Below are 57,305 nucleotides of genomic sequence, written 5' to 3'. Positions count from 1 at the left end.
CACCCCGCCCTGGTGGCCCGGACGCTGACGGGCGTCGTGGCGGGGGACGTCGACCGGCTGGGACCCGGGTGGGCGCTGGTGCACCGGGAGCTGGCCGAGGCCCGGGGCTGGACGACCGGCTCCACCGTCACCGTGCGCGGCCGGTCGTTGCGGGTGGCCGCGGTCGTCACCGCCGACGGACCGGCACTCGCCGGCAGCCCCGTCCCCGACGGTCACGTGATCGACGTGGTGGAGGCCGACTTCGCCGCGCTCTTCCCCGACGAGCGGGGCTTCCTGGCCGAGATCGACCCCGCCGACGGGGTCTCCGCCGGTCGCGCCCGGGCCGCCGTCGAGGCGGTGGTCGCCCGGTATCCGACGGCCAACCTGATGGACCAGGGCGCGTACAAGAAGATGCTCACCGCCACGGTCGACATGCTGCTCGCCCTCGTCACCGCGCTGCTGGGCCTGGCCGTGGTGATCGCGCTGGTCGGGGTCGCCAACACGCTGAGCCTGTCGGTGGTGGAGCGGACCCGGGAGAACGCCGTGCTACGGGCGGTCGGCCTGACCCGGGGGCGGATGCGCGCCATGCTGGCCGTCGAGGCGGTGCTGACGGCGCTGGTCGGCGCGCTGCTCGGGGTCGGCCTCGGCACCGGCGTCAGCGCCGCCGCGATGGCCCTGCTGGCCCGGATCAGCGGCGACTTCGCGGTGGTGCTGCCGGTGGGGCAGCTCGGTCTGATCCTCGGGGTCGCGGTGGTGGCAGCCCTGGTCGCCTCGGTGCTGCCGGCGCGCCGGGCGCTGTCCCGGCCGGTGGTCGAGGCGCTCGGCGACCAGTGACAGCCGCCGGCCGGTCCCGTCGCCCCTCGGGTGCCGGGACCGGCCAGCGGTGCCGGGCCTACAGGCGTTCCACCACCGGGCCGGCACACCGGTTGCGGGTGTCGAAGACGTACCGGGCGTGCCGGGTGACCAGGTCGTAGTCGAAGTCGTCGTGGTCGGTGACCACCACCACCGCGTCCGCCGCGCGCACCTCCTGCTCGGTCAGCTCCACCACGAGCACGCCGCCCGGGACCTGGTGCGGCTCCGCGTACGGCTCCACCGCCCGGACGTCCGCGCCGAGGGCCTGCAGGCGCTGGGCCACGTCGACGGCGGGGGAGTCCCGCATGTCACCGGTGTTCTTCTTGTACGCCAACCCGAGCAGCAGCAGCCGGGCCCCGCTGACGGCGCGACCGGCCCGGTTCAGCCCGTTCATGATCCGTCGGGCCACGTGCTCGGGCATCTCGTGGTTGACGTCGTTGGCCAGCTCGATGAACCGGAACTGCCGCCCGAGGCGCCGCTTGACCTGCCAGGACAGGTAGCACGGGTCGATCGGCAGGCAGTGCCCGCCGACCCCCGGGCCGGGGCGGAACGGCATGAAACCGAACGGCTTGCTCTCCGCCGCCTCGATCGCCTGCCAGACGTCGATGTCGAGGTGGTGGGAGAGCATCGTCAGCTCGTTGATCAGGGCGATGTTCACCTGGCGGAACGTGTTCTCGATCAGCTTGGTCAGCTCCGCCACCCGGGTGGAGTCCACCGGCACGGTCCGTTCCACGAGCCGGCGGTAGAACCCGTCCACCCGGGCGAGGGCGACCGCGTCCATCCCGGAGACCACCTTCGGGGTGTTCTCCAGGCGCCAGGTCGGGTTGCCCGGGTCGATCCGCTCGGGGCTGTAGCCCAGGTGGAAGTCGCCCGGGCTGAGCAGTCCGCTGGCCGACTCCAGCAGCGGGCGCAGCAGTTCCTCCGTGGTGCCGGGATAGGTGGTGGACTCCAGGATCACCGTGCAGCCCGGCCGCACGTACGGGCCGATGCCGACGCCGGCCTGCTCCACGAAGCTGAGGTCGGGCGTGCCGTCGCGCAGCGGCGTGGGCACCGTGATCACGCAGATGTCGAAGCCCTCCGCGTCGGTGTACGCCGTGCTCGGCCGGTACCGGCCGCTGCCCAGCGCGCGGCCCAGCCGGTCGGCGGGGATGTCCTCGACGAACGACTCGCCCGACGCGAGCCGCTTGATCCGGTCGGAGTCGACGTCGAGGCCGATCACGTCCAGACCGGCCTCGACGGCTCGCATGGCCAACGGCAGGCCGACGTACCCCTGGCCGATGACGACCAACTTCTCAACGCTCACCCGGACTCCTGAGGCAGAGGCGGAAAGTGCCTGCTGGGGAGCCTAGAGCGATTTCTGTGCCCGTACGTCCGGTTTGGGGTTATCGGTGCCCGTGAGATTGACGCGGCGTCACCACAGGATCACGCAGCCGGGCGTCGGCGCTCAGACCGCCGGCGGATTGGCCGGCTCGACCGGAGTGGTCTGGGTCGGGATCGGCTCCGTCGGCGGCGTGGTCTGCGTCGGGGCGGTGCTGGTGCTGGGCGTCGGCACCGGCGGATCGTCGGTCTTGGTGGGGTCCGGCGATTCCGGAGCCGCCGACCCGCTCGGCTGGGGCGAGACCGGTGGCGCGGTTGCCGACGGCGAGGGGCTGGCGGAGCCGGTGGGCCGCGACGTCCGCCCGGGGTCGACGGGGGCGTCCTCCTGCTTCACCGGCGCCTCGGCGCCGCCGCTCGGCTCCGCGGCAGGGGTGGTCGCCTGCGGGACCTTGACCGCCGGCGCGTCGGCCTCGCGCGACGCGCCGAGCGCCGCGCCGAGGCCGGCCAGCGCCACCAGCACCGCCGTGGCCGCGCCGACCAGGGTGCCGCGTCGCCTCCGGCGGGCGGCGGTCGCCGTGACCGGCACGTCGGTGCGGGTGCCCGGGTCGACGCCGCCCGCCGCCACGGCGGCGGGCACCATGGCGGTCGGCGCGGAGGGGTCGGACACGGCGGCGCGGGCGGCCTCGGCCATCGCCGCCGCACTGCTGAACCGGTCGGCCGGATCCTTGGCCAGGGCGCGGGAGACCAGCGCCCGGACCGCCTCCGGCACGTCGTGCGGCAACTCCGGCGGCTCGTCGTCGAGGTGACGCACGGCGACCTGCAGCGGGTTGTCGCCGGTGAACGGCGGGCTGCCGCTCAGGCAGCAGTAGGCCACCGCACCGAGGGCGTAGATGTCGGTCGCGCCCGAGACCGGGCGGCCGGCGGCCTGCTCCGGCGCCATGTAGAGCGCGGTGCCCGGCACGGCGTTCGTGCTGGTGATGCTGGTGATGTTGGTCGACCGGGCGACGCCGAAGTCGACCAGCACGACACTGCCGTCCTCCTGCACCAGCAGGTTGCTCGGCTTGACGTCGCGATGCACGATCCCGCCGAGGTGTGCGGCGTGCAGCGCCTCCGCGACCTGCGCGACGACCGCCATCGTCTCGGCCACGTCGAGACGCCCGACGGCCTCGATCCGCTTGGACAGCGGCTGGCCGGTCACGAACTCCATGACCAGGTAGTCGGCCCGCCCGCCGTCGGGCAGGTCGTCCTCGCCGGTGTCGAAGACCTGGACGATGCCCGGGTGGCGCAGGGCGGCCATGATCCGGGCCTCGGCACGGAAGCGGGCGATGAAGTCGGGGTCGGAGACCAGCGCAGGCAGCAGGACCTTGACCGCGACCTGTCGGCCGAGGACGAGGTCCTTGCCCCGCCAGACGTCGCCCATGCCGCCCGTGGCGACACGCTCGTCCAGGCGGTAGCGACCGCTGAGTACGACCTCCGATGACAACACAGCATTACCGTACCCAGGCCGGCGGGGATCGGCGCGCCGCGTGCCGTCGGGTCGAACCGTGCCGCCCGCGCGGCGGGGGCGGCGGGACCGCGCCTGCCTCGGATAGGCTGTGAGCGCCCGTGGACCGTGTGTGACGACATTCCCCTCATGTCCGTCGTGGGCTGGTCGAATGCGCCGCCACCCGCGCCCGCCGGCGACGCGCAGCGTCCCGGGTCGCCGCACCGTTACGGCGACGGGCCGGCCGAACGGCTAGATAATTCTCACTCTTCTGCCCACCGGGCCGGGCTTGCCCGATCGACCCGGCGCTCCTAGCGTTAGCCCGACTCGGGCCCGCCCCACGGCGTCGCCGCGGCACCTGCGCCACCGGCCGTGCCGCCACGGCAGGAGTCCAGACGTACGGTCCGGGCGACGCGGTCCCGGGCGTGATCAGGTCAGCGGGGGGCTGAGGGTGCGGGATCAGGTCCGTTTGCCGGACCGTGCTTGCCTCGCGCACGCCCACGTGCGCAGCCTGCGCGTGTCCACGGGACGGAAGCGGCGACCACATGGCCGGTGAGCTGAACGAGGCCGTCGTGGCGGCGCAGGCCGGCGACGAGGACGCCTTCCGCTTCCTCTACCGCAGCCTCCAGCCCGGCCTGCTCCGGTACCTGACCGCCCTGGTCGGCGCGGACGCTGAGGACGTCGCCTCGGAGACCTGGTTGCAGGTCTCCCGCGACCTGCCCAGCTTCACCGGTGGCGAGTTCCGGGCCTGGACCGTCACCATCGCCCGCAACCGGGCCATGGACCACCTGCGCCGGCAGCGCCGTCGCCCCTCGCTGCCCGTGCCGGTGCAGGCGCTCGCCGAACTGGCCGGCGACGCCGACACGGCCGAACGGGCGGGCGAGACGATCGGCACCGAGGCGGCGCTCGCGCTGATCGCCACCCTGCCGCCCCGCGAGGCCGAGGCCGTCCTGCTACGCGCCGTCGTCGGGCTGGACGCCGAGACCGCCGGGCGGGTACTCGGCCGCCGGGCCGGTGCCGTGCGCACCGCCGCCCACCGGGGGCTGCGCCGGCTCGCCGTCCTGATGGAACGCTACGACCCGAGCCGGTCGCCGGCCGCCCCCGAGGCCGCCGCGGCGCCCCGACCGCGTACCGGCCGGCGGCAGGCGTCGCACGCCGAACCGGCGGACGGTTGACGTGAGGGGATCCAGGATGTTCTTTCGCCGGACCGAGCGGCCCGCCGACCGCGGCGCGTCCGACCGGCTCCTCGACGCCGCCCGCGCGGATGCCTCCCGTACGCCGGACGCCGAGCCGCTCGCCCGGCTGCTCTCCGCCGCCGCCGCCCCCGCCCGCCCCGGCGAACTGGCCGGGGAGGAGGACGCCCTGACGGCCTTCCGGGCGGCGCGTGCGGCCGGTCCCGCCGCCGGAGCCGTCCCGTCGCCACGCCGGCGCCGGTTCACTGCCGGCGCCGTGGCCTGGGGCGCGGGGATCGCGGTCACCGCGACCGCGGGCGCCGCCTTTGCCGCCGTCACGCTGGACCGGGCCGACGAGCCGGCTCCCCCGCCCCGCCCCACCACCCCGGCGCCGGCCACCACGGGCCCGCACCGGGACGGATCGACCGGCGACACCGGTGGCCGCCCCACCGGGACCCCGCCCCGCCCCTCCGCCACCCCGATCCCGGGCGCACCCGCCCCCGGCAGCACCGCCGGCGACGCGCCGGGAGCGCCCCGGCAGGACGCAGAACACCTGCGCGGGCTCTGCCGGGCGTACCTGGCCAAGAAGCCGGCGCAGCGGGAGAAGGCCCTGGACACCCCCTCGTTCGCGCGTCTGGTGACCGCGGCGGGCGGCCGGGAGCGGGTCGAGGGCCTCTGCGGGGACCTGCTGCCCGACGTGCCAGCGAAGGAGTCGCCGGACAAGCCGCCGAAGAAGGGGCCGGGCCCGATCCCGGCTGCGACCCCGACCGACTGACGCCCCTCGCGGTCGGTCCCGGCCGCTGATCCCCCCGGCCCGTCGTGACGGGTCGGGGGAGGCCGTTTGCGCTGCACGTTCCGGCTGGCCGCGCGGAATTCGTCTGCTAGACAGGAGTGGGTGGGGCCACCGACGCCCGCGCCGATGACGGTGGGTGGCGTTACGGTGACACCGAACGGAAGTCGGCCGGGAAGGGGGCCCATGCCGTGGTGACGTCGCCGGAGCTCGACCGGACCACCGTCCTGCGGGAGTCCGCCGCCGCCGAGGGCCACCTCGCGCGCATCTGCTTCAAGACCGGTCCACCGACCCACACCGGCGTCGAACTCGAATGGACCGTGCACGACGCCGCCGACCCCGCCCGCCCGGTCGACGGCGAGCGGCTCCGGGCGGCACTGGGGCGGCACAGCCCCCGCACCCTCGACCGCGCGAGCCCCGCCGAACCGCTCCCGCACGGTGGCACCGTGACCGTGGAGCCCGGCGGGCAGTTGGAGATCTCCACCGCGCCACGCACCTCGCTCGCCACCCTCATCCACGCCACCGACGGCGACATCGCCGTGCTGAACGGCCTGCTCGACGCCGCCGGGCTGGTCCTCGGGCGCAGCGGCATAGACCCGCACCGGCCGCCCCGCCCGGTGGTCGAGGGCCCCCGCTACCGCGCCATGCGCCACGTCTTCGACCGGCGCGGCCCGGCCGGCCGGACGATGATGTACAGCACGGCCGGTCTCCAGGTCTGCCTCGACGCCGGGGAGCCGGAACACCTGCCGGAGCGCTGGGCGGCGGTGCATGCGCTCGGGCCGCCCCTGCTGGCCGCGTTCGCCACGGCCGACCGGCACGCCGGGCGCAGCACCGGCTGGGCGTCCGCCCGGATGGCCGCCTGGTACGGCATCGACCCGGCCCGCACCCGTCCGGTGTGGACGCCGGAGACCGACACCGACCCGGTCACGGCCTGGACCGGTTACGTCCTCGCCGCGCCACTGCTCTGCGTGCGCGGCGACGGCCCGGACTGGACGCCGCCGCCGGGGATCACGTTCGCCGACTGGGTCGACGGGGCGCTGCCCCGGCCGCCCACCACCGACGACCTCGACTACCACGTGAGCACCCTCTTCCCGCCGGTGCGACCCCGGGGCTACCTGGAGCTGCGCTACCTCGACACGCAGCCCGGCCGGGGCTGGGTGCTCCCGCTCGCGGTGCTGGCCGTCCTGCTCGCCGACCCGGGCACGGTCCGCGCGTCCCGCGCCGTCGCCGGGCCGGTGGCGCACCGCTGGCACGCCGCCGCCCGCCACGGCCTGCGCGACCCGGCGCTGGCCGCCGCGGCGGCGGACCTGTTCGACCTGGCCCTCACGGCCCTGCCCCGGCTCGACCTGCCGGCGGCCCTGCACGACGACATCGACCGAGGCGTACGGCGGCGACGCGACGCCGCGGGGAGGAGCCACCGGTGACCGGAACGACCACGCGCCCAACGGGCCCGGAGCAGTTGCGCAGCCGGATCGCGGCGGAACTCGACCGCACCCGCGCCCGCACCGCCCTGCTGACCGAGGCGGTCGACGAGGCCGACCTGACGCGGCAGCACTCGCCGCTGATGTCCCCGCTGGTCTGGGACCTCGCCCACGTGGGCAACCAGGAGGAACTCTGGCTGGTCCGGGACGTGGGCGGGCGCGAACCCGTCCGGCGGGACATCGACGACCTCTACGACGCGTTCAAGCAGCCCCGCCGGGACCGCCCGACGCTGCCGCTGCTGCCCCCGCAGGAGGCCCGCGCCTACCTGCTCACCGTCCGGGACAAGGTGCTCGACCTGCTGGACCGGGTCGCGTTCACCGAGCGGCCACTGGTCGCCGACGGCTTCGCCTTCGGCATGATCGTGCAGCACGAGCAGCAGCACGACGAGACGATGCTCGCCACCCACCAGCTGCGCGCCGGCCCGGCGGTGCTGCACGCCCCGCCGCCGCCGGAACCGACGACCAGGGTCGACGGCGAGGTGCTGGTGCCGGCCGGCGAGTTCACCATGGGCACCGACACCGACCCGTGGGCGCTGGACAACGAGCGACCCGCCCACCGGGTCCACCTGCCGGCGTACGCCATCGACGCCGCGCCGGTGACCAACGGGCGCTACCGCGACTTCATCGCCGACGGCGGCTACGACGACCCGCGCTGGTGGAGCCCGGCCGGCTGGCGGCACCGCCGGGAGGCGGAGCTGGTCGCGCCGATGCACTGGCGACGCGACGGCGACGGCTGGGCCTACCGGCGGTTCGGGCGGTGGGCGCCGGTCCGTGACGACGAGCCCGTGGTGCACGTCTGCTACCACGAGGCGCGGGCCTACGCGGCCTGGGCCGGCAAGCGGCTGCCGACCGAGGCGGAGTGGGAGAAGGCGGCCCGCTGGGACCCGGCCTCCGGCCGCTCCCGCCGCTACCCCTGGGGCGACGACGACCCCACGGCAGAGCACGCCAACCTGGGCCAGCGGCACCTGTGGCCCGCGCCGGTGGGCGCCTACCCGGCCGGCGCCTCGCCGCTGGGCGTGCACCAGCTCATCGGCGACGTGTGGGAGTGGACCTCCACGCTGTTCCGGGGGCACCCGGGCTTCACCGCGTTCCCCTACCGCGAATACTCGGAGGTCTTCTTCGGCGACGACCACCGCGTGCTGCGCGGCGGGTCGTTCGGCACCGACCGGGCCGCCTGCCGGGGCACCTTCCGCAACTGGGACTTCCCGATCCGGCGGCAGATCTTCAGCGGTTTCCGCTGCGCGCGGGACGCCCGGCCGGAGGAGTCGCAGCCGTGAGGACGGGACCGTCGGACGGCCGGGTCGGACCGGGCACCCTGCCCGGGGGCCGGCGCCCGGTGCCAGGCGACGTCGGCGGCCGGCGCCCGGGCCGTCCCGCCGGTCGGGGCGGTGTCGCCTGATGTGCCGTCACCTGGCCTACCTGGGGCCGCCGGTCACCCTGCGGGAGCTGCTGTTCGACCCGCCGTACTCGCTCGTGCGGCAGTCCTGGGCGCCCCGCGACATGCGCGGCGGCGGGACGATCAACGCCGACGGCTTCGGCGTCGGCTGGTACCCGGGCGACGGTGAGCCGGTGCGCTACCGGCGGTCGCAGCCGATCTGGAGCGACCCGACCATCGCCCAGCTCGCGCAGGTCACCTCGGCCGGCGCGGTGCTGGCCGCCGTCCGTTCCGCCACGGTGGGCATGGCGGTCCTCGACGGGGCCGCCGCCCCGTTCGCCGAAGGGCGGTGGCTGTTCAGCCACAACGGGGTGGTGCGGGGCTGGCCCGACTCGATGGTCCCGCTCGCCGCCACCCTGCCCGTACGCGACCTGCTCACCCTCGACGCGGCCACCGACTCGGCGCTCGTGTGGGCGCTGGTGCGCCACCGGCTGCGGGCCGGGGTGAAGCCGGCACGCGCGATCGCCGAGACCGTGACGGCGGTGGCCGGGGCCGCCCCCGGGTCCCGGCTCAACCTGCTGCTCACCGACGGGCGCACCGTGGTGGCCAGCGTGGCCGGGCACGCGCTGTCGATCCGCGCGACGCCGGCCTCGGTGCTGCTGGCGTCCGAGCCGCACGACGACGACCGCGACTGGCAGTCGGTGCCGGAGGGGCAACTGGTGGAGGCCACCGCGACGGGGATACGCGTCCGCGCCCTCGCCGAGGTCTGACCGCCGCCCGACAGGGACGTTCCACCCGACGACGAAGGGGATGACATGAGCGTGGAGCCGCTGGAGATCCACCTGGAGGAGCAGGACCTGGGCCGCAGCCTGCGGGAGGACGTCCGCACCGGCCTGACGGCCGAGGAGAAGTGGCTGCCCCCCAAGTGGTTCTACGACGCCCGCGGCAGCGAGCTGTTCGAGGAGATCACCCGCCTGCCGGAGTACTACCCGACGCGGGCCGAGCGCGCGGTGCTGGCCGAACGGGCGGCCACGATCGCCGAGCTGACCGGGGCGAAGACGTTGATCGAGCTCGGTTCGGGCTCGTCGGAGAAGACCCGGCTGCTGCTGGACGCGTTCACCCGCCGGGGCGGGCTCGGCACGTTCGTGCCACTGGACGTGTCGGTCAGCGCGCTGCGGCAGTCCACCGCCGAGATCGCCGCCGACTACCCCGGGCTGCGGGTGCGCGGCATCGTGGGGGACTTCACCCGCCACCTGGACCGCCTGCCGACCGGTGGGCGCCGGCTGGTGCTCTTCCTGGGCGGCACGATCGGCAACCTCCTGCCGGCCGAGCGGGCGCGGTTCCTCGCCGCGATGCGGGCCGCGCTGGAGCCGGGGGACTGGCTGCTGATCGGCACCGACCTGGTCAAGGACCCGGCGGTGGTGGTGCCGGCGTACGACGACGCGGCCGGGGTCACCGCCGAGTTCAACCGCAACGTGCTGCGGGTGGTCAACCGGGAGCTGGGCGCCGACTTCGATCCGGCGGGGTTCGCCCACGTCGCGCTCTGGGACGCCGAGCGGGAGTGGATCGAGATGCGGCTGCGGGCGCGGCGGCCGATGCGCGTACGGGTGCTGGACCTGACGGTCACTTTCGCCGAGGGCGAGGAGCTGCGCACGGAGGTGTCGGCGAAGTTCCGGCCCGAGGGGATCGCCGCCGAGCTGGGCTCGGCCCGCTTCGCCGCCCACGACTTCTGGACCGATCCGGCTGGCCTCTTCGGCGTCACCCTGGCCCGCGCCGAGTGACCGGTGGGGCCGCGCCAGGTGACCGGCGGGGTCGCCGGCGGGTGAGCATCTTCACCCGCCGGAGCCGGCCTGACCGGTGATCGGCTAGGCTGGGCGACGCGAAGGGGAGTAGCCCCCAATGTCGTGGTCGACACACTGGTGCGTTCCGCATCCGGCCACGCGGCCTCGTCATCCGAGGCGGGCGAGACCTTCGATCCAGGCTGTTGCAGCCGGGTCGAGGGCGCCCCCGTACCTCCTCCCGGCATGATCCGGAAGGATGTCATGGAAGGTTTCCTCGTCGCGCTGGTCGTCAGCTTCGGCGTCATCTTCGTCGCCGAGCTGGGGGACAAGTCCCAGCTGATGGCCCTGACCTTCGCCACCCGCTTCAAGACCGTACCGGTCCTGATCGGGATCACCGTCGCCACCGCCGTGGTGCACCTGGCCTCGGTGGCGATCGGCTACGGGCTCGGCGCCGCGCTGCCGACGGAGTGGATCTCGCTCGTCGCGGGCCTGGCGTTCCTCGGTTTCGGCGCGTGGACCCTGCGCGGTGACTCGCTCACCGAGGAGGAGAAGCGCAAGGCCGAGAAGAGCAGCAAGTCCGCCATCGTCGCGGTGTCGGTCGCGTTCTTCCTGGCCGAGCTGGGCGACAAGACCATGCTCGCCACCATCACCCTCGCCACCCAGTACGGCTGGTTCGGCACCTGGCTCGGCTCGACGATCGGCATGGTGGCGGCGGACGCGCTGGCCATCCTCGTCGGGCGGATGCTCGGCAAGCGGCTGCCCGAGAAGACCATCAAGTACGGCGCCGCGGTGCTCTTCGCGATCTGCGGGCTCTGGCTGATCCTGGAGGCCGTCACGCAGCTCACCTGACGCCGACTACCGCCGTGCTGGCCGGGTAACGGCAGCGGATGGGCGTCGAGGAGATCCTGCGCCACGGCTACCAGGGCCTGGTCACGGCGGTGGAGGTCGCCGGGGCGGTGGTCATCTTCGTCGGGGCGGCGTGGGCGGCGCTGCGGTTCGTGGTCGAGGGACTGCGGCACCGCAGCGCCGCCGTGTTCACCCCGATCCGGCTCTCCCTGGGGCGGTTCCTCACCCTCGGGCTGGAGTTCCAGCTCGCGGCGGACATCCTGCGTACGGCGGTCTCGCCGACCTTCACCCAGATCGGCCAGCTGGCGGCCATCGCCGCGATCCGGACCGCGCTGAACTACTTCCTGGGCCGGGAGATCCGCCAGGAGCAGCAGCAGGTCCGGGAGTCGGAGCGCGTCCGGTGATCCGTGCCCTGGTCACCGCCACCACCGCCCTCGCCACCCTGGCCGGGCTCGCGGTGCTGCTCGGCACGGGCTCCTGGCGGTGCGCGATGCGGGTGCTGCTGGACCTGCTGACCGCCGCCGGGCTGCTGCGGCTGGCCGGCGGCCAGGGCTGGACGGCCCTGGCCGCGGCGGCGGCGATCGTCCTGCTGCGCCGGCTGCTCTGGGCCGCGCTCACCGCCGGCGGGCCGGCCGGACCGCCGGGGCGGGTCCGACATCCGCCGGCGCCGGACGCGGCCGGATGGCCGACGCCGGGCCGGCACCGCCAGCAGTAACGGCAGTCCGGGCGACCGGCCCGGCGCGACGCGGTGCGGTGGCCCGGCCCGGCGGCCCGGCGAGCGGCCCTGCGGCCCGGCCCCGGCGCGGTGCCTCGTCCGGTGGGACGGCGACGGGCTCAGTCCTGCCCACGCTGGTAGACGTCCGGCACGCCGTCGCGGTCGGCGTCCACCCGCTCCGCCTCGGCAATCCGCCGGTAGGCGGCGTTGCGCCGCACCAGCACGACCGTGGCGAGCAGTGCGGAGATCACCGAGCCGGTCAGCACGGCCGCCTTGACGTTGCCGGCGGCGGCGCTGTCGGGGCCGAACGCGAGTTCGCCGATCAGCAGGGAGACGGTGAACCCGATCCCGGCGAGCAGCGCCACGCCGAGCAGATCCGTCCAGGTGATGTCCTCGTCGAGCTGCGCCCGGGTGAACCGGGCGAGCAGGAACGTCGAGCCGAAGATCCCGACGACCTTGCCGAGCACCAGACCGGCGACGACGCCGATCACGATCGGGTCGGTGACGATGGCCCCCAGGTCGGCGCCACGCAGCGACACCCCGGCCGCGAAGAACGCGAAGATCGGCACGGCGAAACCGGCCGAGATGGGGCGCCAGCGGTGCTCCAGGTGCTCGGCGAGCCCGTGCGCGTCGCCGGCCTTGCCCCGCAGGACGGGCACGGTGAAGCCCAGCAGGACGCCCGCCACGGTGGCGTGCACCCCGGAGGCGTGCATGAGGACCCACGCGGTGGCCGCCAACGGGATCAGCGCCCACCACCACGTCTTGCGCCGCTGCACGAGCAGGCCGAAGAGGGCGATGGGGACCAGGGCGCCGAGCAGCGGCAGCGGGCTGAAGCCGGCGGTGTAGAAGATCGCGATGACGGTGATGGCGAGCAGGTCGTCGACCACCGCCAGGGTCAGCAGGAAGGCGCGCAGGCCCTGCGGCAGGTGCGAGCCGATGACCGCGAGGACGGCGAGGGCGAAGGCGATGTCCGTCGCGGTGGGGATGGCCCACCCCCGCAGCCCGTCGCCGCCGAGGTTGACCGCGACATAGATGAGCGCGGGCACCACCATGCCGCCGACCGCCGCGACCACGGGCAGCGCCGCCCTGCGGGGGTCGCGCAGTTCGCCCGCGACGAACTCCCGCTTGAGTTCCAGCCCGACGACGAAGAAGAAGATCGCCAGGAGGCCGTCGCCGGCCCAGGCGGCCAGGTCCAGGTCCAGGTGCAGGGCCGCGCCGCCCGGCCAGGGCACCCAGGCGCCGAGGGCGGCATAGGAGGATTCCCAGGGCGAGTTCGCCCAGGTGAGCGCGATCATCGCGCCGAGCAGCAGGAGCCCGCCGCCGACGGTCTCGGTCCGTAGCACATCGGCCAGGAAACGGGCCTCCGGCCAGGACGTACGCGAGAAGAAGCGCCGGTTCGGGCGGGGGCGGTCGGCGGGCGGGGTGCGGTCGGTCATGCGCGGTTCCACCTCGGTCTTGGGCAGCACGGGACGACGCCGACCAGGCTTCCCGGCACACCATTGCCGACCCTATCCAGCACCGGCGTGACCGGCGAGTCGGGGCGGCTCATTGCCGCCGAGGTCACGCCCGCTCGGTTCTCCCCGCCACCCGGGACGCCGTCCGCCCGTTTGTCCGGTGGTGGGTCGAGCGCCGATGTCAAGGGGTGAAAGTACGTAACTCAGGACATAAGGCGTATGAGTCGCTTTAATGGTTTCACGAGATTAAGTCGACCTTGGGGGTTTTCGTGAAGTTCTTTGGCGTTACCGGCCTGGTACGGAGGCGCGCCTGATGGACCTGTACCGCCAACTCCGCCTCGTGCGCCGGCACTGGTGGATCGTGCTCCTCACCGTCATGGTCGCGCTCGGCGTCACCGCCCTCGTCACCGTCCGGGCGCAGCCCCGCTACGTCGCGTCGGTGACCTTCTTCGTCACCACGCCCAGCCAGGGCGTCACCGACGCCTACCAGGGCGGTCTCTTCCTCCAGCAGCGGGTCAAGTCCTACGCGGAACTGCTCACCAGCGACCGCCTCGCGCAGAGCGTCGTCGCCGAGACTCCGGTCGGGCTCACCGCCGAGGAGGTCCAGCGCCGGGTCAGCACCTCCACGGAGACCGGCACCGTGCTGCTGCGCGCGTCGGTGACCGACACGGACCAGAACCGGGCACTGAAGGTCACCGAGGTGCTCTCCGCGCAGTTCGTCCAGCTGGTGCAGAAGGTGGAGACGACCCAGGACGGCAAGGCCGGGCCGATCAGGATCGAGGTCGTCAGCGGGCCCCGGGTCACCCCGACGCCCGTCTCGCCGCAGCCGGTCCGCAACTTCGCCATCGGTACGCTGCTCGGCCTGCTCGCCGGCGTGGGCCTGGCGATCCTGCGCGGGGTCGCCGACGTCCGCCTGCGCGACGCCGCCGGCCTCCAGCGCACCACCGGCAGCCCGCTGCTCGGCGAGATCCCTTTCGAGAGCACCGCGAAGTCGGAGCCGTTGATCGTCGGCGCGGCGGCCAACTCCGCCCGGGCCGAGGCGGTCCGCAAGCTGCGCACCAACCTGCGCTTCGTCGACGTGCACGAGCCCGCCCGCGTCATCGCGGTCACCAGCGCCCTGCAGGGCGAGGGCAAGACCACGCTCTCCTGCAACCTGGCGATCGCCCTGGCCGAGGCCGGCTGGCGGGTGCTGCTGGTCGACGCCGACCTGCGCCGCCCGAAGGTCGCCGACTACCTGGGGCTCGACGCGGGCATCGGGCTGACCGACGTGCTGGTCGGCGACGTCCAGGTCGGCGACGTGGTGCAGCGCTGGGGCGACAAGTCCCTGCTGGTGCTCCCGAGCGGCTCGGCGCCGCCCAACCCCAGCGAGCTGCTCGGCTCCAAGGCGATGGCGGACCTGCTGCTCGCCCTGCGCGAGTCCGCCGACATCGTCATCATCGATACCGCCCCGCTGCTGGCCGTGACCGACGGCGTGGTGGTGGCCGTGCAGGCCGACGGCGCGCTCCTGGTCTCCCAGCAGGGCCGCACCTCGCGCAGCCAGGTGGCGCAGGCCGCCCGCGCCCTGAACTCGGTCTCCGTCCGGCTGCTCGGCTGCGTGCTGAACATGGCGAAGGTGGCCAAGGCGGAGGCGTACCAGTACGAGGCCTACCGGGTGGTCGCCGCCGCCGCGACTGCGGAGGTGCCGGCCGACACGACCGTGTCCGCCCGGCACGCGGAGCGCGTCGACGGCGTCGTCAGCGACCGTACGCAGGAACTCACCCGGCTGTCGCGATGAGCGCCGCGAGGGGTCGCATCGACCGTTCGATCTCCTCCGCACAGCGTCGGAAGTCGGCGGCGGTGCCGCCGATCGGGTCCCGCAGGTCGTCCGCGTCCCCGGTGGCGGGTTGCAGCCGCCCCCGGGCGCGGGCGGCCGCCTCGACCGCCGCCCGCAGGGGACCGTCGGCCGGATCCGTCGTCACGTCGGCGGCCGAGGCCAGCCGGCCGAACTGGCGGAGGGTGAACGTCCGGTGCAGCGCGGCCGGTGCGAGGGCGGTGCACACCGAGCGCTGGCGGCGCGTGGCCGTGAGCACCAGCGTCGCCCCGGCCAGGTGCTCCGGGCGCAGCCGGCGGCTGCGGAAGCCGGTGGGATCCCCGCCGGTCTCGGCCGCCAGGTCCGCCGCGTGCGGGTGCATCGGCAGGTCGTCGACGGCGTCCGTGCCGGCGCTGGCGACCGTCACCGCGCATCCGGCCAGCAGGCGACGGGCGATGTACTCGGCCATCGGTGACCGGCACAGGTTGGCGTGGCAGACGAACAACACCCGGTCGACCATGCGGACCCCTCTCGTCGGTGCCGTCGCGGACGGTGGCGCCGCGCCGGTCGCCGGCCGTCGGAGCCGGCCGGACGTGGAGGGGATGTCGGCATCGTACGCGGGCCGGGCGACTCCACGGCACGGTGCCGCGCCGAGGAGTCCCGGCCGGACGGAGGCGGGTCGGTGAGGATCGGGATCCTGTCGTACCACTTCCCGCCGGAGCCGGCGTTCATCCCGGGCAGTCTCGCCGAGGAGCTCGCCGTCCGGGGGCACGAGGTGAAGGTGCTGACCGGCTTCCCCGACTATCCCGGCGGCCACGTCTACCCGGGCTGGCGGCAGCGCTGGCGGTACGAGACCCGCAGCGAGCGGCTGACGGTCCGGCGGGTCCCGCGCTACTCCGCCGGGGACGGGTCGCTCCGCGGCCGGATGGCCGGCCACCTGTCGTTCGCCGGCAGCGCGACGCTGACCGGGCGGTCTTACCTGGCCGACGTCGACGCCCTCTACGTCCACCTGCCGCCGGCGAACGCCTTCGCCGCGGCGGGCCTGCTCCGCCTGCTGGGCCGGGTGCCGACCGTCGTGCACGTGCAGGACGTCTGGGCGGAGGACGAGCCGGTCGGGGCCGAGAACGGGCGGTGGGCCGGGCGGATCGCCGCCGCGATGGCGCGGGTCTACCGGGCCGCGGACGGGATCGCGGTCGCCGCGCCGTCGCTGCGCGACCGGGTCGTCGCGGCGGGCGTGGACCCGGCCCGGGTGCGGGTGGTGCTCAACTGGACCGACGAGCGGATCTTCCACCCCGCCCGGCCCAGCCGCGCGGCCCACCGGCTGGTCCGGCGCGACGAGCGGTGCGTGGTGATGCACGCCGGCACCATCGGCGCCCGGCAGGGCCTGGAGACCGCGGTGCGGGCGGCGGCGGCGCTGGACCACACCGTGGACCTCGTCCTGGTGGGCTCGGGCGCGGACGAGCGGCGGGTGCGGGGGCTCGCCGCCGACCTGCGGGCCGAGAACGTGCGCTTCGTCGAGCGGCGGTCTCCGCCGGACATGCCGGACCTGTACGCCGCCGCCGACTACCAGCTCGTCATGCTGCGGGACCTGCCCGAGCTGCGCAGCACCCTGCCGGCGAAGCTCCAGGCGGCGTTCTCCTGTGCCGCGCCCGTGGTGGCCTCCGCCGGCGGCGACACCGCCGAGCTGGTGGAGCGGGCCCGCGCCGGCCTCTCCTGCCCGCCGGGGGACTGGGCGAGCCTGGCCGACCGGTTCTGGCTGGCCGCCACCATCCCACCGCCCGCCCGAGCCGACATGGGGCGGCGCGGCCGGGAGGCGTACCTGCGGGAGATGTCGATGTCGGCGGGCGTGGACCGGATCGAACGGCTGCTGTACGAGGCGGCCGCCGGGCGCCCAGGCGGCCGGTGAACGGCGAGCGGGCCTCGCATACCGGTCAACCGCGTCATCTTCGGGTGAAAACGATCGTTAGCAGTGTGGAGCGGCAGCGGAACGGGGTCCGCTGCTCCGTTCCCCAGGAAGGACGTGTGGTGTGACGGAGAGCGCGAGACCGCGTCGACGGCGTGGTCGTTCCCGCCGGCGGCGGCAGCTGCGCCGGGCCCTGCTCGCCGCCCTCGTGGTGGGTTCGCTGCTGCTGCTGACCGGCGGCTGGGTGGGCTTCCGGGGTTGGCAGGCCCGCGCCCACCTGCTCAACGCCGCCGGCCTGGCCCGGGAGCTCAGCGCCCAGGTGGTCGGCGGTGACACCGCCCGGGCGCAGCGCACCCTCGCGGCGCTCCAGGAGCAGGCCGGCAGCGCGCGGGCGGCGACCGGTGACCCCGGCTGGTGGGTCGGTCGGCACACCCCGTACGCGGGGGACAACCTGGCCGCCGTCCGGCAGATCTCGGTGGCCATCGACGACCTGGCCCGGCAGGCGTTCCCGCCGTTGCTGCGCGCCGACCTGACCAGCCTGGTGCCGGCGGGCGGGCGGCTGGACGTGGGCCGGCTGCGGACCCTGTCGGCCGAGCTGGCCAGCGTCAACGCCACGGTGCAGGGCGCCCGGGACAGCCTCGCGACGGTGCCCACCGACGGTCTGGTCGGTCAGGTCCGGCAGGCGCTCGGCGACCTGCGGGGCGAGATCGACCGGCTGGCCGGCCTGACCGCCACCGCGGACCAGGCCACCCGACTGCTTCCGCCCCTGCTGGGCGCCGACGGCCCCCGTACCTACCTGGTGGTCTCCCAGAACCTCGCCGAGCTGCGCGCGACCGGCGGCATGATCGGCGCGTACGCCGTCATCCACGCGGCCGACGGTCGGGTCCGGATGGGGCGGCAGGGCACCAGCAGCGCGCTGGGCCGCTTCGAGCCGCCGCTGAAGGTGCCGGCCGAGGTGCGCAGCCTCTGGGCCGACCTGCCCGGGATCTATCCGGCCGACGTCAACCTCACCCCGCACTTCCCGACCGCCGCCGCCCTCTACCGGGAGATGTTCCGGCGGCGTACGGGCACCACCGTGGACGGCGTGCTCGCCGTCGACCCGGTGGTGCTGTCGTACCTGCTCAGGGCCACCGGCCCGGTGATGGTGCCCGGCGGTGTCCCGCTGGCCGCCGAGAAGGTCGTGCAGACGATGCTCAGCGACAGCTACCAGCGGATGGACAACGAGAAACAGGACGCCTTCTACGCCGCCTCCGCCGCCGCAGTGTTCGAGGCCCTGGTCACGAAGAAAGTAGACCCGAAGGCGCTATTGTCATCATTTGACCGTGCTGTCACTGAACGCCGGATATTGTTCTGGAGTGCCCGACACGAAGAGCAACGCAAGATCGGCGACAGCCGGATGGCTGGGGCGCTTCCGGAGAAGGACACCGTGCCGACGGTCGGCGTGTTCCTCAACGACGGCAGCGGCGCGAAGCTCGGCTACTATCTCCGGCCCTCGGCGACCCTGGCGGTCGGCGACTGCCGGCCCGACGGCCGCCGGGAGCTCCGACTCCGGGTCACCCTGCGTTCGTCGGCGCCGAAGTCGGGTCTCAGCGAGTCGGTCCTCGGCCTCGGTCTGGCCGGTGACCCGTACACCGTCCGCACGTTGGTGTCGGTGCACAGCCCCGCCGGCGGGGCGGTGCTCGCCGCCCGTCTGGACGGCGTCGAGACGGCGGTGGGCAGCGGCACCGAACGGCGCCGCCAGGTGAGCACCGCCAACGTCGAGGTCGGCCCGGGGGACTCCCGCACGTTGGAGGTCACCGTCCTGACGGCGACCACCGGCGTCGGCACCGCCGAGCTGTGGCTGACCCCCACCGCCACCCCATGGACCACCCAAGTTGTTTCCGCACCAAGCTGTGATCAGTAGGAGGGAACCAATCATGCGGCTATCCCGCATCATCATGGCGCTCACGGTCGGTCTGGCCGTGCTGGCCGCGCCGACCGCAGCGGGGGCGGCGCAGCCGCAGCCGGCGCCCGGCACCGGAACGCCACAGCCCCCGGTCTACCCGCCGGGCGGCACCCCGACGCTCGCGGTCAGCCCGCCGACCGTCGTGGTCGGCCAGACCGCCACCCTGATCGGCAGGGGCTGGGGGCCGGGCGAGACGGTGATCATCACCGTCAGCACGTCGCCGCTCGCCGCCGCCGTGCCGGGCACCGACCAGGCGCGCCGCAGCGACGGCGAGATCGTCGCCATGGCGCCGGTCTCGTTCCAGCAGGCACCTCAGCCGAACCCCAGGACCCTGACGGTCACGGCTGACGACGACGGCTACTTCCGCACCACCTACACGCCGCGTCACCACGGCACCTACACCTTCCGGGCCGAAGGTCAGACCTTCCACCGCGTGGCGACCGCGACGCTGACCGTGCTCAAGAAGCACGCGCCGCCGCTGCCCGTCACGGGCGACAGCCTGAGCACGCCGATGAAGTTCGGCGGCGGCCTCGTCGGCGCCGGCGCGGTGCTCCTGCTGCTGTCACTGGTGTGGCGCAAGCGCCACCGCTTCGGCATGGGAGCCGCGCGCTGACGGCGAAGCTCCCTCCGGGCAGTGCCCGGACACCGCGAAACGGCTGGCGCCCGTCGGAGACATCCGACGGGCGCCAGCTCGTCCCGTGCCACCCCGCCGCGCCGACCCGTCCGATTCGCCGCGGCCCGCCCCGGCGAGGTCGGTCGACCGCCCGGGCACCCTCGGCAGCCAGGCGGGGACATGGCACCATGACCGTGTCCTCCGCCGCCGGGTGGCCGGGGACACGACATCGATGGAGTCGGGATGACAGGACTGGCCGGCGCGCCGGTGCCGGGGCTGGCGCCACTGTGGACGCACGACCCGGTGACCGCCGGCCCGTACCGGCTGGTCGGTCGGCTGGGCGCGGGCGGCCAGGGTGTGGTCTACCTGGGCGAGGACGACCAGGGCCACCAGGTGGCCGTCAAAATGATCAACGTCGACCTGAGTGACCTGCGGGCACGGGCGCAGTTCATGAAGGAGATCGCCGCGGCGCGCCGCGTCGTGCCGTTCTGCACCGCGCAGGTGCTCTTCGCCGAGGTCGACGGCGAACGCCCCTACGTGGTCAGCGAGTTCATCGAGGGCCCGACCCTCTACCGGCACGTCCGCGAGCAGGGTCCGGTCGCCGGCAACGCGCTGCACCGCCTCGCCGTCGGTACGGCCACCGCGCTCGCCGCGATCCACCGCTGCGACGTCGTGCACTGCGACCTGAAGCCCGACAACGTGGTGCTCGGCCGCGACGGCCCCCGGGTGATCGACTTCGGCATCGCCCGCGCCCTGGGCGTCACCGAGACGGTGACCAGCCGGGTGATGGGGACCACCGCGTACATGGCCCCGGAGCGGTTCCGCAACGACTCGGTCGGGCCACCCTGCGACGTCTTCGCCTGGGCCGCCACCATCGCCTTCGCCGCCGGGGGGCGGCCGCCGTTCGGGACCGACTCGCTCTTCGCGGTGATGCACCGGGTGCTCAACGAGCCGCCCGACCTGCCCGCGCTGCCACCGGGCCTCGACGAGCTGATCAGGCAGTGCCTGGCGAAGGACCCGGCGGAGCGGCCGGAGGCCGAAGAGGTGCTGATGCGGCTGCTCGGGCAGGACGTCCGGGCCGCGGGCCCGCTGCGCCGGGAGACCGTGCTCCAACTCGGCAACGAGACCGCCGGCACGCCGACGCCGGGTGAGCCGCTGCCGTTGCCCCGTACCGCGTCCGACCCGCCGCCGGCCCGGCCGGAACCGGCGGCGTCGACCGGAGCCGGTACGGCACCGGCGGCCCGACCGGAACCGACGTCGCAGAGCCCGTCCACGGCCTCCGTGCCCGCCGACCAGGCGGAAGCTGGCTGGGGGCGGCGGCTCGGTCGTGAGTCGACAGACGCCTGGGGCATCTCGACCGCGATCTTCCTCGGCTCGGTCGGCGCCGCGGCCGGATACGTCGCGTCGAGCGCGGTGGAGGCGGCCGCGGCGACCGGGGCGGCCACCTTCGTCGTGGTCTACGCGGTTCGGCTGCTGGTCGCGACGGCACTCCGCGACCGCCCCTGACCGAGGGGCACGGGTGGGCGGGGGCGGCCGTCCCGGACGCCGGGTCGGGCACCGCCGGTGGCACCGCACCGATAGGTTGACTGCCACCAGTTGACCGCCGAGGAGGACGTCGCCATGGCCCCAGCCCCGCCGCGCGCACGACAGTGGTTGCCATACACCGCGGCCGTCACCGCCGGGCTGCTGGTCATAGTCGGGGCGTTCGTGCTCGTCCGGCAGCGGGACGCGGGCACCGACCGGCCCCGGGCCGACTGTGCCGTCCGCCTGGACGTGAACTCCTCGACCGAGAAGGCGGCGCTGCTGGTCGAGCTGGCGAAGCGGTACAACGACAGCGACCGGTCGCTCGACGGCGGCGGCTGCGCCCAGGTGCACGTCAGCGCCCTCAACTCGGGCAAGGCCACCGAGGTCCTGGCCGCCGGGTGGAGCGGCACCGGCCTGCCGCAGCCGCAGGTCTGGTTGCCGACGTCGAGCCTCTGGACGGGCCAGCTCCGGCTGCTCGACGAGGCCGCCGGGCGGGCGCCGCAGACCCCGGGCCGCTACCCGTCGATCGCCAACAGCCCGCTGGTCATCGCGATGCCGCAGCCCAAGGGCGAGCTGGTACGCCAGCGCGGGTCGCTGGGCTGGGGGGAGATCCTCGGCCTCTCCGGGCGGCAGGGCTGGGCGGGCTTCGGCAAACCGGAGTGGGGCCGCTTCACCTTCGGCAAGGACAACCCGAACCTCTCCACCTCGGGTCTGGCGGCGACCATCGCCACCTACTACGCCGCCGCGAAGCGCTCCAGTGACCTCACCAAGTCGGACCTGTCGGACCCGAAGGTGACCCGGTTCGTCCGGCAGATCGAGGCCAACGTGTCGCACTACAGCGACGACTCGGTGGAGCTGCTGCGCGACCTCGCCGAGGCCGACCTGGCCGGCACGGGCGCCGGCGACATGAGCGCCATCGTCATGCAGGAGGAGCTGGTCCACCTCTACAACGAGGGCGGGCTGAGCCCGCGGCAGGAGGGCCAGGAGCGGGGCCCCCGGCCGAAGGTCCCGCTGGTCGCCGTACACCCGAAGGAGGGCACCTTCAACCTGGACCACCCGTTCGTGGTGCTCCCCTCCGCCGACGGACGGCAGCGCGCGGCGGCGGACGACTTCCTGAAGTTCCTGACCGCGGACCCCCAGCAGGAGAGCTTCGCCCGCCTCGGCTTCCGGGACCACGAGCGTCGTGCCTCGGCGGAGCTGCTCGCCAGCGTCGGCGCCGAGCCCGCCGGCGGGCTGTCCTACTTCGCGCCGCCGAACCCGGAGGTGGTCGAGGCGATGCTGGACGGCTGGAGCACGCTGCGCAAGAAGGCCAACATCCTGATCGCGCTGGACACCTCCGGGTCGATGGAGAAACGGGTCGGGAACAGCACCCGCTTCCAGGTCGCCTCGGCGGCGGCGAAAAAGGGGCTCGCGCTGCTCAACTCCGAGGACCGGGTCGGGCTCTGGTCGTTCTCCTCGGAGACGTCGAAGCGGCCCGAAGGCCCGTACCGGGAGGAGGTCCGGCTCGGCGACTTCGACCACAAGCGGATCAACGACCGGATCGCCGGCCTGCACGTCGCGGGGGACACGGCGCTCTACGCGACGGTCCGGGCCGCCCACCGCCAGCTGCTCGACCGGTACGACCCGGACCGGATCAACGCCGTCGTCGTGCTGACCGACGGCAAGAACGAGTACGCCCGGGACAACGACCTGAACCGGCTGCTCGCCGACGTGGCCCTGGACCCGCGGCGTCCGGTGAAGGTCTTCTGCATCGCCTTCGACGGGGATTCGGACTTCGCCACGCTGGACCGGATCGCCAAGGCGTCGTCGGGCAAGGCGTTCGACGCCACCGACCCCGCCATGATCGACGAAGCGTTCGTGAAGCTGGTCAGCAGCTTCTGAGCCGGCCGCCGGCGCTGCCGGGAGGGGCGACGCGCGTCGTCCCCCGACCGGCCGCGCCGGCGCTGTCGCGGCGGACCGGCAGCCCCGTCAGATCAGGCCGTGGGCCAGCATCGCCTCCGCCACCCGGCGGAACCCGTCGATGTTGGCGCCGGCCACGTAGTCGCCGGGCAGCCCGTACTCCTCGGCGGTGCTCCAGCAGCGGTCGTGGATGTTGCGCATGATGTCGCGCAGCCGCTGCTCCGACTCGGCGAACGTCCACGAGTCCCGGCTGGCGTTCTGTTGCATCTCCAGCGCGCTGACCGCCACGCCGCCGGCGTTGGCCGCCTTGCCCGGCGCGAAGCGCACCCCGGCCCGGCCGAGGATGCGGACCGCCTCCGGCGTGGTGGGCATGTTCGCGCCCTCCACCACCGCGACGCAGCCGCCGGCCACGAGCGCCGCGGCCTCCGCGCCGCCGATCTCGTTCTGCGTCGCGCACGGCAGCGCCAGCTCGCAGGGCACCTCCCAGACGGTACGCCCGGAGACCGCCACCGCGTGCGGCACGTGCCGGGCGTAGTCGTCGAGCCGGGCCCGGCGCTGCTCCTTCAGCTCCCGCAGCAGCTCCAGGTCGATGCCCTTGTCGTCGAGGACGTAGCCGGACGAGTCGGAGCAGGCGACCACCCGCCCGCCGAGCTGGTGCACCTTCTCGATCGCGTAGATCGCCACGTTGCCGGAGCCGGAGACCACGACCCGCTTGCCGTCCAGGCTGTCGCCGGTCTGCCGGAGCATCTCGTCGGCGAAGAAAACCGCCCCGTAGCCGGTCGCCTCGCGGCGCACCTGCGCGCCCCCGTACGCCAGGCCCTTGCCGGTCAGCACCCCCGACTCGTACCGGTTGGTGATCCGCTTGTACTGGCCGAACAGGTAGCCGATCTCCCGGCCGCCCACGCCGATGTCCCCGGCCGGCACGTCGGTGTCCGCGCCGATGTGCCGGTACAGCTCGGTCATGAAGCTCTGGCAGAACCGCATCACCTCCCGGTCCGAGCGACCCTTCGGGTCGAAGTCCGCGCCGCCCTTGCCGCCACCGATCGACAGCCCGGTCAACGCGTTCTTGAAGATCTGCTCGAAGCCCAGGAACTTCACGATCCCGAGGTAGACCGACGGGTGGAAGCGCAATCCGCCCTTGTACGGGCCGAGCGCGCTGTTGAACTCCACCCGGAAGCCCCGGTTGACCTGGATCCGGCCGCGGTCGTCCTCCCACGGCACCCGGAAGATGACCTGCCGCTCCGGCTCGCAGATCCGCTCGATGATCCGCGCCTCGGCGTACTCGGGGTGTCTGGCCAGCGCCGGGCCGATGCTCTCCAGCACCTCGCGTACCGCTTGGTGGAATTCCGGCTCGCCCGGATTGCGGGCGACCACGCTGGTGAACACCGTCTCCACGGTCTCCGGCATACGACACGTCCCTTCGCTTGCGCTGCTAGACCCTGTTGCTATCACCCGGACCCGGTTACCCGCCAACCGTCCCGCGATACGGACCGTGACCTCCGTCCGGTTCACCGCGACGTCACAGGCCGTGGCGACGGTCGCCCACCACCTGCTCGCAGAGCGCCGCCTCAGAGCGCGCGGAGAACGGGGCGCGGTGGGCGGCGACGGCCCGCCGGGTCTCCTCGGCGACCAGGTCGGCGTTGATCTGGGCCGCCGCGAACACTCCGGCCGCCGCGGCGGCACCGACCTGGGCCGCCGGATCGGTGACGTTGCCGGCGACCCACACTCCGGGCACGTCGGTGCGGCCCGTCGCGTCGGCAGGGACGTGCTCGCCGACCCCCGCCGGGTGTGCCGCGGGTCGCAGCCCGAGCGCCGCGAGGAATCCGGCGCGCGCCACCATCCGCGACGAGACGGCCAGCGCCTCCCGGCGTACGAGAGTGCCGTCGCCCAGCCGTACGCCCACGAGGCGGTCGTCGACGACCTCCAGGGACGCGACCTCGCCGTCGACCACGCGGATCTTTCGGGCCGCCAGCTGCTCCGCATGCTCGTCGGTGAGCGGCGCCATGGTGTGCCGAAAGTACGTGACGTCGGCGCTCAACTGCCGGAACAGCAGCGCCTGGTGCACCGAGAACGGCCCGCTGGCCAGCACGCCGATGGCCCGGTCGCGGACCTCCCAGCCGTGGCAGTACGGGCAGTGCAGCACGTCCCTGCCCCAGCGCTCCCGCAGCCCCGGGACGGCCGGCAGTTCGTCCACCAGCCCGGTGGCCACCAGCAGCCGGCGCGCGCGGACCGCCCGACCGTCGGCCAGCGTCACCGTGAACCCGCCGTCGTCGCGGTTCGCGGCGGCGACCTCGCCGGTGACCACCCGGCCGCCGTAGCCGCGTACCTCCGCCCGGCCGCGTTCCAACAGCTCGGCCGGCCGGATCCCCTCGCGGGCCAGCAGCCCGTGCACGCCCTCGGCCGGGGCGTTGCGCGGCGCGCCCGAGTCGAGCACCACCACCGACCGTCGCACCCGGGCCAGCGTCAGCGCCCCGCTCAACCCCGCGGCGCCACCTCCGATCACCACCACGTCGTAGCCGCCATCCAACTGATCGGTCACCGTGACCACCTCCCGCGACCACGATGCGGTCGCCGCCGCCAGGGTGGCAAACATTGTTGCCATAGTGGCAAGATGGCGGCATGGACGACGACCTGGACCAGGCGCTCGGCGCGGTCGGTCCCCGGCTGCGTGCGCTGCGTCGGCAGCGGGAGACCACCCTGGCCGACCTGTCGACGGCGACCGGCATCTCGGTGAGCACGCTCTCCCGGCTGGAGTCCGGGTCCCGCCGGCCCACCCTCGAACTGCTCCTCCCGCTGGCCAGGGCGCACGGCGTCACGCTCGACGAACTCGTCGACGCCCCGTCCACCGGCGACCCGCGCGTCCACCTGCGCCCGGTCACCCGCCACGGGATGACCATGCTGCCCCTGACCCGCCGGCCCGGCGGCATCCAGGCGTACAAGCTGGTGATCCCGGGCGGCGGTCGCAGGGCGGAGCCCGATCCGCAGACCCACGAGGGCTACGAGTGGCTCTACGTCCTCAACGGGCGGCTGCGGGTCGTCCTCGGCGACCAGGACCTCGTGCTCACGCCGGGGGAGGCGGCGGAGTTCGACACCCGCGTACCGCACTGGTTCGGGTCGGCCGACGCCGAGCCGGTCGAGTTCCTCAGCCTCTTCGGCAGGCAGGGCGAACGCGCCCACCTCCGCGCCCGCCCAAAAACCCCACCCGGACCCTGACCCCCCACGCGCCCCCTCCCTCCCGCTATCCCCCCGTTGATCATGAAGTTGTTGCCACTTTTGGAGATCGAATCCGTCGACAACTTCATGATCAACATTGGATCTGGGGCGGGGCGGGGCGGGGCAGCGGGGGAGCGGGGCGGACGTGAGGATGGGGGGATGAGTGATGTACGGGTGTGGGGCGAGCAGGTGGGGGTTGTCGTACTACCGAGTGGGGTGCGGGTGCGGGGACGACGGATCGCGGACGAGACGTCGCCCGCCGACTTCGCCCTGCTGCTGGCACCCGGGCCGACGCCCGCCTGGCCGCACCGGCGGATCCGGTGGCCCGACTTCTGGGTCCCGGTCGACCGGGCGGACGCGATCGACGCCCTGACCGAGGCCCTGCGTCGTGCCCACGACGGCGAACGCGTCGAGGTGGCCTGCCGGGGCGGCACCGGGCGTACGGGCACCGCGCTGGCGGCGCTGGCGATCCTCGACGGGCTGCCGCCCGAGCAGGCGGTGGACTGGGTGCGCGCCACCTACCGCCCGCGGGCCGTGGAGACGCCCTGGCAGCGTCGCTGGCTGCGCCGCCTCACCTGACGCACCGCGCGCCCCGCGCCCAGCCCCGCGCCCTGCCGGCCTCGCACCGGTGCTGCGTGTGGCACCCGCGCCGCGTGCCGTACCCGCGCCGCGTGCCGTACCCGCGCCGCGCACCGCGTCCGCACCTGGGGCGCCGCGGCGGCGAATCCCTCCGCCGGGAAGGCGGACGCGGCGGGTTGTGGTGCTTGTCATCGGACGTGTTTGGGCAGCTCACGGGGGGTATGAGTGGCGCCGCACCCGATCTCCGAGGCAGGTACCAGGCACCATGGCTCCACCCCGCATCCCCGTCCGCCACCACGGCGCCCACCGGGCACCGGCCCGCCCGGCGTCGGTGACCGCCCGCACCGTGGCGTCGCTGGCCGTTCTCGTCGTCCTCGCCACGCTCTTCCTCGACGCCCTGCTGATCATCGTCGGGCTGCTCACTCCGGTCGCGGCGGCGGTGTCGCCGTTACGCCGTTGGGCGCGCCGGCTGGCGGCGCCGTCCGCCCGGGCGGTCCCCGTGTCGGGACGCTGACCGCTCGGCGGGCGACCCCGGGCACCGCCCCCGGCCAGGCAGCCGGGGATGCGGACCCGGGCGGCCGAGGGCGATGCAGTCCGGGCCGGAGGGCGATCCGATCCGGGGCCTGACGTGGGCCGGCGCGGGTATGGCGTCCGGAGGGTCGCCGTCGTCCGGCCGGTGGCTCAGCGGCCCACGTACTCGCGCAGGTGACGGGCGGTCAGCGTGTCGCCGTGGGCGACCAGCTCGGCCGGCGTGCCGGTGAAGACGATCCGGCCGCCGTCGTGTCCCGCCCCCGGACCGAGGTCGATCAGCCAGTCGGCGTGCGCCATGACCGCCTGGTGGTGCTCGATGACGACGACGGTGTTGCCGGCGTCGACCAGCCGGTCCAGCAGGGCGAGCAGTTGGTCCACGTCGGCCAGGTGCAGGCCGGTGGTCGGCTCGTCCAGGACGTACGTGCTCCCGCTGTCGGCCATGCGGATGGCCAGCTTGAGCCGCTGCCGCTCGCCGCCGGAGAGCGTGTTGAGCGGCTGGCCGAGGGTGAGGTAGCCGAGCCCGACGTCGACCAGCCGGTCGAGGATCGCCCGGGCGGGGCCGCCGGGGAAGAAGTCCCGGGCCTGGATGGCCGGCATCGCGAGCACCTCGCTGATGTTCTTCCCGCGCAGCCGGTAGGTGAGCACCTCGTCGGTGAAGCGCCGTCCCTCGCACCGCTCGCAGACCGAGGCGACACCGGCCATCATCGCCAGGTCGGTGTAGACCAGGCCGATGCCCTTGCAGGTGGGGCAGGCGCCTTCGGAGTTGGCGCTGAACAGCGCGGCCTTGACCCCGTTGGCCTTGGCGAAGGCGGCGCGGATCGGGTCCAGCAGGCCGGTGTAGGTGGCCGGGTTGCTGCGCCGGGAACCCCGGATCGGCGACTGGTCGACGACCACCACGCCGTCGCGGCGGTGCAGCGAGCCGTGGATCAGTGAGCTCTTGCCGGAGCCGGCCACCCCGGTCACCACGGTCAGCACGCCGAGCGGGATGTCGACGTCGACGTCGCGCAGGTTGTGCAGGTCGGCGTTGCGGATCGACAGCTGGCCGGACGGCCGGCGTACGTGCTCGCGCAGGCGTGCCCGGTGGTCGAGGTGCCGGCCGGTGAGGGTGTCGGAGCGGCGCAGGCCGGCGACGTCACCGGTGAAGCAGATCCGGCCGCCGGCCGTGCCGGCCCCGGGCCCGAGGTCGACCACGTGGTCGGCGATGGCGATCGTCTCGGGCTTGTGCTCGACGACCAGCACCGTGTTGCCCTTGTCGCGCAGGCGCAGCAGCAGGTCGTTCATCCGGGCGATGTCGTGCGGGTGCAGGCCGACCGTCGGTTCGTCGAAGACGTACGTGACGTCGGAGAGGCTGGAGCCGAGGTGCCGGACCATCTTCACCCGCTGCGCCTCGCCGCCGGAGAGGGTGGCGGACTCGCGGTCCAGGCTGAGGTAGCCCAGGCCGATCTCGACCAGCGAGTCGAGCAGGTCGCGCAGGTTGCCGGTCAGCGGGGCGACCGACGGGTCGTCGATGGCGCGGACGAACCCGGCCAGGTCGCTGATCTGCATCGCCGAGCACTCGGCGATGTTCCTCCCGTCGATCCGGGAGGAGAGTGCCGCCGCGTTGAGCCGGGTCCCGCCGCAGTCGGCGCAGGTGGTGAAGGTGACCGCCCGGTCGACGAAGGCGCGGATGTGCGCCTGCATCGACTCGCGGTCCTTGGCCAGGTAGAGCCGGCGCACCTTGACCGCCAGGCCCTCGTACGTCCAGTTGTTGCTGCCCACCTTGATCTTCGTGGACGGCTTGTGGAGGAAGTCCTGCCACTGCTGCGGCGTGTAGTCCTGGAGCTTCGTGTCGGGGTCGAACAGCCCGGAGTGGACGATGGTCTGCCAGTACCACGAGTCGACGGCGAAGTTGGGCACCTTGATCGCGCCGTCGTTGAGCGAGCGTTCGACGTCGACGAGTTCGTCGACGTCGAGGTCGGAGACCCGCCCGAGGCCCTCGCAGGCCGGGCACATGCCCTCGGCCAGGTTGAAGCTGAACGCGCCGGCCCCGCCCACGTGCGGGGTGCCGAGCCGGCTGAAGACGATGCGCAGCATCGCGTACGCGTCGGTGGCGGTGCCGACGGTGGAGCGCGAGTTCGCGCCCATCCGCTCCTGGTCCACGACGATGGCCGCGCTGAGGTTGCGCAGCGAGTCGACGTCGGGGCGGCTCACGTTCGGCATGAACGACTGGAGGAAGGCGCTGTAGGTCTCGTTGATCAGGCGCTGCGACTCGGCGGCGATGGTCCCGAAGACCAGGGACGACTTCCCGGAGCCGGAGACCCCGGTGAAGACGGTCAGCCGGCGCTTGGGGATGTCCACCGAGACGGAGGCGAGATTGTTCTCCCTGGCGCCGCGCACCTCGATCATGTCGTGACTGTCGGCGGCGGACCGTGCTGGCTGCTGCATGCGAACCCTTCGCGAGATCGTGGGCGGAGTCCCGCCCGGGGTACATCTACGGGGGCCAGGCCGCCTTCAATCGTCTCATTCAACCGCCCGTAGAGGGTTTCACCTCCTTCAACAGCTGCGGCGGCCCGGAGTGGGAGGGAAAGTCTCAAACCACGTGGAGACCGGTAGGGTGGCCCGGTGGTGGATGCGGGACGACGGGCCGGACGATGGCGGGGGGCGGAGGTCGCGGCGACCGCGGGCATCTCCGTCCAGCAGGTGCGCAACTACGTCGACCTCGGCGTGCTGCCGCCGGTCGAGCGCACCCCCGCCGGCTACCGGGTCTTCACCGGCGACCACGTGCGGGCACTGGCGGTGGTCCGGCGGATGGCCGAGGGGCACGGCTGGGCGCGTACCCGGGAGGTCATGGTCGCGGTGCACCGGGGCGACCTGGCGGCGGCGCTGGCGGCGCTCGACGCCGGCCACGCCGAGCTGGACCGGGAGCGGGCCGACATCCGGCGGGTGCTCGGCGCGTTCGAGACCGTGGTCTCCCGCCCGGCCGCCGTCCTGCCGGCGCCCCGGCGCGGCGCCCGCATCGGTGAGGTCGCCGAGCTGGTCGGCGTCCGCACCTCGCAGCTACGGCTGTGGGAGCAGCGCGGCCTGCTCCGGCCGGTCCGCGAGCGCGGCACCGGCTACCGGATGTACGACGCGGCCGAGCTGCGCGCCGCGCAGGTCGTGGCGCTGCTGCGCCGGGGCGCGTACCCGTTCGACATCGTCGCGGCGGTGCTCGGCGAGATGCGTACCACCGGCAGTGCTCAACGGGTCCACGCGGAGCTGGCCAAGCGGGAGCAGGAACTGCACCGGCGCAGCCTGCGGCGGCTGCACGCCTCGGCCGCGCTGTACGACTACCTGCGCCACCGCGACCCGGCCCTGCCCGGGTGACTCAGCGCAGCACCAGCAGGTCGAGGTGGTCGACGACGGGGCCCGTCGCCGTGGCGGCCGCGGCCCGGAGCCGGGCCAGCCCCGCGGCGTACTCCTCGTCGGTGATCAACTGGAGCAGGGTGTGGGCCCGGCGGTCGAGGTTCGCGGCGCACTCGGCCAGCGACGCCGCCGTGATCTGCGCGACGGGCTCGACGGTGCTGACGGTGAACCCGGCCGTGGCGAACGCGGCGCGCACCCGCGCCAGGTCCGGATAGGTCTCGAGGACGCGTACCGCCTCCGGGAACCAGCGGAACAGCGTGATCCGCTGGTGCCGGCCGGGAAACGGCGAGCGGATCAGCACGGGCGCGCCCGGGCGGAGCACCCGGCGCAGCTCCCGCGCCGCCGCGTCGAGGTCGGGAATGTGGTGCACCATCGTGGACAGCCACGCGGCGTCCGCCACGGAGTCGCGCAGCGGCAGCGCGACCGCGTCGCCGGCGAGCAGCGGCCGGTGGCTGGCGCGGGAGCGCATCGCCCCGGCAGGCTCCACCCCCACCACCCGGGCGCCGAACCACTCGGTGAAGGCGGCGGCCCAGGCGCCGGTGCCGGCCCCGAGGTCGAGCAGTGTGGTGCCGGTACGCGGCCGAAGGTGTTGCTGCACCGCGTGCCGCCACCGGTCCAGGCCGCCGCGCGGCAGCTCCCGGGTCGCGGCGAAGGCCGCCGCGTCGGCGTCGTCGTAGGAGATCAGAGCCACGGCCATCACCTCGCCACCGTCGCCGGGCGGTCCGGCCGAACGTTCCCCGGTTCTAGTCGGTGAGCGCTGCCGGAGGCAACGGCTTGTGAGCCAACCGACGCGGTGCGTCCCGCCCCGTGGGAGCCCTCCCCTCGACGCGGGCCGACGGGGCCCGGCAGCGCCCCGCCCCCGCCGGGGTCAGAGCGCCACCGCCGCCAGCACCAGCAGGGCGCACGCCGTCTCGACCAGCCCCACCCGCACCGGCGCGACCCGGCGCCCGGCGAGCAGCACCGCCCGGGCCAGCAGCACCGCGAAGACCACGGCGACCGGCGTCGGCGCCCAGAGCGCGGCGGCGACCGCGACGACGGCGTGGTAAGTCCACGACACCCACCGGTACCGGACGCTGTCCCGTTCCCGGATCATCGTCTTGACGTGCACGACGGTGCCGACCAGGTAGCCCAGTGCCACGACCGTCACCCCGACCACGCCGGTCCACGGCACCCCGGCGACCGTGGCCACGACGAGACCGAGCAGGCCGCACTGCGCCACGAAGGCGAGGTCGTTGACGAACGCCCGGTCGCGGCGCCGGCGCGCGTAGCCGGCGTTGACGGCGGCGAGGGCCACGAAGATCGGGGCGTAGGCGAGCGTCGCGGGCCGGGCCACCAGCACCGGCGTGCCGAGCGCGACGGTGGCGAGCCCGTACCCGACGAGGTGCGGGCGCACCCGGCGGATCCGCCCGGTCTTGACCGCCTGCAACCCGAAGTAGGACAGCGGGTATCCGGCGAGCGCGGCCCCGAGCAGGGGAAGGTGCAGCGGATGCGGGCCGGTGACGGTCAGCGCCGCCAGGAAGGGCAGCAGTAGCATCGCCCATGCGCCGTGCTGCGGCGGCACCCGGCCCGGCGACCGGCCCCGGCCCGGAGCGTGACCGGGGGCGGCCACGGCGGCGCGCCCGGCCGGGCGGTGACGACGGGCCGGGACGGTGCTCACGGCCGCGGCGTCACGGTGAGCAGGACGGCGGCGTCCGTGACGGCGTGCAGCGCGTGCCGCAGCGGCGGAATGACCACGAGGTCGCCGACGTCGCCCGCCCAGGACTCGTCCCCGGCCACCAGGCGCACCCGCCCCACGAGCACCTGCAGCGTCGCCTCGCCCGGGCTGTCGTGCTCGTCGAGGGACCGGCCGCCGCGCAGGGCGAGCAGGGTCTGCCGCAGGCGGCGGTCCCGGCCCGGGTGCAGGGAACGTGCGCTGCGTCCGCTGTCGGCCTCCCGCGCGGCGGCGAGCTGCTCGTCGGCGAGGCGGGTCAGCGAGAGGGCTTCCATGGTCGTCCCTTCGTCGGTGTCGGGCGGCCCGCGGGGCGGAGACGCCGCCCACGGCGGTGCCCGGCACGTAAACCGGAAGATCGGTTACCGCTTTCAGTCTTTAGCTTCCGTCCCGGCCGGGCCCCGCGGCAGGGCCGATGGTCCCGGAACCGTCGGGTCCGCGCCGCCGAAACGGTCGGGCGGGAGGTGAGCCGGCCACGCCTTCGACCCGTCCCGGACCTCCGGGCCTGGAGAACCCGGCCCGCGCCACGAACTGCGCCGACTAGGGTGCGGTGCATGAAGGTTCGGCTGCTGGCGGCCACGGCGACCGCCGTCCTCCTCGGCACCGGCGCGCCCGTCCCCGCGGCGGCCGGCCCGGCCGGTCCCGCCGCCCTCGTGACCTCCGCGCCCGGCGTCGTCGCGTCCGCGCCCGGCCAGGTGCCGTCCCCGCCCGGCCTGGTGCCGTCAGCGTCCGGAGTGGCACCGTCCGCGCCCGGGGCCGTCGGGTCCGCGCCCTGCCCGAAGGCGCCCGCGCCCAGCATGTCCCGGCCGCCACGCCCGTCGCCGCCGCCGGCCGTGCCGCAGGAGCGGGCCGTCGGCGGCCCGGCGCTCGACACCGCCGGTCTGGTCGTCCCGGCGGGGGCCGCGCGCCCGCCGGCGGTCACCGCGACCTCGTGGCTGGTCGCCGACCTGGACTCCGGCCAGGTGCTGGGCGGCTGCGGCCCGCACGAGTACGGCACCCCGGCCAGCGTGCAGAAGCTGCTGCTGGCGGCCACCATGCTGCCCCGACTCGACCCGCAGCAGGTCGTCACCGTCACCGACGGGGACATGGACATCGAACCCGGCTCCTCGGCCGTCGGGCTGGTCGCCGGCGGACGGTACCGGATCGAGACCGTCTGGCTCGGGCTGCTGCTCCAGTCCGGCAACGAGGCGGCCAACGTGCTGGCCCGCCTCGGCGGCGGGCCGGACGGGATGGCCGGCGGCGTGCGGGCGATGAACGAGGAGGCGCACCGCCTCGGCGCCCTCCAGACGCACGCGGTCACCCCCTCCGGGCTCGACGGGCGGGGCCAGTTCACCAGCGCGTACGACCTGGCGCTGGTCGCCCGGGCCTGCTTCGCCGACCCGACGTTCCGCCGGTACGCGCTGACCGAGACGCACCGCGTCCCCGCCCAGCCGGCGCAGCGGACCAAGGGTTTCGAGATCCAGAACGAGAACCAGCTCATCTACCGCTACCCGGGCGCGCTCGGCGGCAAGACCGGCTTCACCGACCTGGCCCGGCACACCTACGTCGGGGCGGCCCAGCGCAACGGGCGGCGGCTGGTGGTCACGCTGCTCGGCGCCGAGCCGCAGCCCGCGCGGGGCTGGGAGCAGGGCGCGGCCCTGCTCGACTGGGGCTTCACGCTGCCGCGGGGCTCCGCCGTCGGCCGGCTGGTCGAGCCCGGGGAGCTGACCGCCTCGGCTACCCCCTCGCCACCCGCGCTCGCCGCCACCGTCGATCCGCGCCCGGCCGCGGCCAGCGGCCCGATCGAGGACGGGCTGATCGCCCGGTGGCCCGTGGCCGCGCTCGCGGCGGGGGCGGTCGCGCTGCTGGGGACGGCGCTGCTCTGGCGCCGCCGGGCGGCCCGGCGCCGGTACGGCAGGGCCCCTTCCTGACCTCGCCCGGGGCGGGGCGGATCGACAAGCGACGACGGGATCCATAGACTCCGGTCTTTCCGGCGCCACGAGTCCAGGAGGATCCCCGTGTCGAGCGAACCCCGACCGCACCCCGTCCCGCCGTCGATCGAGGCGCCCCGCCGGCCGGCCCGTACGCTGTCCCGCCTCGCCGGGGTGGCCCTGGTCGCGGGCGCGCTGGTCACCGGTGGCGGCGCCGCCGCGGTCGCCGCGCCCGGCGGAGCCCCGGCCGACGCCGCCGTTTCCCGGGTCACGCCCGGCCCGTGCGCCTACACCGAGACGCCCGAGGACCCCGCCGCCAGGCCGGTCCCGCTGCCGCCCGACCCGAGGCGCACCCCCGACCGGGGTACCGTGCGGGTCACGCTGCGCACCAACCAGGGGCCGATCGGGCTGACCCTCGACCGGGAGGCGGCCCCCTGCACCGTGCAGAGCTTCCTGCACCTGGTGCGCCACCGCTTCTACGACCGCACCTCCTGCCACCGGCTCACCGCGTACCCGACGCTGAAGGTGCTCCAGTGCGGTGACCCGTCCGGCACCGGCTCCGGCGGCCCCGGCTACCGCTACGCCGACGAACTGCCCACCGACCTGCCGCCGGCGCCGACCGACCCGACCGGCGTACGCCGGCTCTACGCCCGGGGCACCCTCGCCATGGCCAACGCGGGCCCCGACACCAACGGCAGCCAGTTCTTCCTGGTCCAGTCGGACTCGGCGCTGCGCCCGAACTACACGGTGTTCGGCTCGATCGACGCCGCCGGCCTGGCCACCCTGGACCGGATCGCCGCCGGCGGCATCGCCCCCACCGTCGAGGACCCCGCGCCGGTCGACGGCGCGCCCGCCCTGCCGGTGGACATCCGGCGCGCGGTCCGGCACCACCACCCGCACCGCTGAACCCGAAGGCCCGGTGCTCCCCGCCGGCCGCGGCGCCGTTCCGGAATCTCCGCCGGCCCGCGCGCGGCGACTGCCGGCGGTCAGGCCGGTGGCGATCCCCCGGAACTTCCGGAACGCTGTCGGGAGAGCCGCGGCCGGACGGCGAGCCGCGCGGCGGCGCTCACGACCGGCGCGGCGGCGCCGTGCTGTCCCGGACGACCAGGTTGGTGGCGAGTTCCACCCGGGGGGAGTCGATGCCCTCGCCCTGCGCCAGCCGTAGCACGGTTCGGGCGGCCAGGCGACCCATCTCCACCAGCGGTTGCCGGACGGTGGTCAGCGGCGGTGAGGCCCAGCGGGCCTCGGGCAGGTCGTCGAAGCCCACGACGCTGACGTCGTCGGGGATCCGCAGCCCGCGGCGGCGGACAGCCTCGTAGACGCCGAAGGCCATCTGGTCGCTGGCCGCGAAGATGGCCGTCGGCGGGTCGTCGAGGTCGAGCAGCGCCGTCCCGGCGGCGAAGCCCGAGGCGTGGTAGAAGTCGCCGGGGTGCACCAGGCGGTCCTCCACCGGCACCCCGGCCGCCTCCAGCCCGGCCCGGTGGCCGTCCAGGCGGGCCCGGCTGCACAGCAGGTGCGTCGGCCCGGCGACGAAGCCGATCCGCCGGTGCCCGAGTGACAGCAGGTGCTCGGTCGCGGCGAGCCCGCCGGCCCAGTTGGTGGCGCCGACGGTGGGCACGTCGGTGGCGGGCACGCCGGCCGGGTCGACGACCACCACGGGCACGTTGAGGCGGCGCAGCTGCGCGTGCAGCGGCGGGCTCAGGTGCGAGGTCACGAAGATGACGCCGTCCGTGGCGCGGGCCCGCAGGTTCTGCAACCACTGCCGCGCCGCGGTCGACTGGCGGTGGATCGCGGAGACCACCGTGCCGACGCCCGCGCCGTGCCCGACGTCCTCGACCCCCCGGATGATCTCGACCGCCCAGGGGCTGTCCAGGTCGTTGAAGACCAGGTCGACCAGGCCGACGCGGCTGACCGTGCGGCTGCCCCGGCGCTGGTAGCCGTGCTGGCGCAGCAGCTCCTCCACCCGCTCGCGGGTGCCGGGAGCCACGTCCGAGCGCCCGTTGAGCACCCGCGACACGGTCGGCACCGAGACCCCGGCCTCCCGCGCGATGGCGGTGATGGTGATCCTGCGCCCGTCGTCGCCGTCCACCCGCGTCTCCTTCACCGGTCGGAAGACCGACCGTACCCGTGACCACCGAAAAACGTCCGGAACGGCGGGGCCGCTCCACCGGCCCATCTTGCCCCACGATCGGGGGTTGACGACACGGCAGGTCGGTTCTAGCGTTCGGACGAGTTACGGAAGTATTCCGGAAACTTGTCGGACACCTTTCGGTCGTCGCGCCGGCGGCGACGTCCCCCACCACACCCCCACCACGAGAGGTCGATCATGACTGTACGCACGCGGCTCGTCCGGGCCGTCGCGCTCGGCGCCGCCCTGGCGCTGGCGTTGCCACTGACCGCCTGCGGTGACGGTGACTCGGCCGCCGGCCCGGACGAGATCCGCATCCTGGTGTACGGCGACGCCACCAACAAGGTCGAGAAACAGCTCGTCGATACGTTCAACAAGACGTCGAAGGTCAAGGCGGTGCTGGACACCATCCCCGGCGCCGACTACCAGACCAAGCTCCAGACCATCATCAACACCAAGCAGGCGCCGGACGTCTTCTTCAACTGGGGCGGCGGCAGCATCACCCCGTTCGTCAAGGCCGACCTGTTGCTGCCGCTGGACGACATGATCGCCAAGGACCCGGGGCTGAAGGCGAACTTCCTGCCGTCGGTCTTCAACACCGCGATGGTCGACGGCAAGGCGTACGGGGTGCCGATGCGCGGCACCCAGCCGGTGCTGCTGTTCCACAACAAGAAGGTCCTCGCCGACGCCGGCATCACCCCGCCGAAGACGTGGGACGACCTGCTGGCGGCCGTACGGACGCTCAAGGGCAAGGGCATCACGCCGATCGCCCTCGGCGGCGGCGACCAGTGGCCGACCCAGATGTGGTACCAGTACCTCTACGACCGGGTGGCCGGCCCCGAGTTGTTCGCCAAGGCGCTCGGCGGCGACAAGAGCGCCTGGGAGAGCCCGGAGAGCCGCCGTGCCCTGGAACTGCTGCGGCAGTTGACCGACGCGGGCGCGTTCGGCACCAACTTCGACTCGGTCAAGTTCACCGACGGCGGATCGCCGGCACTGCTGTCCAGCGGCAAGGCCGGCTTCGAGCTGATGGGCTCCTGGAACTACTCGACCCACCACGACGCCAACCCGACCTTCGCCGCCGAGGGCCTCGGCTGGAGCGCCTTCCCGAGCGTCCCGGGCGGCAAGGGCGACCCGCGCAACGTGGTCGGCAACACCAACAACTTCTACTCGGTGCTGAAGAAGACCCGGCACCCGGAGGCCGTGGCCGAGTTCCTCAAGCTCCAGTACTCCGACGAGTTCGTCCAGGCACAGCTGTCCATCGGCAACCTGCCGACCACCACCAACACCGAGAAGTTCCTCGACGGCGCCACCAACCCGGACTACCTGAAGTACCAGTTCACCCTGGTCAAGGAGGCCCCGAACTTCCAGCTCTCCTGGGACCAGGCGTACCCGCCGGCCGCCACCACGACCATCCACCAGGCCGTGCAGCAGTACTGCAACGGCCGGCTGGACGCCGCCGGCTTCATCAAGGCGATGCAGTCCCTCCAGGCGGGCTGAGCGCGACCATGTCCACCACCACCCTCGCCGCCCCCAGCGTGACGGAGCAGCGACGGGCCCGACGACGCCCGGGCGGCCCCACCCTCAGCCGCCCGGGCTTCGCCTGGGCGCTGCCCGCCACCCTGTTCTTCGGGCTCTTCGCGCTCGCCCCGCTGGTCCTCGTGGTCGTGCTCAGCTTCACCAGCTGGGCGGGCCTCGGCTCGCCGGAGTACGTCGGGCTGGACAACTGGCAGCGGCTCGCCCGCGACCCGGTGATGATCAACAGCCTGTGGCTGAGCGTCCTGCTCACCGCCCTCGGCGTGCTGGTGCAGACCCCGCTGAGCCTGCTGATCGGCGTGTGGGCGGCCGGGCCGCAGCGCAACCGGGCCGTACTGTCCGCCATCTTCTTCCTGCCGCTGCTGCTGTCGGCGACCGCCGTGTCGGTGCTGTGGCGGGCGCTGCTCGACCCGAACTTCGGCGTACCCGGTCAGGCCCCGTGGCTGTTCGGCGACGGCAACCTCTTCGGCAGCCGGACGGGCGCGATCGCCGTGCTGGTCCTCGTCGGCAGTTGGCAGTTCATCCCGTTCCACGCGCTGATCTACCAGGGCGCGGCCCGGGCCGTGCCGGCGGTGCTCTACCAGGCCGCCGAGGTCGACGGCGCCGGCCGGTGGGAGCAGTTCCGCCACGTGACCCTGCCGCAGCTGCGCAACGCCATGATCACCTCGGTGGTGCTCATGGTCGTCGGCGGGCTGACCACGTTCGACACCGTGCTGATCCTCACCCAGGGCGGGCCGGGCACCGACACCACCATCACCGCCTACCACATGTACGAGCAGGCGTTCCGCAGCTTCGACTTCGGCGCCGGCGCGGCCATCGCCCTGCTCCTCGTCGTCGTCGCCACCGTCATCTCGCTGATCGTGGTCCGGGTCTCCGGCTACGACAAGATGCGCTCCACGATGGAGGGCCTGTGAAGCGGCACCGCCCCAACTGGCTCGCCGGGATCGGCGCGCTGGCCTGGCTCCTCGTGGTCGGCCTGCCGATCTACGTCATGCTGGCGACCACCGTGCAGACCCGCGAGGGCTACGGCCGCAACGGCCCGCTCGCCCCGCCCGACACCTTCACCCTCGACAACTACACCGGCGCCTTCGACGAGGGCTTCGGCCGCTACCTGTTCAACACGCTCGTGGTGACGGTGAGCGTGGTGGCCATCGTGCTGCTGCTCGTGCCGCCGCTGGCGTACGCCATCGTGCGCAGCCGCAGCCGGCTCACCTCCGGCGTGTTCCGGCTGTTCCTGCTGGGCCTGGCTATCCCGGCGCAGGCGGTCATCGTGCCGATCTTCTACCTGATCAGCAAGGCGGGGCTCTACGACAACCTCGTCGGCGTCATCCTGCCCACCGCCGCGTTCTCGCTGCCGGTGTGCGCGCTGATCCTCAGCGGCGTCATGCGGGACATCACCGGAGACCTGTACGAGGCGATGGCCATCGACGGCGCCAGCCCGGCGCGGGTCTTCGCCCAGCTGGTGCTGCCGCTGTCGCGCGGCGGGATCGCCACGATCGCGGTCTTCTCCGCCCTCCAGGCGTGGAACGGCTTCCTGTTCCCGCTGATCCTCACCCAGTCCGACTCCACCAAGGTGATCACCCTCGGCCTCTACAACTTCCAGACGCAGTACGGGATCAACATTCCCGGCCTGCTCGCCGCGGTCGTGCTGTCGATGGTGCCCGTCCTGCTCGTCTATCTGTTCGCCCGGCGGGCCCTGGTGCAGGGGCTGATGGGCGTCGGAGGAAAGTGACCGACAACGTGACCCTCGACATCGCCCCCGGCACCGCGCTCTGGACCGACCCGACCCTCGACCTCGCGACCCGGGTGGACGCCCTGGTCGCCGCGATGACCCTGCCGGAGAAGGTGGCCCAGCTCTACGGCGTCTGGGTCGGCGCCGCCGCCGACGGGGGAGAGGTCGCGCCGTACCAGCACGACATGGAGGAACCGGTCGACCTGGACGACCTGCTGGACGTCGGCCTCGGCCAGCTCACCCGGCCGTTCGGGACCGCGCCCGTCGACCCCGCGCTCGGCGCGCTGTCGCTGCTGCGGACCCAGCAGCGCGTCGCCGCCGCGAACCGGTTCGGCATCCCGGCGATGGCGCACGAGGAGTGCCTGGCCGGCTTCGCCGCCTGGGGCGCCACCGCGTACCCCGTGCCGCTGTCCTGGGGCGCCACCTTCGATCCGGAGCTGATCGGGCGGATGGCCGCGGCCATCGGCGCCGACCTGCGCCGCGTCGGGGTGCACCAGGGGCTGGCCCCGGTGCTCGACGTGGTGCGCGACGCGCGCTGGGGGCGGGTGGAGGAGACGATCGGCGAGGACCCCTACCTGGTGGGCACCATCGCCACCGCGTACGTGCGGGGCCTGGAGTCCGCCGGCGTGGTGGCGACGCTGAAGCACTTCGCCGGCTACTCCGCCTCCCGGGGCGGGCGCAACCTGGCGCCGGTGGCGATGGGTCCCCGCGAGCGCGCCGACGTGATCCTCCCGCCGTTCGAGATGGCGGTACGCGAGGGCGGCGCGCGGTCGGTGATGCACGCCTACACCGACACCGACGGGATGCCCTCGGCGGCCGACGAGGAGCTGCTGACCGGCCTGCTCCGTGACGCCTGGGGTTTCCCGGGCACCGTGGTGGCCGACTACTTCGGCATCGCCTTCCTGCACACCCTGCACGGGGTGGCAGGCAGCTGGGCCGAGGCGGCGGCCGAGGCCCTGGCAGCGGGCGTGGACGTCGAGCTGCCGACGGTGAAGACGTTCGGCGAGCCGCTGCGCGAGGCGCTCGCGGCCGGCGCGGTGCCGGAGGCGCTGATCGACCGGGCGGTGCGTCGGGTGCTGACGCAGAAGGCGCAGCTCGGTCTCCTCGACGCCGACTGGAGCCCGGTGCCGGCCGCGCTGGCCGGCGCCGACCTGTCCGACCCGGAGGCGCTGCGCGGCACCGTCGACCTGGACCCGCCCGCCAACCGGGCGCTGGCCCGCGAGGTGGCCGAGCGCTCCGTGGTGCTGCTGGCCAACGACGGCACCCTGCCCCTGCGCCGGCCGGCCCGCATCGCGCTGGTCGGCCCGCAGGCGGAGAGCCCCACGGCGGTGCTGGGCTGCTACTCGTTCCCCGCCCACGTCGGCTCCCGGCATCCCGACGTGCCCGTCGGCATCGCGCTGCCCACCCTGGCGGCGGCGCTGCGCGCCGAGTTCCCCGGCAGCGTCGTGGTCACCGTGGCCGGCGTCTCCGTCGACGGCGACGACACTTCCGGGGTGCCGGCGGCCGTCGCGGCGGCGCGGGACGCGGACGTGGTCGTCGCCGCGCTCGGCGACCGGGCGGGACTGTTCGGCCGGGGCACCAGCGGAGAGGGCTGCGACGCCGAGTCGCTGGCCCTGCCCGGGGCGCAGCAGCACCTGCTCGACGCGCTGCTGGACACCGGTACGCCCGTGGTGGTGACGCTGCTCGCCGGGCGGCCCTACGCGCTGGGCCGGGCGGTGACCGACGCGGCGGCGATCGTGCAGTCGTTCTTCCCCGGCGAGGAGGGCACCCCGGCCATCGCCGGCGTGCTCAGCGGCCGGGTCGCACCGCAGGGGCGGCTGCCGGTCAGCGTGCCCCGGGGGCCGGGCGCGCAGCCGACCACCTACCTGTCGGCCCGGCTGGGCCAGGCCAGCGACGTGTCCAACGTCGACCCGACGCCGGCGTTCGGCTTCGGCCACGGCCTGGGCTACACCACGTTCGACTGGTCGGGTCTGGTCGTCGACGAGCCCTTCGCGGCGACCGACGGTGAGCTGCGGCTGCACTTCACGGTGCGTAACACCGGCTCCCGGTGGGGCAGCGAGGTGGTGCAGGTGTACGCCCACGACCCGGTGGCCTCGGTGGTCCAGCCGGTGCAGCGGCTGGTCGGTTACCTGCGGGTGCCGCTGGAGGCGGGCGCGGCCTGCCGGGTCGACCTGACCGTGCCGGCCGACCTGTTCGCCTTCACGGGGCGCGACGGGCGACGCGTCGTGGAGCCGGGGGAGTTGGAGCTGCGGCTGGCGGCGTCCAGCACGGACCACCGGCTCGTGGCGGCGGTCGCGCTGCGTGGTCCGGCCCGGCACGTCGACCACACCCGGCGGCTGCACCCCCGCTTCGCCGTCACGCCGTCGGCCGGCTGAGCGGTGGTCCTCACCGACCTGCCCGAGGAGCAGCTGCGGGCGTACCGGGGCGGGGTGCGGGAGCCGGCGGACTTCGACCGGTTCTGGGCGGACACGCTCGCCGAGTCGCGGGAGTGCGGCTGGCCGGTGCGCGCCGAGCCGGTGCCCACCGGGCTGGCCACGATCGACGTGCTCGACGTGACCTTTCCCGGCTTCGCCGGGCAGCCGGTGCGGGCCTGGCTGCGGCTGCCGCGTGGCGCCGGGTCGCCCCTGCCCACCGTCGTGCAGTACGCCGGCTACGGCGGCGGCCGGGGCCACCCGCTGGAGAACCTGCTGTGGGCCTCGGCCGGCTTCGCGCACCTGCAGATGGACACCCGGGGGCAGGGGGCGGGCTGGACCCGGGGGGACACCCCGGATCCGGCCGCCGCCGGCCCCGAGGTGCCCGGGGTGGCCACCCGTGGCGTGACGGACCCCCGCACGTACTACTACCGGCGGTTCCTCACCGACGCGGTGCGGGCGGTGGACGCCGTCCGGACCCTGTCGGCGGTCGATCCGGCGCGGGTCGCGGTCCTCGGGCACAGCCAGGGCGGCGGGGCGGCGCTCGCCGTCGCCGCGTTGACGCCCGACCTGCGGGCCGTCGTGGCCGGGGTGCCCTTCCTGTGCGACATCCCGCGCGCGATCGTGCTCACCGACGCACAGCCGTACCGGGAGATCCGCGACTATCTGGCCGTCCACCGGCACGCGGAGGAGCGGGTGCTCGACACCCTGGCCTACGTCGACGGGGTGAACTTCGCCCGCCGGTGCCACCTACCGGCCCGCTTCTCCGTGGCGCTGATGGACGAGATCGTGCCGCCGTCGACGGTCTTCGCCGCCGTCAACGCCTGTCGGGGGCCGACGGAGCTGTCGGTCTGGCGCTACAACGGGCACGAGGCCGGCGGGATCGACGACGAGGCGGCCGTGCGCTTCCTGCGCGTACACCTCTCGCCGGACCGGGCGCCCGACGGCCCGTAGCCTGATAGACAGGGGTGTGGCCAGGCCAGTCCGGATCCGCCGGCGAGCCCCGCGCGCCGCCACCGCCCGCCGGCGGGCGGTGGCCGTGGCCGTCGTGATCGTGGCGCTCGCGCCCGGCTGCACCCGGCCGGCGCCGTCACCACCGGCCGCGCCACCACCGTCGTCCCCGGCGCCCGCGTCCCCGGCGCCCGCCCCCGCCGCGATGTCGCCCGGGCCGGGCCTCGTCGTCCTCACCGACGTCGACCCGCGCATCCGGACCGACATCCGGTACGCCACCGCCCACAACTTCGTCGGGCGACCGGTCGCCGGTTACCCCGAACCGCTCTGCCTGCTCACCCGCCGGGCCGCCGAGGCGCTGCGCCGGGTGCAGGACGCCGCCCTCGCCCGGGCCCGCAGCCTGAAGGTGTACGACTGCTACCGCCCCCAACGGGCCGCCGACGACTTCGTCGAATGGGCCCGGCAGCCCGGCGAGCAGCGGATGAAGGCGGAGTTCTATCCCCGGGTGGCGAAGTCCGAGCTGTTCGACGAGGGCTACGTCGGTGCGCCCACCGCCCACAGCCGGGGCAGCACGCTCGACCTGACCCTGGTCGACGTGCCGACCCCCACCCAGCCCCCGTACGCCCCCGGCCAGCCCCTGGTCTCCTGCACCGCGGCGAAGGGGCAGCGGTTCCCGGACAACGGCGTCGACATGGGCACCGGCTTCGACTGCTTCGACCCGCTCGCGCACACCGACTCACCCCAGGTCACCGGCGTGGCCCGGGACAACCGGCGGCTGCTGCGGCAGCTCATGACCGACGGCGGCTTCGTCAACTACGACCGCGAGTGGTGGCACTACCGCTACCGCGACGAACCCTGGCCGGACACGTACTTCGACCTGCCGGTGGCCCGCTCCTCGGCCGAGCCCGTCGGCGGCTGACGCAGCCGACCCGGCTGGCGCTCCCGGCCCGGTGTCGCGCTCACGTGAAGGCGGCGTGGCCGGTCAGCACCTGTCCGATGATCAGCTGATGCACCTCGGACGTGCCCTCGTAGGTGAGCACGGATTCGAGGTTGGCCGAGTGCCGGATGACCGGGTAGTCGAGGGTGATCCCGGCCGCGCCCAGGATGGCGCGGCACTCGCGGGCGATGGCGATGGCCTCCCGCACGCTGTTGAGCTTGCCCAGGCTGATCTGCCGGTGGTCGAGGGTGCCGGCGTCCTTCAGCGCGCCGATCTGCAACGCCAGCAGCATCCCCTTGCCCAGCTCCAGCCCCATGTCGGCGAGCTTGAGCTGGGTCGCCTGGTACGCGGCGAGCGGCTTGGCGAAGATCTGCCGGCTGCGGGCGTACGCGATCGTCGTCTCCAGGCAGTCGTGGGCCGCGCCCAGCGCCCCGAAGACGATGCCGAAGCGGGCCTCGTTGAGACACGTCAGCGGCCCGGACAGGCCGGCGGCCTCCGGCAGCATCGCGTCGGCGGGCAGCCGCACGCCGTCGAGGACGAGTTCCGAGGTCACCGAGGCGCGCAGGGAGAGCTTGCGGGTGATCTCCGGGGCGGTGAAGCCGGGGGTGCCGGCGGGGACGAGGAAGCCGCGTACGCCCTCGTCGGTGCGGGCCCACACCACGGCGACATCCGCGACGGAGCCATTGGTGATCCACATCTTGGTGCCGTCGAGCACCCAGTCGTCCCCGTCGCGGCGGGCCCGGGTCCGCATGCCGCCCGGATCGGAGCCGAAGTCCGGTTCGGTCAGGCCGAAGCAGCCGATCGCCTCACCGGCGGCCATCCGGGGCAGCCACTGCTGCTTCTGCTCCTCGGAGCCGAAGCGCCAGATGGCGTACATGGCGAGCGATCCCTGCACCGACACCAGGGAGCGCAGCCCCGAGTCACCCGCCTCCAGCTCGAAGCAGGCCAGCCCGTACGCGACGGCGGAGGTGCCGGCGCAGCCGTAACCGCGCAGGTGCATGCCGAGCACGCCGAGTTCACCGAGTTCGCGGGCGAGTTCCCGCACGGGCAGGCGGCCCTGCTCGTACCAGGTGGCGATCTCCGGGCGGACCCGTCGGTCGACGAAGCCGCGTACGGCGGCCCGGAGGTCCCGGGTGTCGTCGTCGATCAGGGCGTCGACGCCGAAGTACGCGAGCGCGGTCGCGGGGGTGGACAGGGTCACGGTTGGTTTCCTCCCGGGCGTGCGGCTGCGTGCCCACGCTACGCGTGCCGGCGACGTCGGGCATGATCGGACGTTCCGGCTCGGGAACGAGCGGCCGTCGGACGGCGGGTGTGCCGTCACGCGAGGGGGGAGTGGGTCGTGGCCACCGAACGGATCGGGCCGCCGGTCACCGGGGACGAGCGCGAGATGCTGCGCGCCTTCCTCGACTACCACCGGGCGACCCTCGCGATGAAGTGCGACGGGCTGTCCGACGAGGACCTGCGCCGGCAGTCGATGTCCCCGTCCACGCTGTCGCTGCTCGGCCTGGTCCGGCACATGGCGGAGGTGGAGCGGGCCTGGTTCCGCCGGACCATCGACGGCGAGGACGTGCCGCTCGTCTGGTCGGACTCCGGCGACTTCCAGGTGGCGTACGACGCGAGCGGCGCCACCCGCGCCGAGGCGTTCGACGCCTGGCAGCGGGAGGTCGCGCACTCGCGTCGCATCGAGCGCGAGGCCGAGTCGCTCGACGTGACCGGCCGCCACGCCAGATCCGGCGAGGACGTGTCCCTGCGCCTGGTGATGCTGCACCTGATCCACGAGTACGCCCGGCACAACGGCCACGCCGACCTCCTGCGCGAGGGCGTCGACGGCACCGTCGGGGCCTGAGCGCTCGGCCGCCGGCACCGTTCAGCCGGCCGCCGGGGGCCGGCCGCCGGTGCGCAGCGGCAGCCAGGCCAGCACGTCCTGGATCTTCGCGTCCCAGTACGCCCAGTCGTGCGCGCCGGGGGAGAAGTCCACGGTGAGCGGGGCGCCGCGCTCGCGGGCCGCCGCCACGAAGGTCAGGTTGTCCTCGTAGAGGAAGTCCTCGGTGCCGCAGGCGACGCGCAGCGCGGGCAGGTCGTCGCCCGTGGCCCTGCCGAGCAGGGCGAGCAGGTCGTCGTCGCTGCCCGCGACGGTGCGCCCGCCGAAGGCGGTGTGCCAGACGCCGGGGTCGAGGGGCGTGGTCGGATGGTGGCGGCGGGTGGCCACGTCGAGCGCCCCGGAGAGGCTCGCCGCCGCCGCGAACCGGCCCGGGTCGCGCAGCGCCCACTTCAGCGCCCCGTAGCCGCCCATCGAGAGCCCGGCGACGAAGGTGTCCTCCCGACGCGCCGAGAGCCGGAAGAACCCGTGGCACAGCCGGGGCAGCTCGTCGGTGAGGAAGGTCCAGTACCGGTTGCCGTGCTCCTCGTCGCTGTAGAAGCTGCGCCCGACCTGGGGCATCACCACGGCCAGGCCGAGCGGCGCCACGTACCGCTCGATCGAGGTGCGGCGCAGCCAGATCGTGTCGTCGTCCGACAACCCGTGCAGCAGGTAGAGCACGGGCGGGTCGCCCTGCGGGGCGGCACCGGACATGCCGACCTGCGAGGAGGTGTGCTGCGGCAGGATCACGGTCATGGAGGTGGCGAGGCCGAGCACCTCGGAGTGGAAGTCGACACGCATCAGGGCCACGGTCGTCGACCGTAGCTCATCCTCACGTCCAGTAGAGGACCCGGCAGGCCGGCAGCCGGGTGGCCAGCTCGCGGTCGAACCAGGTGCGCAGCTCGGCCATGGTGTCGCGCGGGTAGACGTACTTCACCGCGCCGAACCTGCCGTATTTGCGGCTGCGGGCGGACTCGTCCATCTCCAGCCTCGTGCGCGGGTACCAGCCGAGCAGCACCTCCTTGCTGCCCGGGGTGAACCGGTGGGTGATGAGCTCGGCGGTCAGGTCGAGGCCCGGCACCCCGGCGACCGCGCCCGCGACCGCGTCGAGCAGTTCGCCGTAGTGCTCCCGCCAGCCGGGCAGCGGCATGATCGGCGCGACGGTCAACCCCACCGGGTAGCCGTCGAGGGCGAGCCGGCGCAGCGCCGCCAGCCGGTGCGGCACCGACGCCGTGCCGCCCTCCATCCGCTCGCTGACCGGGCGGCAGTTGACGCTGAACCGGACCCGGGTGCGCCCGGCGTGCGGCAGCCCCACGAACGTGTCCACGTCGGCGTACTTGGTGGTCCAGCGCAGCTGCACCGGGGCGTCCCAGCCGGCGAAGTGCTCCACCGCCCGGCGCCAGCTGCCGGTGAGGTGCTCCAGGGCCAGCGGGTCGGTGTAGCAGGACGCCTCGAAGGTGGTGCCCTCGGCGGCCCGCCCGGCGTTGCGGCTGGTCACCGTGCCCCGCCCGGCGTAGTCGGCCAGGCCGGCGAGGATGTCGTCCAGGTCGGCGTACACCCGCGTCACCGGTGGCCCCGACAGGGAGCCGGCGAGGTAGCAGTACTGGCAGTGGGCCGGGCAGCCCTCCGCCAGGTCGAAGCGCCAGTCCGCGCTGGGCGCGATGGGTTGCAGCTTCCGGCGCGACGGCGGGCTGACCACGAGCGCCATGGTCGCCTTCGCCCGCGCGTACGTCTCCCGCTCGGTGGCCCCGCGGATGCCGGTGAGCCGGTTGGCGCGGAGCCGCTCGACCTCGATGCCCAGGGCCTCGACGCGCCGGGCCACGCGCCGGCCGTGCGGGTGGTCCAGCGCGGCCGGCGTGGCGACCACCCGGCGCGGCAGCCACCGCCGCGCCGGGCGCGCCGGCGGCGCCAGCCCGGCCAGGTCGCGGGTCGGCACGCGCTCGCCGCTGGCGTCGTGCGGCGCGGGCGGTACGTCGACGGCCAGCGGCTCGTCGACGTCCACCGGCTCGGCCTCCGGCCTCATCCGCGCCGGTTACCCGTCCCGCGCGCCGGCAACCCCGGGGCGGTCAGCCGCGCGTCGGCGCCCCGCCCGGCCCGGGGGTGACGGCCCCACCGGGTCCCGACGGCGGCGCCAGGCGGGCGTCGAGGGCGTCGAGGTCGGGGACGAACCACACGTGGCCGGAACGGTTCGACTCGTGCACGAGGGCGCGCAGGGCCGAACTGGCCGCGAGGTGCGGGCCGATGTCGCCCACGACGGCCAGGCGCAGCCGGTAGTTGACGAACTTCTGCATGACCTCGCCGGCGAAGCGGGTGCCGAGGGAGAAGAATGAGGCGTCGAGCCGGCTCACCGGCACGGCCACCACCTGGGCGCCGAGGAAGGCCGAGCCGATCAGGTCCAGCGCGTCCTGCTCGGTGGTCAGTGGCGGGCCATCCGGGTCGCACACCAGCACCGGCACCCCGGCCCGCTCCTGGATGATGTCAGGCACCGCCGGCCTCCCCGGTGAGCAGGCCGTTGTCGCCGTCGAGCACGGCGTCGACCAGGTGCAGCAATTCGGCGGTGGCCGAGGCGCCGCCCAGGATCACGATCTTCATGCGGTTCCGCTCCTCGTCGTGGACGGTCTGGATGCGCAGCGGGTGCGCGGGGTGGTGGGTGGTGTTCGCCGCGGCCAGGACGAGCGTGGCCAGCCGGTCGGCCGCGGCCCGGTCCACGCCGTCGATCTGCAAGATGCTCGACACCTCCACCGCCGTGCCGCCGACGGGACGGGCGGGGGCCGGCCGACCGGTCAGCGCGTCGAGGTCGGCGCGGGCGATCCGGTACTGCTTGCCGATCCGCACCGCCCTGAGCCGACCGGCGCGGATGTAGCCCCGCACGGTGCGCACGTGCAGGCCCAGCCGCTCGGCGACCTGCTCGACCGAAAACATTTCCTCACTCATCGCTCCCTAATCTAGTCACGAAAGGGAAGGATAGGGAAGTTCTTGTGATGCAGGCGTCCTTTCCGTCCGTGCCGGTGCCGGTCCCTGTCGCCGTCAGGGGCGCTCCCGCAGGCGGGCCCGCACCGCGTCGACGTAGGTGTCCCGGGATGTCGGCCCGCCGAAGCGCAGCCGGTCGTACGGGGTGAACGACCGCAGCAGGGCGTCCAGCTCGTCGACCAGCGCGGACAGCCGCAGCGCAGGGCCGTCGTCGGTCGGGTCGGCGTCGAGGTCCGCCAGCGCCGCCCGGACGGCCGCCACCAGCTCGTCCTTGCGCCGGATCGTGGCCGGGCCGACCGACCGCAGGCAGACGTACCGGCCGCTGAGATAGGCGTCCCACTCCGCGGTGCCGGCATCCTCTTCGGCCCAGTGGCCGGTGAACCATGCCTCCAACGCGTCCGCCCCGCCGGCCTGTTCGGCGAGCGCGAACAGGTCCACGGGCACCATCTCCGCGCCGTCGGAGCGCAGGTATCCCGGCAACGGCAGCCGCCGGTTGCGCATCAGCCGGCGTACCTCGTCCGCGTCGTACCCGCGCCCGGCGCACAGTTCGTCGAGCACCGCGAACTGCGCGCTCACGTACGCGTCGTCCGCCTCCGTCATCGGATGGTCGCCGTTGACCTGCCGGTACCGTTGCGCCACCCACTGCTTGAGCCGCATCGAAGCCCCCTCCTGCCCACGTCGTCGGGGCGCAACGGTAGTGGCCGGACGGTTCGGTGCCGGCCGAACGGAACGTCAATATCCGTTGCGGCCACCGTCCCGGCCCGCCTACCGTCATCGGCGCAAGGTCAACCGAACGACCCAGGGGAGTACGCCGTGCCGCAGCGCACCCGCACCGACGCCGCGTGTCCGACGCCGTGCGATGGTGCCTCGCTGCCCACAGGCAGACGAGCCTGCGGGCAGCGCCGTCCCGAACAGGGGCGGCAACGGGGGTGGCAGCGCGTCTAGCGTCGGCGCGTACGCGCGCAGCCGCCCACCCCACCGGGGACCGGGCGGCTTTTTCGGTTCGATTCCCCGGTCCCGGACGGCAGGACAGGGCGTCGGCCTGCCCTGACACGGGCCGGTGGAGCACCGGGAAGCACACCCGGTTCGCCACCGGCCAACCGCTGCACCCGTCGGGTCCCGCCCGGCGGGCCGGCCGCGCGCTGGGCGCGGAGAGACCGTGCAGGCCACTCCCGCCGGGTTCGATTCCCGGGCGGTCGTCGATCCCTTCCGGTCCCGCCGCGACGGCGGCGACCAGCCCCCGACACGAGGAGACGACGATGAGCTACACCCCGCTCGCGGGCACCCGCGCGCCGGTCCGGGTCTGGACCGACCCGTACGGCATCGAGCCGCAGGCCGCCCAGCAACTGCGCAACATCGGCGCCCTGCCGTGGGTGGAGGGCGTCGCGGTCATGCCCGACGTGCACTTCGGCAAGGGGGCCACGGTCGGCTCGGTCATCGCGATGCGGCAGGCCGTCTCGCCGGCGGCGGTCGGCGTCGACATCGGCTGCGGCATGTCCGCGGTACGCACCTCGCTGACCGCCGCCGACCTGCCGGACGACCTGGCCGGGCTGCGCTCGGCCATCGAGGCCACCATCCCGGTCGGGTTCAACCAGCGGGAGAAGCCGGTCGACCCGCGCCGGGTCCGGGGCCTGGAGCAGGCCGGCTGGGACGACTTCTGGCGTCGGTTCGCGGGCCTCGACCGGCGGGTGGCGCAGTTGGAGACGCGGGCCCAGCGGCAGATGGGCACGCTCGGCGGCGGCAACCACTTCATCGAGGTCTGCCTGGAGCAGGGCGGCGCCGACGAGGGGCGGGTGTGGCTCATGCTGCACTCCGGCTCGCGCAACATCGGCAAGGAGTTGGCGGAGCGGCACATCGCGGTCGCCCGGCGGCTGCCGCACAACACCGACCTGCCCGACCGCGACCTCGCGGTGTTCCTGGCCGGCACGCCGGAGATGGACGCCTACCGCCGGGACCTGTGGTGGGCACAGGAGTACGCGCGGCGCAACCGGGCGGTCATGCTCGCCCTGCTCTGCGGGGTGGTGCGGGAGCAGTTCCCGCACGTCGGCTTCGACGAGCCGATCAGCTGCCACCACAACTACGTGGCGGAGGAGAGCTACGACGGCGTCGACGTGCTGGTCACCCGCAAGGGGGCGATCCGGGCCGGTCGGGGGGACCTGGGCATCATCCCGGGATCGATGGGCACCGGCTCGTACGTCGTGCGGGGCAAGGGGAACCCGGACGCGTACTGCTCCGCTTCGCACGGGGCGGGGCGGCGGATGTCGCGGGCGCAGGCGAAGCGCACGTACAGCACCGCCGACCTGGCCGCGCAGACCGCCGGCGTGGAGTGCCGCAAGGACGCCGGCGTGGTCGACGAGATCCCCGGGGCGTACAAGGACATCACCCAGGTGATGGCGCAGCAGGAGGACCTGGTCGAGGTGGTGGCGCACCTCAAGCAGGTGGTCTGCGTGAAGGGATGACCGCCGGCCGGCGCCCCGGAGGGGTGGGCGCCGGTCGCACGCCCCCGGCGGCCCGCGCGGCGCCGGCCGCGTACCGTGGGGATCCCCCCGTCCGGGGCGGGCCGCGATCGATACCCGTAGAGTCGCGCCGTGATCGAGATCGACGTGCAGGTGGACCTTTTCCACCCGGCGGACCGGGTGTGGCACGCATTGACGGATCGCGCTCTGCTCGCCCGCTGGTTCACCGAGGTCGAGCCGATGGCCGGGTCGCGTGGCCGGCTGCTGCTGTTCACCGCCGGCCTGCCCGGGTTTGACGCCGCCGTCGACGCGGAGGTGACCGACCGGCGGGAGCCGGAGCTGATCGCGTTGCGGTGCCTCGAGGGCGGCCGGCGGAGCCGGCTGGCCTGTGCCGTCGCCCCCACCGCCGAGGGGTGCCGGCTGTCGGTCCGCGAGGTGCTGGAGCACGGCAGCTGGAACGACGAGCAGCGTGAGCGCCGCGAGGAGTCCTACCGGCAGGCGTTGACGGGGCGCCTGCCGGCGATCCTCGACTGGCTGGCCTTCCGGCAGGTCGACCTGAGTCGGGGCGAGCCCGGGATGACCGCCGAGATGCCGGTGACCGAGGTGGTCGGCGACGAGACGGCGCCGGCCGCCCGGCGCCGGCGCTGGCCGCTGCCGGTCGCGGGGCTGGCCGGCGTCGTGCTGGCCGCCGGGGCGGCGGCGTGGGCGGTCCTGCCCGCCGAGCCGGACCCGGTCGCCGCCCCGGTCGCGACGCCGTCGCCGACCGCCTCGGCCACCCCGAGCCGTACGCTGCGGGCGACCCCCTCCGCCCGTCCCACGCGCAGCGCCACGCCGACCCCGTCCCGCCCGAGCCGGACGCCGTCGGCGAGCCCTTCGGCGACGCCCTCGCGTACGCCCACCTCGGTCGCGCCGCCGGCCCCCGCCATGACCGCCCGCTACCGGACCGTGTCGACGAGGCTGCTCGGCTTCACCGGCGAGGTGGTCGTCGACAATCCCGGCCGGGCGGCGGTGGACGGCTGGACGGTGGTCGTCACGCTGGCCGAGGGCGGCTCCCTGACCGACGTCAGCGGGGCGGAGTACCGGCGCGACGGGCAGGTCGTCACCTTCACCGGGCCGCCCGTGCCGCCCGGCGGCTCGCGGACCTTCACGTTCGCCGTGCGCGACGTCGACCAGCTCACCAGGGCGCCCGAGGACTGCTCGCTGGGCGACGATCCCTGCGCGGGCCTCTGACGCCGTCGCGCGTATCCGTGGCACCGGGCCGCGCTGTTAGGATGGGCGCGAGTGATCGGGACAGGGAGGCCAGACGTGGCGGGTGACGACGACATCTCCGGGTGACACCGGAGGTGCCCGGCCAGCGGCAGGAGTTCGACCGCCGCCGTGGCCGTGGTCCGTCGTCTTCGAATCCCGTCTCCAGGGCGCACGGCGCGCCCACGTCCTTCCGAGGGTTTCCGCATGTCCGACGCGTACATCATCTGTTCCCGCCTCTCCTTCTCCTGGCCGGACGACACCCCGGTCTTCGAGGGGCTGTCCTGCACGGTGGGTGCCGGCCGCACCGGCCTCGTCGCGCCCAACGGCGCCGGCAAGACCACGCTGCTCAAGCTGATCGCCGGCGAATACCAGCCGACCGGTGGCTCCGTGACCGTCGACGGGGTGCTCGGCTACCTGCCGCAGAGCCTTCCGCTGGCCGGGGGCCTGACCGTTGCCGAGGTCATGGGGATCGCCCCGGTGCTCGGGGCGCTGCACGCCATCGAGGCCGGGGACGCCGACGAGGAGCACTTCACCACGATCGGCAACGACTGGGACATCGAGGAGCGCACCCGCGCCCAACTGGACCGGCTCGGCCTCGACGACGTGTCCCTCGACCGGCCCCTGCACACCCTCAGCGGCGGTCAGGTCGTCTCCCTCGGCCTGGCCGCGCAACTGCTGCGGCGGCCCGACGTCCTGCTCCTCGACGAGCCCACCAACAACCTGGACCTCGACGCCCGCCGCAAGCTGTACGCCGTGCTGGAGGACTGGAACGGTTGCCTGCTGCTGGTCAGCCACGACCGGGCGCTGCTGGACCGGATGGACCGCATCCTCGAACTCGACCGGAGCGAGGTCCGCTCCTACGGCGGCAACTTCACCGCGTACGAGGAGGCGGTGCGCGCCGAGCGGGAGGTCGCGGAGAAGAACGTCCGCCACGCCGAGCAGGAGGTCAAGCGGGAGAAGCGGGAGATGCAGCAGGCGCGCGAACGGGCCGAGCGCCGGGCCGGCAACGCCGCCCGCAACCTGAAGAGCGCCGGCCTGCCGAAGATCTTCGCCGGCACCATGAAGCGGGGCGCCCAGGAGTCGGCGGGCCGGTCGAACGAGACGCACGCCGCTCGGGTCGGCGACGCCAAGGCCCGGCTCGACGAGGCGGGCCGCGCCCTGCGCGAGGAGCAGCGGATCACGCTGGAGCTGCCCGGCACCAGCCTTCCGGCCGGTCGCACGGTCTTCCACGGCGAGGGGATGCAGGTCCGCTACGGCGGGCGCGCCCTGTTCGCCGGTGACGGCGTGGACCTCACGATCCGGGGACCCGAACGGATCGCGCTCACCGGTCCGAACGGCGCCGGCAAGTCCACCCTGCTGCGCGTGGTCAGCGGCGACGTGCAGCCGGAGGGCGGCCGGACCAGGCGGGCCGACGGCCGGATCGCGTACCTGTCCCAGCGGCTGGACCTGCTGGACCTCGACCGCACGGTCGCGGAGAGCCTGGCCGCGTACGCGCCCGCGATGCCGGAGGCACAGCGGATGACCCTGCTCGCCCGCTTCCTGTTCCGGGGCTCCCGTGCCCACCTCCCGGTCGGGGCGCTCTCCGGTGGCGAGCGGCTCCGCGCCACCCTGGCCTGCGTGCTGTTCGCCGAACCGGCGCCGCAGTTGCTCCTGCTCGACGAGCCGACCAACAACCTGGACCTGGTCAGCGTCGGCCAGCTGGAGAGCGCGCTCGACGCGTACCAGGGTGCGTTCGTGGTGATCAGCCACGACGAACGGTTCCTCGCGGCGATCGGCGTGGACCGCTGGCTGCGGCTCGCCGACGGCCGACTGCGGGAGACCGGCGCCCCCGCCGGCATGGCGCCGGAGTCGTGACCGGGGGCCGTCAAGGTCTCCGAGTGGACGGTTCCTCGCTGATCTCGGCGACCCGCCCGTCGGGGAAGGCGTGCAGCCGGTCACCCTGGGCCAGGTGGCATCCGACGTGGCACGATGCGGGGTGGACCCGAGCGGGGGAGGCGGCAGTGTCGATGCCCGTTGCCGAGCTGAGTGAGCTGCGACGTCGCCTGTCGCGGGTGATCCTCGTCCATGTCGCGCTCTCGGTCGGGTTCGCGCTGCTCGCGGCGGGCGGCGTGTCGTCGCCCGCCAGGCGGGCGGGGGCGTTCGCCGTGCCGTGGCTGGTGATCGGGGCAGCCGGCGCGCTCGGTGCGTTGCTCATCGCCGCCGCCGCGTGGCGGCTGCGCGCGGGCCTGGTGGCGGGACGGTCGCCGGGGAGCCGGTGGGCCGTGCGGTGGGAGACGTCGGCCCGCCTGGGCATGGCGCTCGCGGCGGCGGTGGCGCTCGCCGCCGGTGTCGCCGTGGCGCCGGCCGGGTCGGAGCGGGGATTCGTGATCGGGGTGGACGTGGCTCTCGCCGGCGCGCTCGCGCTCTTCGCGCTGGCGGCCGGCGACGTTCGCCGGGCCGCCCGCTCGGCGGAGGGGACCGCCGCGTCGCCGGTATGACGATTCCGTTATGCCGCATATCGACGACCCCGGCTCTAGCATTCACGTACATCGATGACTGGCGGTGGCACGCCGCCGGACAACCCAGGGAGTGCGTGTATGTTCCGACGACAACTGCTGCACGCGGCGACCGCCGCGCTGGCGGCGGTGCTGGCCGCAACCGGAATGCAGGTTGCCACCGGCGCGAGCGCGTCCGCCGACACGGGCGCGTCCGCCGCCCGGACCGTCTACTACGACGCGAGCCGGGCCGGCGAGTTCCGCACCAACTTCGACCAGGCCGCGGCCATCTGGAACAGCCAGGTCAGCAACGTCCAGCTGGTCGCCCGTACGCCGGGCAACGTCACCATCTACGTCGACAGCGGCTGGCCGCGCGCGCAGGTCACCAGCCTCGGCGCCGGCCGGGTCTGGATGGGCTGGACCGCCGTCAACCAGGGCTACAACCGCACCCGCATCGCCACCCACGAGCTCGGCCACATCCTCGGCCTGCCCGACCGGCGTACCGGGCTCTGCTCCGACCTGATGTCCGGCAGCAGCGCGCCGGTCTCCTGCACCAACGCCTACCCGAGCGCCGCCGAGGCGTCCCGGGTGAACCAGCTCTTCGCGGGCGGCCTGGCCGCGTCGGAGGCGCCGACCGGCACGTTCACGTGGAACGACGGTGACGACATCTCGCCGCAGGTGGTCAACGGCCGGCCGGCCAGCGAGAACTACCCGTGGATGGTGTACGTCTCCGGCTGCACCGGCACCCTGATCAAGGCCAACTGGGCGGTCACCGCCAAGCACTGCGGCACGCCCTCCTCGGTGCGGGTCGGCAGCATCAACCGCACCAGCGGCGGCACCGTCGTCTCCGTGATCCGGGCGGTCAACCACCCGAGCGTCGACGTGAAGCTGCTCCAGCTGGGCAGCTCGGTCAGCTACGCCCCGGCGCCGATCCCGACCACCTCCGGCGCGGTCGGCACCGCCACCCGCATCATCGGCTGGGGCCAGACCTGTGCTCCCCGCGGCTGCGGCAGCGCCCCGACCATCGCGAACGAGCTGGACACCTCGATCGTGGCGGACAGCCGCTGCCTCGGCATCAACGGCCCGTACGAGATCTGCACCAACAACACCAACGGCAACGCGGGCGCCTGCTACGGCGACTCGGGCGGCCCCCAGGTGCGCCGGATCAACGGGGCGTGGGCCCTGATCGGCGCCACCAGCCGGGCCGGCAACAACAACTCCACCTGCGCCACCGGCCCGTCCATCTACGTGGACCTGCCGTCCATCCGGTCCTGGATCAACACCCAGGTCGGCGGCCTGCCGGCCTGACCCACCCCGGTACGGGGGGCGCCGCGTGCGGCGTCCCCCGTAGCGTCGTCGCCCCGGTCGTACGACCGGGGCGTCACGCGGCGACCACCCGGAGTGCGGTACGGTGCCTGACACATCGACCCCCTCTCGAGGTGAACCATGCGTGTCGTGGCCGCGCTCGCCCTGACCCTGGCGCTCGCTCCCGCGCCGACGCCGACGGCCTCCGGCGGGCCGGTCGGCGACCTGCTCGGCGGCGTCGGGCAGGTCGTCGACGACCTGCTCAAGGGGGGCGGCCGGGCCACCCCGGGGACCTCCCCGACGCCCGTGCCGTCCAGCTCGGCGGCCCCCGCCCCGTCCCCGGCCGGCCCGTCGGCCGCGCCGGCTCTCCCGGCGGCGCCGGGCCGGTCCGCGCCCGCGTCCAGCCCCGGAGGTGCGTCCGCGCCCGCACCCGCCGGCGATCGGCCTGCCGGGCAATCGGCCGGACGGGAGGCCGACGCGCCGGGCCCGCCCGGGCAGGGTGCCGCCTCCGACGCCCCCTCGACGGTCGCGGCCCTGCCGCGCGAGGGCGAGGGGGGTGCCGACCGGTGGCTGGTCTACGGCCTGGTGCTGGGCGTCCTCGCGGTGCCCGTGCTGTTCGTCCTGCACCGACGGCGCCGGCCCGCCGCCGCGATTACCGGCCCGGCCGGCCCGGCCAACCCGCCGACCCCCGCCCTCGCCCCCGAGCCGGACGACGAGCCCGTGGTCGACAACGTGACCCACCTGCCGACGGAATTGAACGCGATCTACGAACTCGGCCGGCTCGACGAGCGGCTCAGCCAGGAGCGCAACCGCCGGTCCTGAGCCGGGTACGGGTGGCGGCGGTGGACACCACGCGGGGCGGGCCGGGCAGGGGCGGGCGAGCCCTCGGCACGACACGACGAAAGGGCCGGCCCCTTGTGGGGGCCGGCCCTTGTCGTTGGGTGCGCGGTGGTGCGGATCGCTGGTGTGGGTCAGGCGGTGTAGCCGCGGGTGGCGATCCAGTCGGCGAGGTTGTCGACGCTCATGCGGTAGGAGGCCTGGTTGGGGTTGGCGGAGTCGGCG

The 57,305-nt window shown here is 74.3% G+C and carries 52 protein-coding genes and 1 pseudogene (1 of these 53 running past the window's edge); 35 read left to right on the top strand and 18 right to left on the bottom strand.

All coding sequences use genetic code 11. The features are described from left to right. Positions 1–813: the end of an FtsX family ABC transporter permease gene (locus tag EV374_RS11880; RefSeq protein ID WP_132234562.1), read on the top strand. Its footprint begins 1,671 nt before the window's first position; only the last 813 of its 2,484 coding nucleotides appear in the window; the start codon falls outside the window, past its left edge; its stop codon occupies positions 811–813. Between the two features lie 58 nt (positions 814–871). Here the strand turns inward: EV374_RS11880 and EV374_RS11875 are convergent, their stop codons facing one another. Beyond that, positions 872–2,134 carry a nucleotide sugar dehydrogenase gene (locus EV374_RS11875; RefSeq protein ID WP_132234560.1) on the bottom strand — a complete coding sequence of 421 codons (1,263 nt, stop codon included), beginning with the start codon at positions 2,132–2,134 and terminating at the stop codon, positions 872–874. A gap of 141 nt (positions 2,135–2,275) precedes the next feature. Then, positions 2,276–3,634: a serine/threonine-protein kinase gene (locus EV374_RS11870; RefSeq protein WP_132234558.1), complete on the bottom strand. Its 1,359-nt coding sequence runs from the start codon at positions 3,632–3,634 to the stop codon at positions 2,276–2,278. Between the two features lie 542 nt (positions 3,635–4,176). Here EV374_RS11870 and EV374_RS11865 point away from each other — a divergent pair. The 9 genes from EV374_RS11865 (at position 4,177) to EV374_RS11825 (ending at position 11,791) form a co-directional block, all read left to right on the top strand. Continuing rightward, positions 4,177–4,806 (top strand): RNA polymerase sigma factor, encoded by a 630-nt coding sequence (locus EV374_RS11865; RefSeq protein ID WP_132234556.1) that lies wholly within the window; start codon positions 4,177–4,179, stop codon positions 4,804–4,806. Positions 4,807–4,822: 16 nt separating this feature from the next. Then, on the top strand, positions 4,823–5,578 hold the full coding sequence (locus EV374_RS11860) for a hypothetical protein (protein WP_207914107.1): 756 nt from the start codon (positions 4,823–4,825) through the stop codon (positions 5,576–5,578). Positions 5,579–5,784: 206 nt separating this feature from the next. Continuing rightward, positions 5,785–7,017: an ergothioneine biosynthesis glutamate--cysteine ligase EgtA gene (gene egtA, locus EV374_RS11855; RefSeq protein WP_132234554.1), complete on the top strand. Its 1,233-nt coding sequence runs from the start codon at positions 5,785–5,787 to the stop codon at positions 7,015–7,017. Then, a complete protein-coding gene (gene egtB / locus EV374_RS11850; protein ID WP_132234552.1) occupies positions 7,014–8,351 on the top strand; it encodes an ergothioneine biosynthesis protein EgtB in 1,338 nt (445 codons plus the stop codon). Before egtA ends, egtB begins: the two co-directional genes overlap by 4 nt. Before the next feature lie 121 nt (positions 8,352–8,472). Continuing rightward, positions 8,473–9,219, top strand: a complete 747-nt coding sequence (gene egtC / locus EV374_RS11845) for an ergothioneine biosynthesis protein EgtC (protein ID WP_132234550.1) — start codon at positions 8,473–8,475, stop codon at positions 9,217–9,219. Between the two features lie 45 nt (positions 9,220–9,264). After that, entirely contained in the window at positions 9,265–10,230 is a 966-nt protein-coding gene (egtD, locus tag EV374_RS11840) for an L-histidine N(alpha)-methyltransferase (RefSeq protein ID WP_132234548.1), read from the top strand. A gap of 261 nt (positions 10,231–10,491) precedes the next feature. Beyond that, positions 10,492–11,079 (top strand): TMEM165/GDT1 family protein, encoded by a 588-nt coding sequence (locus tag EV374_RS11835; protein WP_132235035.1) that lies wholly within the window; start codon positions 10,492–10,494, stop codon positions 11,077–11,079. Positions 11,080–11,117: 38 nt separating this feature from the next. Continuing rightward, the gene (locus EV374_RS11830) at positions 11,118–11,480 is read left to right on the top strand and encodes a DUF1622 domain-containing protein (RefSeq protein WP_132234546.1); all 363 of its coding nucleotides are present in this window, start codon (positions 11,118–11,120) and stop codon (positions 11,478–11,480) included. Next, a complete protein-coding gene (locus EV374_RS11825) occupies positions 11,477–11,791 on the top strand; it encodes a hypothetical protein (protein ID WP_207914105.1) in 315 nt (104 codons plus the stop codon). Before EV374_RS11830 ends, EV374_RS11825 begins: the two co-directional genes overlap by 4 nt. A 119-nt stretch (positions 11,792–11,910) precedes the next feature. On the opposite strand, the gene nhaA is transcribed toward EV374_RS11825, so the two are convergent. Continuing rightward, on the bottom strand, positions 11,911–13,227 hold the full coding sequence (gene nhaA, locus EV374_RS11820; protein WP_132234544.1) for a Na+/H+ antiporter NhaA: 1,317 nt from the start codon (positions 13,225–13,227) through the stop codon (positions 11,911–11,913). A gap of 331 nt (positions 13,228–13,558) precedes the next feature. Here nhaA and EV374_RS11815 point away from each other — a divergent pair, with 331 nt between their 5' ends. Next, positions 13,559–15,019 carry a polysaccharide biosynthesis tyrosine autokinase gene (locus EV374_RS11815; protein WP_132234542.1) on the top strand — a complete coding sequence of 487 codons (1,461 nt, stop codon included), beginning with the start codon at positions 13,559–13,561 and terminating at the stop codon, positions 15,017–15,019. On the opposite strand, the gene EV374_RS11810 is transcribed toward EV374_RS11815, so the two are convergent. Next, positions 15,000–15,554 (bottom strand): arsenate reductase/protein-tyrosine-phosphatase family protein, encoded by a 555-nt coding sequence (locus EV374_RS11810; RefSeq protein ID WP_132234540.1) that lies wholly within the window; start codon positions 15,552–15,554, stop codon positions 15,000–15,002. The two genes, EV374_RS11815 and EV374_RS11810, sit on opposite strands and share 20 nt — an antisense overlap. Before the next feature lie 162 nt (positions 15,555–15,716). Here EV374_RS11810 and EV374_RS11805 point away from each other — a divergent pair, with 162 nt between their 5' ends. The 5 genes from EV374_RS11805 to EV374_RS11785 all read left to right on the top strand — a co-directional run bounded on the left by EV374_RS11805 (position 15,717) and on the right by EV374_RS11785 (position 22,900). Next, a complete protein-coding gene (locus EV374_RS11805; RefSeq protein ID WP_132234538.1) occupies positions 15,717–16,940 on the top strand; it encodes a glycosyltransferase family 4 protein in 1,224 nt (407 codons plus the stop codon). Between the two features lie 121 nt (positions 16,941–17,061). Next, entirely contained in the window at positions 17,062–18,840 is a 1,779-nt protein-coding gene (locus EV374_RS11800; protein WP_132234536.1) for a DUF4012 domain-containing protein, read from the top strand. A gap of 13 nt (positions 18,841–18,853) precedes the next feature. After that, positions 18,854–19,495, top strand: a complete 642-nt coding sequence (locus EV374_RS11795) for a hypothetical protein (RefSeq protein WP_132234534.1) — start codon at positions 18,854–18,856, stop codon at positions 19,493–19,495. Positions 19,496–19,738: 243 nt separating this feature from the next. Further along, complete coding sequence (locus EV374_RS11790; RefSeq protein ID WP_132234532.1) at positions 19,739–21,001, top strand: serine/threonine-protein kinase; 1,263 nt, start codon at positions 19,739–19,741, stop codon at positions 20,999–21,001. A 147-nt stretch (positions 21,002–21,148) separates the two neighbouring features. Further along, positions 21,149–22,900: a substrate-binding and vWA domain-containing protein gene (locus tag EV374_RS11785; RefSeq protein WP_486485718.1), complete on the top strand. Its 1,752-nt coding sequence runs from the start codon at positions 21,149–21,151 to the stop codon at positions 22,898–22,900. A gap of 87 nt (positions 22,901–22,987) precedes the next feature. On the opposite strand, the gene gdhA is transcribed toward EV374_RS11785, so the two are convergent. Both gdhA and EV374_RS11775 read right to left on the bottom strand, forming a co-directional pair. Then, complete coding sequence (gdhA, locus tag EV374_RS11780) at positions 22,988–24,325, bottom strand: NADP-specific glutamate dehydrogenase (RefSeq protein ID WP_132234528.1); 1,338 nt, start codon at positions 24,323–24,325, stop codon at positions 22,988–22,990. A gap of 112 nt (positions 24,326–24,437) precedes the next feature. Then, positions 24,438–25,457: an NAD(P)/FAD-dependent oxidoreductase gene (locus EV374_RS11775; RefSeq protein ID WP_132235033.1), complete on the bottom strand. Its 1,020-nt coding sequence runs from the start codon at positions 25,455–25,457 to the stop codon at positions 24,438–24,440. Between the two features lie 80 nt (positions 25,458–25,537). Here EV374_RS11775 and EV374_RS11770 point away from each other — a divergent pair, with 80 nt between their 5' ends. The 3 genes from EV374_RS11770 to EV374_RS11760 all read left to right on the top strand — a co-directional run bounded on the left by EV374_RS11770 (position 25,538) and on the right by EV374_RS11760 (position 27,224). Beyond that, positions 25,538–26,131, top strand: coding sequence for a helix-turn-helix domain-containing protein (locus tag EV374_RS11770; protein WP_132234526.1), 594 nt, complete (start codon positions 25,538–25,540; stop codon positions 26,129–26,131). Positions 26,132–26,290: 159 nt separating this feature from the next. Next, positions 26,291–26,710, top strand: a complete 420-nt coding sequence (locus EV374_RS11765; protein ID WP_132234524.1) for a phosphatase domain-containing protein — start codon at positions 26,291–26,293, stop codon at positions 26,708–26,710. A gap of 265 nt (positions 26,711–26,975) precedes the next feature. Next, positions 26,976–27,224 carry a hypothetical protein gene (locus EV374_RS11760; RefSeq protein WP_132234522.1) on the top strand — a complete coding sequence of 83 codons (249 nt, stop codon included), beginning with the start codon at positions 26,976–26,978 and terminating at the stop codon, positions 27,222–27,224. 167 nt (positions 27,225–27,391) lie between these two features. Here EV374_RS11760 and EV374_RS11755 read toward each other — a convergent pair whose 3' ends face one another. Further along, positions 27,392–29,665, bottom strand: a complete 2,274-nt coding sequence (locus tag EV374_RS11755) for an excinuclease ABC subunit UvrA (protein ID WP_132234520.1) — start codon at positions 29,663–29,665, stop codon at positions 27,392–27,394. Positions 29,666–29,842: 177 nt separating this feature from the next. Between EV374_RS11755 and EV374_RS11750 the strand changes: the two genes are divergently transcribed. After that, positions 29,843–30,583, top strand: a complete 741-nt coding sequence (locus EV374_RS11750) for a MerR family transcriptional regulator (RefSeq protein WP_207914103.1) — start codon at positions 29,843–29,845, stop codon at positions 30,581–30,583. Between the two features lies 1 nt (position 30,584). Here the strand turns inward: EV374_RS11750 and EV374_RS11745 are convergent, their stop codons facing one another. From EV374_RS11745 to EV374_RS11735, 3 genes are all read right to left on the bottom strand, one after another. Further along, positions 30,585–31,313 (bottom strand): class I SAM-dependent methyltransferase, encoded by a 729-nt coding sequence (locus EV374_RS11745; protein ID WP_132234518.1) that lies wholly within the window; start codon positions 31,311–31,313, stop codon positions 30,585–30,587. Positions 31,314–31,490: 177 nt separating this feature from the next. Continuing rightward, positions 31,491–32,156: a YwiC-like family protein gene (locus EV374_RS11740; RefSeq protein WP_132234516.1), complete on the bottom strand. Its 666-nt coding sequence runs from the start codon at positions 32,154–32,156 to the stop codon at positions 31,491–31,493. A 119-nt stretch (positions 32,157–32,275) separates the two neighbouring features. Further along, the gene (locus EV374_RS11735; RefSeq protein ID WP_132234514.1) at positions 32,276–32,608 is read right to left on the bottom strand and encodes a cupin domain-containing protein; all 333 of its coding nucleotides are present in this window, start codon (positions 32,606–32,608) and stop codon (positions 32,276–32,278) included. Between the two features lie 276 nt (positions 32,609–32,884). On the opposite strand from EV374_RS11735, the gene EV374_RS11730 reads away from it, so the two are divergent. Then, entirely contained in the window at positions 32,885–34,240 is a 1,356-nt protein-coding gene (locus EV374_RS11730) for a D-alanyl-D-alanine carboxypeptidase family protein (protein ID WP_486485717.1), read from the top strand. Positions 34,241–34,327: 87 nt separating this feature from the next. After that, positions 34,328–35,146, top strand: a complete 819-nt coding sequence (locus tag EV374_RS11725; RefSeq protein ID WP_486485716.1) for a peptidylprolyl isomerase — start codon at positions 34,328–34,330, stop codon at positions 35,144–35,146. Between the two features lie 160 nt (positions 35,147–35,306). On the opposite strand, the gene EV374_RS11720 is transcribed toward EV374_RS11725, so the two are convergent. Further along, entirely contained in the window at positions 35,307–36,329 is a 1,023-nt protein-coding gene (locus EV374_RS11720; RefSeq protein ID WP_132234512.1) for a LacI family DNA-binding transcriptional regulator, read from the bottom strand. A 237-nt stretch (positions 36,330–36,566) separates the two neighbouring features. Here EV374_RS11720 and EV374_RS11715 point away from each other — a divergent pair, with 237 nt between their 5' ends. The 6 genes from EV374_RS11715 (at position 36,567) to EV374_RS11690 (ending at position 43,914) form a co-directional block, all read left to right on the top strand. Continuing rightward, the gene (locus tag EV374_RS11715) at positions 36,567–37,865 is read left to right on the top strand and encodes an extracellular solute-binding protein (protein WP_132234510.1); all 1,299 of its coding nucleotides are present in this window, start codon (positions 36,567–36,569) and stop codon (positions 37,863–37,865) included. A gap of 8 nt (positions 37,866–37,873) precedes the next feature. Further along, positions 37,874–38,815: a carbohydrate ABC transporter permease gene (locus tag EV374_RS11710; protein WP_132234508.1), complete on the top strand. Its 942-nt coding sequence runs from the start codon at positions 37,874–37,876 to the stop codon at positions 38,813–38,815. Beyond that, positions 38,812–39,633, top strand: coding sequence for a carbohydrate ABC transporter permease (locus tag EV374_RS11705; RefSeq protein WP_486485715.1), 822 nt, complete (start codon positions 38,812–38,814; stop codon positions 39,631–39,633). The genes EV374_RS11710 and EV374_RS11705 overlap by 4 nt, the downstream gene beginning before the upstream one ends. Continuing rightward, positions 39,630–42,008, top strand: a complete 2,379-nt coding sequence (locus EV374_RS11700; protein ID WP_486485714.1) for a glycoside hydrolase family 3 protein — start codon at positions 39,630–39,632, stop codon at positions 42,006–42,008. The genes EV374_RS11705 and EV374_RS11700 overlap by 4 nt, the downstream gene beginning before the upstream one ends. Before the next feature lie 3 nt (positions 42,009–42,011). Next, positions 42,012–42,998, top strand: coding sequence for an acetylxylan esterase (locus tag EV374_RS11695; protein ID WP_132234506.1), 987 nt, complete (start codon positions 42,012–42,014; stop codon positions 42,996–42,998). Positions 42,999–43,083: 85 nt separating this feature from the next. After that, positions 43,084–43,914: a M15 family metallopeptidase gene (locus EV374_RS11690; RefSeq protein ID WP_132235021.1), complete on the top strand. Its 831-nt coding sequence runs from the start codon at positions 43,084–43,086 to the stop codon at positions 43,912–43,914. Positions 43,915–43,954: 40 nt separating this feature from the next. On the opposite strand, the gene EV374_RS11685 is transcribed toward EV374_RS11690, so the two are convergent. After that, complete coding sequence (locus EV374_RS11685) at positions 43,955–45,082, bottom strand: acyl-CoA dehydrogenase family protein (protein WP_486485732.1); 1,128 nt, start codon at positions 45,080–45,082, stop codon at positions 43,955–43,957. 189 nt (positions 45,083–45,271) lie between these two features. On the opposite strand from EV374_RS11685, the gene EV374_RS11680 reads away from it, so the two are divergent. Beyond that, positions 45,272–45,778 (top strand): DinB family protein, encoded by a 507-nt coding sequence (locus EV374_RS11680; RefSeq protein WP_132234502.1) that lies wholly within the window; start codon positions 45,272–45,274, stop codon positions 45,776–45,778. Positions 45,779–45,799: 21 nt separating this feature from the next. Here EV374_RS11680 and EV374_RS11675 read toward each other — a convergent pair whose 3' ends face one another. The 5 genes from EV374_RS11675 to EV374_RS11655 all read right to left on the bottom strand — a co-directional run bounded on the left by EV374_RS11675 (position 45,800) and on the right by EV374_RS11655 (position 49,417). After that, positions 45,800–46,600: an alpha/beta hydrolase gene (locus EV374_RS11675; protein WP_132234500.1), complete on the bottom strand. Its 801-nt coding sequence runs from the start codon at positions 46,598–46,600 to the stop codon at positions 45,800–45,802. 22 nt (positions 46,601–46,622) lie between these two features. Beyond that, positions 46,623–47,813, bottom strand: coding sequence for a spore photoproduct lyase family protein (locus EV374_RS11670; protein WP_207914100.1), 1,191 nt, complete (start codon positions 47,811–47,813; stop codon positions 46,623–46,625). Between the two features lie 43 nt (positions 47,814–47,856). Then, a complete protein-coding gene (locus EV374_RS11665; RefSeq protein ID WP_132234498.1) occupies positions 47,857–48,276 on the bottom strand; it encodes a DUF4180 domain-containing protein in 420 nt (139 codons plus the stop codon). Continuing rightward, on the bottom strand, positions 48,269–48,724 hold the full coding sequence (locus EV374_RS11660) for a helix-turn-helix domain-containing protein (protein ID WP_484514709.1): 456 nt from the start codon (positions 48,722–48,724) through the stop codon (positions 48,269–48,271). The genes EV374_RS11665 and EV374_RS11660 overlap by 8 nt, the downstream gene beginning before the upstream one ends. Positions 48,725–48,817: 93 nt before the next feature. Then, positions 48,818–49,417 carry a DUF6058 family natural product biosynthesis protein gene (locus EV374_RS11655; RefSeq protein ID WP_132234496.1) on the bottom strand — a complete coding sequence of 200 codons (600 nt, stop codon included), beginning with the start codon at positions 49,415–49,417 and terminating at the stop codon, positions 48,818–48,820. 602 nt (positions 49,418–50,019) lie between these two features. Here EV374_RS11655 and EV374_RS11650 point away from each other — a divergent pair. The 6 genes from EV374_RS11650 to EV374_RS11625 all read left to right on the top strand — a co-directional run bounded on the left by EV374_RS11650 (position 50,020) and on the right by EV374_RS11625 (position 57,065). Beyond that, positions 50,020–51,219 carry an RtcB family protein gene (locus tag EV374_RS11650; protein ID WP_132234494.1) on the top strand — a complete coding sequence of 400 codons (1,200 nt, stop codon included), beginning with the start codon at positions 50,020–50,022 and terminating at the stop codon, positions 51,217–51,219. A gap of 129 nt (positions 51,220–51,348) precedes the next feature. Continuing rightward, on the top strand, positions 51,349–52,446 hold the full coding sequence (locus tag EV374_RS11645) for an SRPBCC family protein (RefSeq protein WP_132234492.1): 1,098 nt from the start codon (positions 51,349–51,351) through the stop codon (positions 52,444–52,446). Positions 52,447–52,668: 222 nt separating this feature from the next. Further along, a complete protein-coding gene (gene abc-f, locus EV374_RS11640; RefSeq protein ID WP_132234490.1) occupies positions 52,669–54,318 on the top strand; it encodes a ribosomal protection-like ABC-F family protein in 1,650 nt (549 codons plus the stop codon). A gap of 146 nt (positions 54,319–54,464) precedes the next feature. Next, positions 54,465–54,941 (top strand): hypothetical protein, encoded by a 477-nt coding sequence (locus EV374_RS11635; protein WP_132234488.1) that lies wholly within the window; start codon positions 54,465–54,467, stop codon positions 54,939–54,941. 54 nt (positions 54,942–54,995) lie between these two features. After that, positions 54,996–56,246: a snapalysin family zinc-dependent metalloprotease gene (locus EV374_RS11630; protein ID WP_486485713.1), complete on the top strand. Its 1,251-nt coding sequence runs from the start codon at positions 54,996–54,998 to the stop codon at positions 56,244–56,246. Positions 56,247–56,384: 138 nt separating this feature from the next. Beyond that, positions 56,385–57,065, top strand: coding sequence for a hypothetical protein (locus EV374_RS11625; RefSeq protein ID WP_132234484.1), 681 nt, complete (start codon positions 56,385–56,387; stop codon positions 57,063–57,065). Positions 57,066–57,214: 149 nt separating this feature from the next. Here EV374_RS11625 and EV374_RS33360 read toward each other — a convergent pair. Then, positions 57,215–57,305 (bottom strand): annotated as a pseudogene (locus tag EV374_RS33360) (C39 family peptidase); the annotation flags it as partial.

This window comes from Micromonospora sp. CNZ303 (genome assembly GCF_004345505.1).
This window is presented reverse-complemented; position numbering and strand designations above follow the sequence as displayed.

What these genes read in the sequence shown, in the direction of transcription:
- EV374_RS11740 (WP_132234516.1), bottom strand. Translation starts at nt 32,156, where the DNA reads ATGCTACTGCTGCCCTTCCTGGCGGCGCTGACCGTCACCGGCCCGCAT.
- EV374_RS11765 (WP_132234524.1), top strand. Translation starts at nt 26,291, where the DNA reads ATGAGTGATGTACGGGTGTGGGGCGAGCAGGTGGGGGTTGTCGTACTA.
- EV374_RS11865 (WP_132234556.1), top strand. Translation starts at nt 4,177, where the DNA reads ATGGCCGGTGAGCTGAACGAGGCCGTCGTGGCGGCGCAGGCCGGCGAC.
- EV374_RS11835 (WP_132235035.1), top strand. Translation starts at nt 10,492, where the DNA reads ATGGAAGGTTTCCTCGTCGCGCTGGTCGTCAGCTTCGGCGTCATCTTC.
- EV374_RS11650 (WP_132234494.1), top strand. Translation starts at nt 50,020, where the DNA reads ATGAGCTACACCCCGCTCGCGGGCACCCGCGCGCCGGTCCGGGTCTGG.
- EV374_RS11730 (WP_486485717.1), top strand. Translation starts at nt 32,885, where the DNA reads ATGAAGGTTCGGCTGCTGGCGGCCACGGCGACCGCCGTCCTCCTCGGC.
- EV374_RS11790 (WP_132234532.1), top strand. Translation starts at nt 19,739, where the DNA reads ATGACAGGACTGGCCGGCGCGCCGGTGCCGGGGCTGGCGCCACTGTGG.
- egtD (WP_132234548.1), top strand. Translation starts at nt 9,265, where the DNA reads ATGAGCGTGGAGCCGCTGGAGATCCACCTGGAGGAGCAGGACCTGGGC.
- EV374_RS11810 (WP_132234540.1), bottom strand. Translation starts at nt 15,554, where the DNA reads ATGGTCGACCGGGTGTTGTTCGTCTGCCACGCCAACCTGTGCCGGTCA.
- EV374_RS11630 (WP_486485713.1), top strand. Translation starts at nt 54,996, where the DNA reads ATGACTGGCGGTGGCACGCCGCCGGACAACCCAGGGAGTGCGTGTATG.
- EV374_RS11770 (WP_132234526.1), top strand. Translation starts at nt 25,538, where the DNA reads ATGGACGACGACCTGGACCAGGCGCTCGGCGCGGTCGGTCCCCGGCTG.
- gdhA (WP_132234528.1), bottom strand. Translation starts at nt 24,325, where the DNA reads ATGCCGGAGACCGTGGAGACGGTGTTCACCAGCGTGGTCGCCCGCAAT.
- EV374_RS11760 (WP_132234522.1), top strand. Translation starts at nt 26,976, where the DNA reads ATGGCTCCACCCCGCATCCCCGTCCGCCACCACGGCGCCCACCGGGCA.
- EV374_RS11755 (WP_132234520.1), bottom strand. Translation starts at nt 29,665, where the DNA reads ATGCAGCAGCCAGCACGGTCCGCCGCCGACAGTCACGACATGATCGAG.
- EV374_RS11815 (WP_132234542.1), top strand. Translation starts at nt 13,559, where the DNA reads ATGGACCTGTACCGCCAACTCCGCCTCGTGCGCCGGCACTGGTGGATC.
- EV374_RS11795 (WP_132234534.1), top strand. Translation starts at nt 18,854, where the DNA reads ATGCGGCTATCCCGCATCATCATGGCGCTCACGGTCGGTCTGGCCGTG.
- EV374_RS11670 (WP_207914100.1), bottom strand. Translation starts at nt 47,813, where the DNA reads ATGAGGCCGGAGGCCGAGCCGGTGGACGTCGACGAGCCGCTGGCCGTC.
- EV374_RS11860 (WP_207914107.1), top strand. Translation starts at nt 4,823, where the DNA reads ATGTTCTTTCGCCGGACCGAGCGGCCCGCCGACCGCGGCGCGTCCGAC.
- EV374_RS11830 (WP_132234546.1), top strand. Translation starts at nt 11,118, where the DNA reads ATGGGCGTCGAGGAGATCCTGCGCCACGGCTACCAGGGCCTGGTCACG.
- abc-f (WP_132234490.1), top strand. Translation starts at nt 52,669, where the DNA reads ATGTCCGACGCGTACATCATCTGTTCCCGCCTCTCCTTCTCCTGGCCG.
- EV374_RS11660 (WP_484514709.1), bottom strand. Translation starts at nt 48,724, where the DNA reads ATGAGTGAGGAAATGTTTTCGGTCGAGCAGGTCGCCGAGCGGCTGGGC.
- EV374_RS11710 (WP_132234508.1), top strand. Translation starts at nt 37,874, where the DNA reads ATGTCCACCACCACCCTCGCCGCCCCCAGCGTGACGGAGCAGCGACGG.
- EV374_RS11625 (WP_132234484.1), top strand. Translation starts at nt 56,385, where the DNA reads ATGCGTGTCGTGGCCGCGCTCGCCCTGACCCTGGCGCTCGCTCCCGCG.
- EV374_RS11735 (WP_132234514.1), bottom strand. Translation starts at nt 32,608, where the DNA reads ATGGAAGCCCTCTCGCTGACCCGCCTCGCCGACGAGCAGCTCGCCGCC.
- egtC (WP_132234550.1), top strand. Translation starts at nt 8,473, where the DNA reads ATGTGCCGTCACCTGGCCTACCTGGGGCCGCCGGTCACCCTGCGGGAG.
- EV374_RS11715 (WP_132234510.1), top strand. Translation starts at nt 36,567, where the DNA reads ATGACTGTACGCACGCGGCTCGTCCGGGCCGTCGCGCTCGGCGCCGCC.
- nhaA (WP_132234544.1), bottom strand. Translation starts at nt 13,227, where the DNA reads ATGACCGACCGCACCCCGCCCGCCGACCGCCCCCGCCCGAACCGGCGC.
- EV374_RS11655 (WP_132234496.1), bottom strand. Translation starts at nt 49,417, where the DNA reads ATGCGGCTCAAGCAGTGGGTGGCGCAACGGTACCGGCAGGTCAACGGC.